The sequence below is a fragment of the Thermovibrio ammonificans HB-1 genome (assembly GCF_000185805.1).
Taxonomy (GTDB): Bacteria; Aquificota; Aquificia; order Desulfurobacteriales; family Desulfurobacteriaceae; genus Thermovibrio; species Thermovibrio ammonificans.
This window is the reverse complement of record NC_014926.1, coordinates 1172501-1227943: the sequence shown is the minus strand read 5'-3', so window position 1 is coordinate 1227943 and position 55443 is coordinate 1172501. Positions and strand designations below refer to the sequence as shown.

General features: G+C 53.0%; 58 protein-coding genes, 1 tRNA gene, 1 rRNA gene and 1 CRISPR repeat array (2 of these 61 only partly in view). Of the genes, 28 read left to right on the top strand and 32 right to left on the bottom strand.

Annotation, left to right across the window (positions count from 1 at the left end; translation table 11 throughout):
• From metG to THEAM_RS06260, 4 genes are all read right to left on the bottom strand, one after another.
• Positions 1 to 1035, bottom strand: partial view of a methionine--tRNA ligase gene (gene metG / locus THEAM_RS06275; RefSeq protein WP_013537997.1) — the 5' portion only. 546 nt of this gene lie to the left of the window's left edge; 1035 of the gene's 1581 nt are visible here — the first part of the coding sequence; it begins with the start codon at positions 1033 to 1035; its stop codon lies off the left edge, out of view.
• A gap of 65 nt (positions 1036 to 1100) precedes the next feature.
• Entirely contained in the window at positions 1101 to 1919 is an 819-nt protein-coding gene (locus THEAM_RS06270) for a 2,3,4,5-tetrahydropyridine-2,6-dicarboxylate N-succinyltransferase (RefSeq protein WP_013537996.1), read from the bottom strand.
• Positions 1920 to 2843 (bottom strand): hypothetical protein, encoded by a 924-nt coding sequence (locus tag THEAM_RS06265; protein ID WP_013537995.1) that lies wholly within the window; start codon positions 2841 to 2843, stop codon positions 1920 to 1922.
• Entirely contained in the window at positions 2827 to 3957 is a 1131-nt protein-coding gene (locus tag THEAM_RS06260; RefSeq protein ID WP_013537994.1) for a radical SAM/SPASM domain-containing protein, read from the bottom strand. The genes THEAM_RS06265 and THEAM_RS06260 overlap by 17 nt, the downstream gene beginning before the upstream one ends.
• 82 nt (positions 3958 to 4039) lie before the next feature.
• Between THEAM_RS06260 and THEAM_RS06255 the strand changes: the two genes are divergently transcribed.
• Positions 4040 to 4519 carry a DUF2628 domain-containing protein gene (locus tag THEAM_RS06255; protein ID WP_013537993.1) on the top strand — a complete coding sequence of 160 codons (480 nt, stop codon included), beginning with the start codon at positions 4040 to 4042 and terminating at the stop codon, positions 4517 to 4519.
• Here the strand turns inward: THEAM_RS06255 and prfA are convergent.
• Positions 4516 to 5613 (bottom strand): peptide chain release factor 1, encoded by a 1098-nt coding sequence (prfA, locus tag THEAM_RS06250; RefSeq protein WP_013537992.1) that lies wholly within the window; start codon positions 5611 to 5613, stop codon positions 4516 to 4518. The two genes, THEAM_RS06255 and prfA, sit on opposite strands and share 4 nt — an antisense overlap.
• Before the next feature lie 79 nt (positions 5614 to 5692).
• Between prfA and THEAM_RS06245 the strand changes: the two genes are divergently transcribed.
• The 3 genes from THEAM_RS06245 to THEAM_RS06235 are packed head-to-tail and all read left to right on the top strand — an operon-like array spanning position 5693 to position 7609.
• Positions 5693 to 6286, top strand: coding sequence for a hypothetical protein (locus tag THEAM_RS06245; protein ID WP_013537991.1), 594 nt, complete (start codon positions 5693 to 5695; stop codon positions 6284 to 6286).
• 8 nt (positions 6287 to 6294) lie between these two features.
• Positions 6295 to 6678: a PaaI family thioesterase gene (locus THEAM_RS06240; RefSeq protein ID WP_013537990.1), complete on the top strand. Its 384-nt coding sequence runs from the start codon at positions 6295 to 6297 to the stop codon at positions 6676 to 6678.
• The gene (locus tag THEAM_RS06235) at positions 6605 to 7609 is read left to right on the top strand and encodes a hypothetical protein (RefSeq protein ID WP_041439496.1); all 1005 of its coding nucleotides are present in this window, start codon (positions 6605 to 6607) and stop codon (positions 7607 to 7609) included. Before THEAM_RS06240 ends, THEAM_RS06235 begins: the two co-directional genes overlap by 74 nt.
• Here the strand turns inward: THEAM_RS06235 and THEAM_RS06230 are convergent.
• Complete coding sequence (locus tag THEAM_RS06230) at positions 7547 to 8458, bottom strand: sensor histidine kinase (RefSeq protein ID WP_013537988.1); 912 nt, start codon at positions 8456 to 8458, stop codon at positions 7547 to 7549. The two genes, THEAM_RS06235 and THEAM_RS06230, sit on opposite strands and share 63 nt — an antisense overlap.
• Positions 8451 to 9089 carry a response regulator transcription factor gene (locus THEAM_RS06225; RefSeq protein ID WP_013537987.1) on the bottom strand — a complete coding sequence of 213 codons (639 nt, stop codon included), beginning with the start codon at positions 9087 to 9089 and terminating at the stop codon, positions 8451 to 8453. The genes THEAM_RS06230 and THEAM_RS06225 overlap by 8 nt, the downstream gene beginning before the upstream one ends.
• Before the next feature lie 60 nt (positions 9090 to 9149).
• Between THEAM_RS06225 and THEAM_RS06220 the strand changes: the two genes are divergently transcribed.
• The 7 genes from THEAM_RS06220 (at position 9150) to THEAM_RS06195 (ending at position 14590) form a co-directional block, all read left to right on the top strand.
• Positions 9150 to 9404 carry a hypothetical protein gene (locus THEAM_RS06220; protein ID WP_013537986.1) on the top strand — a complete coding sequence of 85 codons (255 nt, stop codon included), beginning with the start codon at positions 9150 to 9152 and terminating at the stop codon, positions 9402 to 9404.
• A complete protein-coding gene (locus THEAM_RS06215) occupies positions 9388 to 10167 on the top strand; it encodes an inositol monophosphatase family protein (protein ID WP_013537985.1) in 780 nt (259 codons plus the stop codon). The genes THEAM_RS06220 and THEAM_RS06215 overlap by 17 nt, the downstream gene beginning before the upstream one ends.
• An 11-nt stretch (positions 10168 to 10178) precedes the next feature.
• Positions 10179 to 11063, top strand: coding sequence for an Mrp/NBP35 family ATP-binding protein (locus THEAM_RS06210; RefSeq protein ID WP_013537984.1), 885 nt, complete (start codon positions 10179 to 10181; stop codon positions 11061 to 11063).
• On the top strand, positions 11056 to 11193 hold the full coding sequence (locus THEAM_RS09665) for a hypothetical protein (RefSeq protein WP_013537983.1): 138 nt from the start codon (positions 11056 to 11058) through the stop codon (positions 11191 to 11193). Before THEAM_RS06210 ends, THEAM_RS09665 begins: the two co-directional genes overlap by 8 nt.
• Entirely contained in the window at positions 11193 to 12035 is an 843-nt protein-coding gene (locus THEAM_RS06205) for a 4Fe-4S binding protein (protein WP_013537982.1), read from the top strand. Before THEAM_RS09665 ends, THEAM_RS06205 begins: the two co-directional genes overlap by 1 nt.
• 153 nt (positions 12036 to 12188) lie before the next feature.
• The gene (locus tag THEAM_RS09470) at positions 12189 to 13823 is read left to right on the top strand and encodes a lytic transglycosylase domain-containing protein (RefSeq protein ID WP_013537981.1); all 1635 of its coding nucleotides are present in this window, start codon (positions 12189 to 12191) and stop codon (positions 13821 to 13823) included.
• Positions 13799 to 14590, top strand: a complete 792-nt coding sequence (locus tag THEAM_RS06195; protein ID WP_013537980.1) for a site-specific integrase — start codon at positions 13799 to 13801, stop codon at positions 14588 to 14590. Before THEAM_RS09470 ends, THEAM_RS06195 begins: the two co-directional genes overlap by 25 nt.
• Here THEAM_RS06195 and THEAM_RS06190 read toward each other — a convergent pair.
• The 3 genes from THEAM_RS06190 to THEAM_RS06180 form a co-directional block, all read right to left on the bottom strand.
• Positions 14559 to 15287, bottom strand: a complete 729-nt coding sequence (locus THEAM_RS06190; protein WP_013537979.1) for a segregation and condensation protein A — start codon at positions 15285 to 15287, stop codon at positions 14559 to 14561. The genes THEAM_RS06195 and THEAM_RS06190 overlap by 32 nt on opposite strands.
• Positions 15288 to 15692 carry a CBS domain-containing protein gene (locus THEAM_RS06185; RefSeq protein ID WP_013537978.1) on the bottom strand — a complete coding sequence of 135 codons (405 nt, stop codon included), beginning with the start codon at positions 15690 to 15692 and terminating at the stop codon, positions 15288 to 15290.
• Positions 15693 to 15881: 189 nt separating this feature from the next.
• Positions 15882 to 16918: a CRISPR direct-repeat array (repeat unit 35 nt; unit sequence GTCGCAATCCCGTCTACTTTTTCGGGCATTTCAAC).
• Positions 16919 to 17231: 313 nt separating this feature from the next.
• A complete protein-coding gene (locus tag THEAM_RS06180; RefSeq protein ID WP_013537977.1) occupies positions 17232 to 17978 on the bottom strand; it encodes a DUF2155 domain-containing protein in 747 nt (248 codons plus the stop codon).
• Between the two features lie 149 nt (positions 17979 to 18127).
• On the opposite strand from THEAM_RS06180, the gene THEAM_RS06175 reads away from it, so the two are divergent.
• The 6 genes from THEAM_RS06175 (at position 18128) to groL (ending at position 26207) form a co-directional block, all read left to right on the top strand.
• The gene (locus THEAM_RS06175; RefSeq protein WP_013537976.1) at positions 18128 to 21646 is read left to right on the top strand and encodes a 4Fe-4S dicluster domain-containing protein; all 3519 of its coding nucleotides are present in this window, start codon (positions 18128 to 18130) and stop codon (positions 21644 to 21646) included.
• 9 nt (positions 21647 to 21655) lie between these two features.
• Positions 21656 to 22843, top strand: coding sequence for a porin (locus tag THEAM_RS06170; protein ID WP_013537975.1), 1188 nt, complete (start codon positions 21656 to 21658; stop codon positions 22841 to 22843).
• Between the two features lie 9 nt (positions 22844 to 22852).
• The gene (locus THEAM_RS06165; protein WP_013537974.1) at positions 22853 to 23212 is read left to right on the top strand and encodes a hypothetical protein; all 360 of its coding nucleotides are present in this window, start codon (positions 22853 to 22855) and stop codon (positions 23210 to 23212) included.
• On the top strand, positions 23212 to 24126 hold the full coding sequence (locus tag THEAM_RS06160; RefSeq protein ID WP_013537973.1) for a transglutaminase-like domain-containing protein: 915 nt from the start codon (positions 23212 to 23214) through the stop codon (positions 24124 to 24126). The genes THEAM_RS06165 and THEAM_RS06160 overlap by 1 nt, the downstream gene beginning before the upstream one ends.
• 118 nt (positions 24127 to 24244) lie before the next feature.
• Positions 24245 to 24535, top strand: coding sequence for a co-chaperone GroES (groES, locus tag THEAM_RS06155; protein WP_013537972.1), 291 nt, complete (start codon positions 24245 to 24247; stop codon positions 24533 to 24535).
• Between the two features lie 25 nt (positions 24536 to 24560).
• On the top strand, positions 24561 to 26207 hold the full coding sequence (gene groL, locus THEAM_RS06150) for a chaperonin GroEL (RefSeq protein ID WP_013537971.1): 1647 nt from the start codon (positions 24561 to 24563) through the stop codon (positions 26205 to 26207).
• A 67-nt stretch (positions 26208 to 26274) separates the two neighbouring features.
• Here groL and THEAM_RS06145 read toward each other — a convergent pair whose 3' ends face one another.
• The 3 genes from THEAM_RS06145 to rpiB all read right to left on the bottom strand — a co-directional run bounded on the left by THEAM_RS06145 (position 26275) and on the right by rpiB (position 28912).
• Positions 26275 to 27090, bottom strand: a complete 816-nt coding sequence (locus THEAM_RS06145; RefSeq protein ID WP_013537970.1) for a mechanosensitive ion channel family protein — start codon at positions 27088 to 27090, stop codon at positions 26275 to 26277.
• A 108-nt stretch (positions 27091 to 27198) separates the two neighbouring features.
• Positions 27199 to 28455 (bottom strand): serine hydroxymethyltransferase, encoded by a 1257-nt coding sequence (locus tag THEAM_RS06140; protein ID WP_013537969.1) that lies wholly within the window; start codon positions 28453 to 28455, stop codon positions 27199 to 27201.
• Positions 28456 to 28459: 4 nt separating this feature from the next.
• Positions 28460 to 28912, bottom strand: coding sequence for a ribose 5-phosphate isomerase B (rpiB, locus tag THEAM_RS06135; RefSeq protein WP_013537968.1), 453 nt, complete (start codon positions 28910 to 28912; stop codon positions 28460 to 28462).
• A 152-nt stretch (positions 28913 to 29064) separates the two neighbouring features.
• Here rpiB and THEAM_RS09465 point away from each other — a divergent pair, with 152 nt between their 5' ends.
• Positions 29065 to 29796 carry a hydroxymethylpyrimidine/phosphomethylpyrimidine kinase gene (locus THEAM_RS09465; protein WP_013537967.1) on the top strand — a complete coding sequence of 244 codons (732 nt, stop codon included), beginning with the start codon at positions 29065 to 29067 and terminating at the stop codon, positions 29794 to 29796.
• A gap of 160 nt (positions 29797 to 29956) precedes the next feature.
• Here THEAM_RS09465 and THEAM_RS06125 read toward each other — a convergent pair.
• Positions 29957 to 30043 (bottom strand) — tRNA-Leu (locus THEAM_RS06125).
• Positions 30044 to 30109: 66 nt separating this feature from the next.
• Between THEAM_RS06125 and proC the strand changes: the two genes are divergently transcribed.
• Both proC and THEAM_RS06115 read left to right on the top strand, forming a co-directional pair.
• Positions 30110 to 30931, top strand: a complete 822-nt coding sequence (gene proC, locus THEAM_RS06120) for a pyrroline-5-carboxylate reductase (RefSeq protein WP_013537965.1) — start codon at positions 30110 to 30112, stop codon at positions 30929 to 30931.
• The gene (locus THEAM_RS06115; protein WP_013537964.1) at positions 30924 to 31658 is read left to right on the top strand and encodes a UPF0280 family protein; all 735 of its coding nucleotides are present in this window, start codon (positions 30924 to 30926) and stop codon (positions 31656 to 31658) included. Before proC ends, THEAM_RS06115 begins: the two co-directional genes overlap by 8 nt.
• On the opposite strand, the gene THEAM_RS06110 is transcribed toward THEAM_RS06115, so the two are convergent.
• The 11 genes from THEAM_RS06110 to pheS are packed head-to-tail and all read right to left on the bottom strand — an operon-like array spanning position 31655 to position 43554.
• A complete protein-coding gene (locus THEAM_RS06110) occupies positions 31655 to 32392 on the bottom strand; it encodes a nitrilase-related carbon-nitrogen hydrolase (protein ID WP_013537963.1) in 738 nt (245 codons plus the stop codon). The two genes, THEAM_RS06115 and THEAM_RS06110, sit on opposite strands and share 4 nt — an antisense overlap.
• The gene (msrA, locus tag THEAM_RS06105; protein ID WP_013537962.1) at positions 32389 to 32946 is read right to left on the bottom strand and encodes a peptide-methionine (S)-S-oxide reductase MsrA; all 558 of its coding nucleotides are present in this window, start codon (positions 32944 to 32946) and stop codon (positions 32389 to 32391) included. The genes THEAM_RS06110 and msrA overlap by 4 nt, the downstream gene beginning before the upstream one ends.
• Positions 32939 to 34123, bottom strand: a complete 1185-nt coding sequence (gene purT, locus THEAM_RS06100; protein WP_013537961.1) for a formate-dependent phosphoribosylglycinamide formyltransferase — start codon at positions 34121 to 34123, stop codon at positions 32939 to 32941. The genes msrA and purT overlap by 8 nt, the downstream gene beginning before the upstream one ends.
• Positions 34124 to 34136: 13 nt before the next feature.
• Positions 34137 to 34748 (bottom strand): hypothetical protein, encoded by a 612-nt coding sequence (locus tag THEAM_RS06095; RefSeq protein ID WP_157629618.1) that lies wholly within the window; start codon positions 34746 to 34748, stop codon positions 34137 to 34139.
• 28 nt (positions 34749 to 34776) lie between these two features.
• Positions 34777 to 35664, bottom strand: a complete 888-nt coding sequence (locus THEAM_RS06090) for an AEC family transporter (protein ID WP_013537959.1) — start codon at positions 35662 to 35664, stop codon at positions 34777 to 34779.
• A complete protein-coding gene (selB, locus tag THEAM_RS06085; protein ID WP_013537958.1) occupies positions 35661 to 37571 on the bottom strand; it encodes a selenocysteine-specific translation elongation factor in 1911 nt (636 codons plus the stop codon). The genes THEAM_RS06090 and selB overlap by 4 nt, the downstream gene beginning before the upstream one ends.
• Entirely contained in the window at positions 37561 to 39234 is a 1674-nt protein-coding gene (rny, locus tag THEAM_RS06080; protein WP_013537957.1) for a ribonuclease Y, read from the bottom strand. Before rny ends, selB begins: the two co-directional genes overlap by 11 nt.
• Positions 39234 to 39788, bottom strand: coding sequence for a 5-formyltetrahydrofolate cyclo-ligase (locus tag THEAM_RS06075; protein ID WP_013537956.1), 555 nt, complete (start codon positions 39786 to 39788; stop codon positions 39234 to 39236). The genes rny and THEAM_RS06075 overlap by 1 nt, the downstream gene beginning before the upstream one ends.
• 41 nt (positions 39789 to 39829) lie before the next feature.
• Positions 39830 to 40126 carry a cell division protein ZapA gene (locus THEAM_RS06070; protein WP_013537955.1) on the bottom strand — a complete coding sequence of 99 codons (297 nt, stop codon included), beginning with the start codon at positions 40124 to 40126 and terminating at the stop codon, positions 39830 to 39832.
• A 9-nt stretch (positions 40127 to 40135) separates the two neighbouring features.
• Positions 40136 to 42520, bottom strand: a complete 2385-nt coding sequence (gene pheT, locus THEAM_RS06065) for a phenylalanine--tRNA ligase subunit beta (RefSeq protein ID WP_013537954.1) — start codon at positions 42518 to 42520, stop codon at positions 40136 to 40138.
• A gap of 2 nt (positions 42521 to 42522) precedes the next feature.
• Positions 42523 to 43554, bottom strand: coding sequence for a phenylalanine--tRNA ligase subunit alpha (gene pheS / locus THEAM_RS06060; protein ID WP_013537953.1), 1032 nt, complete (start codon positions 43552 to 43554; stop codon positions 42523 to 42525).
• 54 nt (positions 43555 to 43608) lie between these two features.
• Here pheS and THEAM_RS06055 point away from each other — a divergent pair, with 54 nt between their 5' ends.
• Positions 43609 to 44682: a hypothetical protein gene (locus THEAM_RS06055; RefSeq protein ID WP_013537952.1), complete on the top strand. Its 1074-nt coding sequence runs from the start codon at positions 43609 to 43611 to the stop codon at positions 44680 to 44682.
• 190 nt (positions 44683 to 44872) lie between these two features.
• On the opposite strand, the gene THEAM_RS06050 is transcribed toward THEAM_RS06055, so the two are convergent.
• The 7 genes from THEAM_RS06050 to deoC all read right to left on the bottom strand — a co-directional run bounded on the left by THEAM_RS06050 (position 44873) and on the right by deoC (position 49079).
• A complete protein-coding gene (locus THEAM_RS06050) occupies positions 44873 to 45106 on the bottom strand; it encodes a hypothetical protein (protein WP_013537951.1) in 234 nt (77 codons plus the stop codon).
• Positions 45107 to 45174: 68 nt separating this feature from the next.
• Positions 45175 to 45891 (bottom strand): pseudouridine synthase, encoded by a 717-nt coding sequence (locus THEAM_RS06045; protein ID WP_013537950.1) that lies wholly within the window; start codon positions 45889 to 45891, stop codon positions 45175 to 45177.
• Positions 45878 to 46288 carry a hypothetical protein gene (locus THEAM_RS06040; protein WP_013537949.1) on the bottom strand — a complete coding sequence of 137 codons (411 nt, stop codon included), beginning with the start codon at positions 46286 to 46288 and terminating at the stop codon, positions 45878 to 45880. The genes THEAM_RS06045 and THEAM_RS06040 overlap by 14 nt, the downstream gene beginning before the upstream one ends.
• Complete coding sequence (locus THEAM_RS06035; protein ID WP_013537948.1) at positions 46285 to 46683, bottom strand: hypothetical protein; 399 nt, start codon at positions 46681 to 46683, stop codon at positions 46285 to 46287. The genes THEAM_RS06040 and THEAM_RS06035 overlap by 4 nt, the downstream gene beginning before the upstream one ends.
• Positions 46684 to 46692: 9 nt before the next feature.
• Positions 46693 to 47610, bottom strand: a complete 918-nt coding sequence (gene era, locus THEAM_RS06030; protein ID WP_013537947.1) for a GTPase Era — start codon at positions 47608 to 47610, stop codon at positions 46693 to 46695.
• A complete protein-coding gene (gene ribF, locus THEAM_RS06025; RefSeq protein WP_013537946.1) occupies positions 47588 to 48466 on the bottom strand; it encodes a riboflavin biosynthesis protein RibF in 879 nt (292 codons plus the stop codon). Before ribF ends, era begins: the two co-directional genes overlap by 23 nt.
• Positions 48414 to 49079 carry a deoxyribose-phosphate aldolase gene (gene deoC, locus THEAM_RS06020; protein ID WP_013537945.1) on the bottom strand — a complete coding sequence of 222 codons (666 nt, stop codon included), beginning with the start codon at positions 49077 to 49079 and terminating at the stop codon, positions 48414 to 48416. Before deoC ends, ribF begins: the two co-directional genes overlap by 53 nt.
• 65 nt (positions 49080 to 49144) lie before the next feature.
• On the opposite strand from deoC, the gene THEAM_RS06015 reads away from it, so the two are divergent.
• The 7 genes from THEAM_RS06015 to THEAM_RS05985 form a co-directional block, all read left to right on the top strand.
• Positions 49145 to 49900 (top strand): pseudouridine synthase, encoded by a 756-nt coding sequence (locus tag THEAM_RS06015; protein WP_013537944.1) that lies wholly within the window; start codon positions 49145 to 49147, stop codon positions 49898 to 49900.
• A 25-nt stretch (positions 49901 to 49925) separates the two neighbouring features.
• Entirely contained in the window at positions 49926 to 50552 is a 627-nt protein-coding gene (locus THEAM_RS06010) for a hypothetical protein (protein WP_013537943.1), read from the top strand.
• An 11-nt stretch (positions 50553 to 50563) separates the two neighbouring features.
• Complete coding sequence (gene kdsA / locus THEAM_RS06005) at positions 50564 to 51373, top strand: 3-deoxy-8-phosphooctulonate synthase (RefSeq protein WP_013537942.1); 810 nt, start codon at positions 50564 to 50566, stop codon at positions 51371 to 51373.
• Positions 51339 to 51998 (top strand): endonuclease III domain-containing protein, encoded by a 660-nt coding sequence (locus THEAM_RS06000; RefSeq protein ID WP_013537941.1) that lies wholly within the window; start codon positions 51339 to 51341, stop codon positions 51996 to 51998. The genes kdsA and THEAM_RS06000 overlap by 35 nt, the downstream gene beginning before the upstream one ends.
• Complete coding sequence (locus tag THEAM_RS05995; protein ID WP_232203424.1) at positions 51995 to 53314, top strand: nicotinate phosphoribosyltransferase; 1320 nt, start codon at positions 51995 to 51997, stop codon at positions 53312 to 53314. Before THEAM_RS06000 ends, THEAM_RS05995 begins: the two co-directional genes overlap by 4 nt.
• Positions 53315 to 53974, top strand: coding sequence for a (d)CMP kinase (gene cmk / locus THEAM_RS05990; RefSeq protein WP_013537939.1), 660 nt, complete (start codon positions 53315 to 53317; stop codon positions 53972 to 53974).
• Positions 53975 to 54219: 245 nt separating this feature from the next.
• Positions 54220 to 55443 (top strand): 16S ribosomal RNA (locus tag THEAM_RS05985); it runs 365 nt beyond the window's last position.

Sequence of the window (55443 nt, the reverse complement as noted above, 5' to 3'; positions counted from 1 at the left end):
GTTTATCCTTGCCACCAGCTTCTCGTAGCTGAAGTCGCCGTCGAGTCCGAAGGAGACTTCTCTGAAGAGGAAGAACCTGACCTGGTCTACGCCGAACTTCTCCACAACCTCGAAGGGGTCTACCACGTTTCCCTTAGATTTACTCATCTTCTCGCCTTCAACAGTCCACCAGCCGTGGGCAAAGACCCTCTTCGGAACCGGAAGGCCTGCGGACATCAGGAACGCCGGCCAGTAAACGGCGTGGAACCTTAAAATGTCTTTACCGACCAAGTGGAGGTCGGCCGGCCAGTAGCGGTTGAGTCTCTCTGTATCGTCCGGGTAGCCTACTGCGGTAAGGTAGTTCGTGAGGGCGTCGAACCACACGTAGATAACGTGCTTTTCGTTTATGGGAACCGGAATGCCCCAGCTAAAGCTGGTCCTTGAGATTGATAAATCCTTGAGACCCTGTTTAACGAAGTTGATAACTTCGTTCCTGCGGAACTCGGGCCCTATGAAGTCGGGGTTCTTTTCGTAGAGCTCAAGGAGTTTGTCTTGGTATTTGCTGAGCCTGAAGAAGTAGCTTTCCTCTTTTACCCTCGTTACTTCCCTCTTGCAGGCGGGACAGAGTTTACCGTCTATGAGGTCTTTTTCGGTGTAGTAGGTTTCGCAGGGGATACAGTACCACCCTTCATACTCACCGAGGTATATGTCTCCGTTCTCGTAACACTTCATAAAGATGTGTTGAACCGCCTTTACGTGCTCCGGGTCGGTTGTTCTTATGAAGTGGTCGTAGGAGATGTTGAGAACCTCCCAGAGCTTCTTAAAAACAGGCACGAGCCGGTCTACGAACTCCTTGGGAGACATCCCCATCTTCTCGGCCGCCTGCTGAATCTTCTGGCCGTGTTCGTCGGTTCCCGTCAGGAAGAATACGTCCCTTCCGAGGAACCTGTTGAACCTTGCAACAACGTCGGCTGCCGTTGTTGTGTAGGCGTGTCCCAGGTGGGGTTTATCGTTAACGTAGTATATTGGGGTTGTTACGTAGAACTTCTCGCTCAAGACCGAGCCTCCTTGAGTTTGGTTTTCGGCAGGAATTTATGGAAGGGGGCAGAAGCCCCCCGATTCTACACAGGAACGTTGAACTCTCTGAGAACTTCGTTGAGGGAGGTCTTCTTATCTGTAGACTCCTTCCTCTTTCCTATTATGAGGGCGCACGGGAGGTGGTACTCTCCCGCGGGGAACTTCTTGACCCTTGTTCCCGGTATCACAACGCTCCTTGCCGGAACTCTACCCTTGTAAACTACCGGCTCATCTCCCGTTACATCTATTATGGGGGTGGAGGAGGTTATAACCACGCCTGCTCCTAAGACCGCCTCTTCCTCGATTACCGCACCTTCCACTATTATGCACCTTGAGCCTATGAAGCAGTTGTCCTCTACTATAACTGGGGTGGCGTTGGGTGGCTCTAAAACTCCTCCGATTCCGACACCGCCCGACAGGTGAACGTTCTTACCTATCTGGGCACAGGAACCTACGGTGGCCCAAGTGTCTACAAGGGTTCCGGAACCTACGTAGGCTCCGATGTTAACGTAAGAAGGCATGAGGATTGCTCCGGGCTCTATGAACGAGCCGTAACGGGCAGTTGCAGGCGGAACTACCCTAACGCCGAGCTTCTCCCACCCTTTTTTCAGTGGGATTTTATCGTAGTACTCAAAGGGCCCCACTTCCATAACCTTCATCTCTGATATGGGGAAGAAGAGGAGAATCGCCTTCTTTACCCAGTCGTTGACCTTCCAGTTACCGACGCTTATTCTCTCTGCAACCCTTACCTTGCCTTTATCGAGGAGCTCTATTACCGCCCTTACGGCCTCTTTGTATTTCTCCTCTTTAAGGAGCTCCCTGTTTGTCCAGGCCTCCTCTATCAGCTGTTTAAGCTCTTCCATTTACCCCTCCTGCTTTTGGTTGGAGCTATTATAGCAGTAGGCTATGAGCTGTCTTAGGTTTCTGCTCAGCAGTCTGTGGGCCGTTAGGCTAACTCCCAGCTGCCACAGGGTAAGGAAGAGGCACGCTGCCGATACCGTAAGGGGTAAGGGGGAGCCGTTGAGCTTTGCAAGCAGGATAAAGACTGCCGCAGCCAGAAAGGTTACCGCCGTGAAGGTAACGGGCTCCATCGGCGGAGCTTCGGCGGGCAGCAGGGCCACCATCACTAAGAGTGCAAACACCAGCGAAAAGGTCACCGTTAACCCCGGGCAGCCCCTTATGTAGGGGATGAGGGTTATCGGCACAACCAGGGCCGATCCGCTCCACAGGAAGGAGAGGGAGTCGAACTCCTCGGCTGCCCTTTCTTTTGGCTTAAAGCCCTTTACGGCGAGCAGCTGGTATAGGAGGTAGTCGCTGTAACCGTAGCAGGTGGTTAGTAACTTCCCGGGCTGCTGGCACTCCCCTGCGGTTCCCAGTGTAGGAACCACCCTCTCTACAAGCTCGTAGTACCTTCTAACAACGGAGGTTTCGATTAAAAGCCAGGGCTTGTAGGAGGTTTTCAGCTTTTCGTAAACGAGGGGCTGACGGAGGACCTGGATAACGGTTCCCACAGACCAGAGGGTTAAGTAGAGCAGGAAGAAGGTGATGAGCGAGACAACCCCCGACGCCGGTTCGCTTCCCCAGGTGTAGCTTAGTAGCTCTTTGAGCTTGGAGAGGGTTTCGGAGGTGAAGAGGAAGCTCTCTCCGTTTCCCCCCAGTAGCCTGAAAACGAGGCTCCAGAACCCGTCTGCTACAACGATTAAAAAGAGGGCCAGCCCTCCTTTCAGTAGGGAATCGGAGAGCAGGGCCTCCAAGAGTTTTACCGTTTCCTTAGCCGTTTTCTCCATCCTTTAAGAGGGAAAGCGTGTTCTTAACCCCGACCCTCATCTTAACGGGTACGTAGCGGCAGATGGGGTCTTCCTCCATGTAGTCGCCGTGCTCCCAGTAAGCCCTTACTCTACAGCCGTTGCATATCTTCAGGAACTCACACTGGCCGCAGCGCCCCTTAAACTGGTCGAACCTCCTCATGTCCTGCATTATCTTAGACTTGAACCACGCCTCGTGGAACGGAACGTCGAAAACGTTAACGTCGGATATGGGGAAGTAACTGCAGGGTCTGAGCCAGCCGTGGCAGTCGATGTAGGCTATCGACTGGCCCGCTACGCACCCTTTGCCCCCTCCGGTTCCGAACACCAGGTTGCGCCTTTTAAGGTCGAGTCCGTCCCTTTTTGCGTTCTGGTAGAAGATTCTGTAGTAGTGGGGGGCACAGGTGGGCCTTACAAGGATTGTGTTGTCGCCCTTGAGGATGAGCTCCTTCTCGAGCTCGTAGTGCCAGTTGAGCCAGTACTCGGCCTCCTCTGCATTGAGTAGCTCGGCGTTTGCCTCCTCTCCCCTTCCTACCGGGAGAACGAGGAACATGTACCAGGCCTTGGCACCCAGCTCCCTGGCTTTTTTGTAAACGTTGGGAATGTCGTGGGCGTTCCTCTTTGTGAACGAGGAGTTTATGAGGAAGGGAATCCCGTGTTTGTTAAAGAGCTCCGCCGCCTTTATCACCCCTTCGTAGGCTCCCGGCTGTTTCCGGAAGTCGTCGTGGATTTCGGGCGTTGAGCCGTCGAGGGAGAGGGAGACCATTCTTATGCCTACCTCTTTCATCTTGCGACACACTTCGTCGTCTACAAGGGTGCCGTTTGTGGCTATGCACATTCTGAATCCCAGTTTCGTTCCGTACTCGGCAAGCTCCCAGATATCCTCCCTGAGGAGGGGCTCTCCGCCGGTTAAAACTACGGTGGGTTTTGAGAGCTTCGCTATGTCGTCAAGGAGCTTTTTGCCGTCTTCCGTTGAGAAGTCTCCCTGCTCCGACTCCATGGTTGAGGCCGAGCGGCAGTGGATACACTGGAGGTTACAGCGCCTCGTTATCTCCCAAGCCACCCACTTGGGTATGAACTCCTCTCTCTGTCCCATTCTCTTCTCCTGCGGTTTGAATTGGTAGTTAAAATAACGATAATTCTATACAGTAGACAAATTATAACTTCGGGGGTGTCTGGTGCTAAACAGGCTGTTTGAGGAGTTCGGAGAGGAGACCGTTCGCTCTTTCGTTCAGAAGAACGCCGACTACTACGTTTCCAAGTGGAAGCTCATGGCGAAAACCGGTTCAAAGATTTCCTGGAACTGGGCTGCCTTTGCGTTCGGGGTTTTCTGGATGGGCTACAGGAAGATGTACCTCTACTCCGCCATAGTTTTGGCCCTGTCCATTCTCGACTACCTGCCGGTTGTGGGGCTGCTCGTTGCCCTTGCCCTGTGGTTCGGCGTGGCGATGCTGGGGAACTACCTCTACGGCAGGTATACCTACGAGACTCTGGTTCAGCTTAAAGAGGAGTACCCCGACGAAGAGACCTTCAAGCTGATGGTGATAAAGAAGGGGGGAACCTCTATAGGCGGCGTAGTTATTGTGTTTATTATGGCTATCCTCTTCAGCCTTGTAGGTGCTGCCCTTGAGGTGTCTATGAGGGGAGGCAGGTTCTAAGCCTGCCCCTCTTCGTCCATAAGGGCCTCAATCTTTTTGGCCTGTTCGGCCGCTGCAAGGGCGTCTATCATCTCGTCCAGGTCGCCGTCGAGGAACTCCTGAAGGTTGTAAAGGGTCAGCTTTATCCTGTGGTCGGTTACCCTGCCCTCGGGGAAGTTGTAGGTTCTTATCTTCTCGCTTCTGTCTCCCGAACCTACTTGGGCCTTCCTTGCAGAGTCCATCTTCTCCTTCTGCTGCCTCTCGTAGAGCTCCTTCAGGCGGGCTCTGAGTATCTTCATCGCCTTTATCCTGTTTTGAATCTGGGAGCGCTCGTTTGAGCAGGTTACTACTATGCCGGTTGGCAGGTGGGTAATCCGTACGGCGGAATCGGTTGTGTTAACGTGCTGTCCGCCTGCTCCGGAGGAGCGGTAGGTGTCTATCTTCAGGTCGCTCTCCTTTATCTCTATTTCAACCTCCTCCGCTTCGGGCAGTATGGCTACGGTGGCGGTGGAGGTGTGGATGCGGCCGCCCGATTCGGTTACCGGAATCCGCTGAACCCTGTGAACTCCCGATTCGTACTTGAGCCTCGAGTACGCCCCTTTGCCGGAGATGGTTGCAACAACCTCTTTTATGCCCCCGAGGCCGGTTTCGTTCATGGAGAGGATTTCAACCTTCCAACCCTTCCTTTCTGCGTAGCGGCAGTACATCCTGAAAAGGTCTTGGGCAAACAGGGCCGCTTCCTCTCCGCCGGCTCCTGCACGGATTTCGAGGATTACGTTCTTTTCGTCGTTGGGGTCTTTAGGAATGAGGAGTTTTTTGAGCTCACCCTCTAGCTCCTCCGCCCGCTTTTCGAGCTCCTTCTTCTCTTCCTTTGCAAGCTCTACCAGCTCTTCTTCCTCGCCCGCTTCGATAATCTCCAGGGCCTCTTCTATCCCCTGGCGGGTTTTCTTGTACTCCATGTAGGTGTCGTATATGGGTTGAAGCTCTTTGTGTTCCTTGGCCAGCGTCTGGAACTTCTTCTGGTCGGCTATCACCTCCGGCTTCCCTAAGTTCTCCTCTATCTCCTTAAACTTCTTCGCTATCTTCTCGAGCCTGCTCTCTATGGCCTTCTCCATCTGCTCCCCCGATTGGGTTTTCTGCACTTTAAACGATAGAAGGGTAGAATAGTTTAATCAAGCCCCGGAGGCCAAAAAGATGAAAAAGCTCCTTTTATGCGTTGCGGCCCTGTTTGTTGCCTCGTGCGGAGGACCGGAGTTTGCGGTCTCCTACAGGTACGAACCTCCTGCCGACAACAGGGCCTGTTTGAGCGGCTGTTACGAGTCGTTTAAATCCTGTAAAGAGAGCTGCGAGGACTCTTACAACGCCTGCATGGCTCAGGTGAGAAGCAGGGCCGAAAGGCTGTACAGGCAGGCTCTTGCGGTTTACAACAGGGAACTCTCTGCCTACAGGGCGGCTTACGCCACTTACCAGAACAGGCTTTTGAGCTGGTCTAACAGTTACAGGCAGCTCTACCGAGATTACCTCTTTTTCAAGAGGGCCTGTAAGAAGAGTAAGGACTACTACGCCTGCTCCCGCAAGTATCAGCTTGAGCAGGCCCTCGATACTCTGAACGAGAAGAAGCCTTTGCCTCCGGAAAGGCCGGAACCTCCGAAGCTTTCCGATTTTGTCCGTCAGCTTTCGGTTACCTGCGTTAGAGACTGCGGCTGTAAGCAGCAGTTTAACGCCTGTTTTACCGGGTGCGGGGGGAAGCTCATTCCCGAAAGGATATGTGTAAGTAACTGTAAGTAGGAGGGGCGATGGAGGTAAAGACCCATAAACTGATAGACCGCTCCCTTTCCGGGGAGCCGGTTGAGCTCGGGGAGGGTTACTCTAAGGTTCTGCTGAAGACTGCGCCGGTAATGGCTGCCGACGGTAAGGGCCTTGTTCACGGAGGGTTTCTCTTTTCCGCCGCCGACTACGCCGCCATGCTGGCCGTTAACGAGCCTACCGTTGTTCTGGGGAGTGCTTCCGTTAAGTTCCTGCGCCCCGTTAAGGTGGGCGACGAGGTGCTCTTTACGGCACGGGAGGTTAACCGGGAGGGAAAGAAGCGGACTGTTGAGGTTGTAGGTGAGCGCTCCGGAGAGAGGGTTTTCGAAGGGGAGTTTACCTGTTTCGTCCTCCCCAAACACGTTCTCGGGTAGTTGGGCTGTAGGTGAGGAGCTTCTGGCCGCCGCAAGGCGTGCCAAAAGCACCCGGGACTTTTTCTTCCTGCTGGTTGAAGGGATTACCGGCGGACGGCTCGGCCCGAAGGAGCTGAAAAGGCTCGAGCACAAGCCCTTTATAGATGCGATAGTAAGGGACAACGGCCTGGAGCCCTTTTTCAATCCCGATGCGGGAAGCCTTTATACTGCCCTCTTTAAGGCCTTTGAGAGGAAGGAGCGGGAAGCGGTAGAGCGTGAGTGGGAGGCGGTTTTGGAGAACTGGCGCTCCGAGCTTGAAGCTCAGCTGGATAGGTGCGTTAGCCTCTACAGGGAGGCCTCGGGCCCAAGGCTCGAGGTGGCCTTTGAGCTTTACCGCAGGGAGGAGCTTCTCCTCCCCCTTTGGGTCTTGGAGGAGCTGCCGTCTCCGGATGAGTTCTGGCCCTGGGCCTTGGAGAAATTTTCCCCTTTTGCCGTTGAGGAGGAGCTTTTAAGGTGGGAGGCCCTGCCGGCCTACCGCAGGCGCTCTAAAATCCTTAAGCAGGTTGCAGGTGCCTTCGCCTCCGGTTGGCTGGAGCTTGCCATTTACGCCCTTTTCCCCCTTGCAGAAGGGGCGGTGTGGGATACCCTTGTAAGATTTAATCCCCTTGAGAAACGCCTTGAGGAGCTTATAAGGAAGCGTAACAGAAAGTTTGTAACCATACAGTACGCTTTGAAACTGCTGCTTCAGCGCCTCCTTTCGATTTCAGATATACCGTCGTTCCTCGACTGGCACCCGTTTATCGACTACAGGGAGGGGACTTTAAACCGGCACGCCATTCAACACGGTGTTGCCGTAGAGTTCGGAACGCGGGAGAACTTCCTCAAGCTCTTACTCTTTAACGGCTTCCTTGCCGATGTTCTCGTCGGGGTAGAACACAACCCTGAAACGTGAACCCCTGCCGACTTCCGACTCAACCTCAACCTTCCAGCCGTGGTGCTTTGCAATCTCCCTTACCACCGAGAGCCCTATTCCCTGGCCGCTGTTTTCACCCTCGCGGTAGTAGCGTTCAAAAACCCTGCTCAGCTTCTCCCGGGGTATCCCCCTGCCGGTGTCGGAAACTTCGAGGAACTCTTCCGTGAGCTTTACCCTCACCTCTCCCTCTTTTGTGAACTTTACCGCGTTGTCCAGTAGGTTCCGGAGCAGCTGTTGGAACAAAACGGCGTCGGCCACGGTGTTTGTGTCTTCAAGCTCCGTTTTTAGGGCGATTCCCTTCCCGGCGGCTTTGGGGGTGAAGCTCTCCACCACCTCTTCCGTTAGCGGCCTGAGGTTGAGTGCTGCCATCTGACTGCTCTTCTTAAAGAGCCTGCCTATGCCCGAAACTATCCTCTCCAGCTTCTCCACCTTTTCCAGGGTCTCTTTTAGAACCTCCTTGTCGTTGCAGTCGCCGTAGTGGAGGAGGAACTCAACGTTACCCCTTATAACGGTTAAGGGGGTTTTTATCTCGTGGGAAAGGGTTGAAACCACCTCTCTCTTTACAGAGTCGAACTCCTTTGCCAGGGTGTCGTCCCGTTTTAAAACTGCAACCGTTCCGTCTGGGAGTCTTGCAAGCTGGAAGGTAAAAGACCTCCCCCGCTCCTCGGCCTGGAAGGAGCTTCTCCCCCTCTCCCTCGCTTCCTCGAGTGCGGCTATTGCCTCGGGGAAGGGGTAAAGCTCCCACAGTTTCTTGCCGCTTCCCACAACCGTTCCGTCGGGCTCAACGAAGAGAAGCTCTTCAAACAGCTCCGATAGCTTCCTATACAACCTTATATCCCACTCCCCATACCGTTTTTATCCTGTCTCCGAGCTTATCTCTGAGGTGTTTCACGTGAACGTCCACAACCCGCTTATTTACCTGCTCTCCCTTCCACACCTTTGCAACTATCTCCTCCTTTGAAACGGCCTTCCCCCGGTTCTCCACTAAAACCTTCAGGATCTCCTTCTCCTTGCGGGTGAGCTTCACCTCTCTTCCCTCTACAACCACCCCTTCGTCTGTAAACCTGAACTCCCCTTCGCGGGTGAACCCCCTTTCGCTGCGCCTGAGGAGTGCCCTGATGCGTGCAAGGAGCTCTTTTATCCCGAAAGGCTTTGTAAGGTAGTCGTCTGCGCCGCTGTCGAGCCCCTTTACCTTCTCCTCCTCTTCCGAAAGGGCCGTTAACATGAGAATGGGTGCCGAAAACCCCCTTTCCCTCAGGAAGGAGCAGGCCGTTACCCCGTCGGTTCCCGGGAGCATAACGTCAAGAATCACAAGGTCAAACTCCTCGCCATACTCAAACACGGCGTTCATAAAGGCCTCTGCCGTGGAGAACTCCCTTACCGAAAACCCCTCGCTTAAAAGCACCCTCTTTAGGAGGTTTAAAATAGAGAGGTCGTCCTCTACAAGGGCGATTTTCACAGCCGCCTCCTAAACTGCTTAAATTAAAATAGTTCCAAATTCGTTAAGGAAAGGTAAAAGATGCTGTCGGAAGAGTTTATAGCCGCAGTGGAAAAGGCCTTCACCGTTAAAGGTTTCGACCTGAAGGTAGAGTTCAGAGACCTTGAAACCTGGGACGAGGCGATATTCCACACAAAGAGCGCAATCTCAGAGAGGGGAGTGGATTACCTCTCCTACCACTACGCCTTTAAAGTAGAATTTCTCCTCGAGAACGGGAACCTCATCTCAATTGCCTACAGACCTACACCGGGAGACATCTATGGAGAAGGTTATTGACGTTGCCCTCTTGGCCGCCGAAAGGGCCTCGGAAGTTTTGCTGGACTACTTCGGCCGTTTAAGAGAACTAAAGGTAGAGGAGAAGGCCCGAAACGACTTCGTTACCGAGGCTGACAAAAAATCGGAAATGATTATTATTAAGACTATACAGGAATCGTTCCCGCAACACGCTATAGTTGCGGAAGAGAGCGGTTCCCACGGCAGCGGCAGCTGGCAGTGGTTCATAGACCCCCTCGACGGGACTAAGAACTTCATACACGGGCTACCCATGTTCTGCGTCTCCATAGGGGTTGCTTATAAAGGTGAGCTGGTTGCCGCCGTGGTTAAGGCGCCCTTGCTTGAAGAGACCTTCGTTGCAGAGAAGGGGGCCGGAGCCTTCTGTAACGGCGTGAAGCTTAAGGTCAGCTCCAGGCCCTTTGAAGAGGCCCTTGTGGCCACCGGATTCCCCTTCAGGGGCAAGGAGATGCTCGACAGCTACCTGAAGTGTTTTAAAGAGGTTTTCCTCTCCGTGTCGGGCCTCAGGCGTTGCGGCTCTGCAGCGCTCGACCTTGCCTACACTGCAAAGGGGGTCTTCGACGGTTTTTGGGAGATGTCCCTCCACCCGTGGGATATAGCCGCCGGCATTCTCCTTGTAGAGGAGGCAGGCGGAGTGGTTACAGACTTTGAGGGCGGCAGGAGCTTCCTCTCCAGCGGCAACATTGTTGGAGCTTCTCCCAACACCCACGGGGAGCTTTTGAAGATAGTTCAGAGACACCTTACCTAAGGAGGATTGAGATGGCCTTTGACGAGAAAAAATGTGAAGGGTGTGCCCACAAGAGCACCTGCCAGAGCGCCCAAGACCCTATGGACGTTAAACTGACCTGTAACCTCTCTAAGATAAAGCACAAGATAGGTATCCTCAGCGGTAAGGGGGGAGTAGGTAAGACCACCGTTGCCACCAACCTTGCCGCCGAGCTCGCAAAGCGCGGTTACAAGGTCGGTCTGCTCGATGCAGACCTTCACGGCCCCAACGTTGCCAAGATGTTCGGTGCAGAGGGGCAGCGCCTCTTTGCAGACCCCAACAGCCAGACAATAAAGCCCTTCATTCCTTTGGGAATGCCCAACCTCAGGATAGTTTCCATGGCCTTCCTGCTTGAAAACCCCGACCAGCCGGTTATCTGGAGGGGGCCTTTAAAGCACCAGGCCATAAAGCAGTTCCTTGCCGAAATAGACTGGGGAGATTTAGACTTCCTCATTGTTGACCTGCCCCCCGGAACCGGAGACGAGGCCTTGAGCGTTGCTCAGCTCATAAAGCCCATGGACGGTTTTGTAATCGTTACCACACCCCAAGAGGTCTCCCTTCTGGACACCAGGAAGTCCATCAGCTTTGCTAAGATGATGAACGTTCCCGTTTTGGGTATTGTGGAGAACATGAGCGGCCTTATCTGCCCCCACTGCGGCAAAGAGATAGACCTCTTTAAGCGCGGCGGCGGAGAGAAGGCAGCCAAGGAGCTGGATGTTCCCTTCCTGGGGAGAATTCCCATAGAGCCCGCCGTTGTAGAGGCCGGAGATAAGGGCGTTCCCATTGTGATTTCTCACCCCGAAAGCGCTTCCGCAAAGGCCTTTGCGGAAGTTGTTGAGAAGCTCCTCGAAGAGCTTGGAGAGAAGGTAAATGCTTAAGAAGGCGATAGCCGGGGCCGTGCTTGCGGCGGCCCTTCTCCTTACCCTTTACGGAGCTTTAAAGGGAGAGCCACAGATAATCTGGAGCAACGGCAGGATTCTCTGCCTCACCTGTATAGGGATAAAGTGATGCTTAGAGTGCCCCTGTGGAAGAACAGGCGTCTGTCGCAGCTGTTAACGGCCCTGTTTGCAAACCTTCCCCTCTACAACTTCGTCACTGCCAAACTCTACACCGGCAGGCTCAAATCGATACCCCTGCCCATAATGAACTGTTACGCCTGTCCGGCTGCCCTTTACTCCTGTCCGATAGGAACCATCTCCCATTTCTTGGTTATAAACAAGCTCCCCCTTATGACCCTCGGTATCATCTCTGCCGTTTCCGCCTCTTTCGGCAGGTGGATTTGCGGCTGGGTTTGCCCCTTCGGCCTGCTTCAAGACCTCCTTTACAAAATTCCCTCTATGAAGTTTGAGCTCCCCCGCCCCTTTGTTTACTTAAAGTACCTGATGCTTGCCCTGGGGGTTGTGATTCTCCCCTTCCTGTTTAAGGAGCACTACTTCTGTATGGTGTGCCCTACGGGAACCTTAGAGGCCGGTATATACTGGGTTGCCGTAAGCTCTATGATAGCCAACATGGCCGGGGCCTTTTTCCTATTTAAGCTCGCCTTCGGCAGTATGTTCCTCTACGGCTCGATTTTCATAAAACGTCCCTTCTGTAGGTACGTTTGCCCCTTGGGGGCCTTGTTCTCCCTCTTTAACAAGCTCAGCATCGTTGACTTCTCGGTAGATAAAAAGGGGTGTATAGAGTGTAACCTCTGTAAGAAGTCCTGCCCCGTTAACTACCCGATATACGAAGACCCAAACTCGCCCGCCTGTTTGCGGTGCCTTAACTGCGTAAGGGTCTGCCCGGTTGTTAACCTTAGAACTCCCGACTTCGGTCCCCTCTTTAGCCGCTCCTCTAACGAAAAAGGTTAACCCGTCTTAACTACTGACGGGTAGTTCCGATAATCTCTCTCAGTCTGGAAAGTAGCCTTTCCCGACGCCCCACAACAAGCCGTCCCCCCGGCCGCACTGCGTGCGGTCTGAGAGCCCCCTTTCGGGGGCCTCCTTCGCTATAATTAGAGGACGATGAGGCTTTTACTTCTTCTGGCGATTTTTTTAATCCCTTTAAATGCCCTTGCCCTCCCGAAGGATAGGGCTGTTCTTTTCCTCAACTACTTAAAATCTGGTGACTTCTGCTCCCTAAAGTTTTTAAACTCCTTTAAAGGAACTTCCCTCGAGAGGCTTTCCCGGCTTCTCTACTACGATAGCTGCCTTGGCCGGGGCGGTAGGTTTCCTCTGCCGTCGGAGCGTCCTAAAGGGGCGGTTGAGCTTTTCCTGAGGGCCGAGGCGCTCCTTAAAAACGGCAGAAGAAAGGAGGCGCTGCCTCTGTTTAAGCGAGTTTTGAAGCTGACCGACTCTTTCGACGAAGATATAGCCTTGGCAGTTGGAGCTTCCGCCTACAAATCGCTCCTCACTCCCAATGTTTTAAGGGTTAAGATTTGGCGGCTTGCCGCCCGGGGCAATACCGACGAGGCTCTTTTTTACCTCTCCTTTTTAAGGGGCGATAGGTTTTACACCTACCTTCTTGCCTACACCTTTCTAAAATCGGGCAAGAGGAAAGAGGCCGTTTCCCTGTTTAAGTCTGCCGAGGAAATTCCCAGAAGATACCTTTTTCTCACTTACCTTTCAAGGTCTTTACCGGAGAAGTTTTCCTACTTTAAACGCTACCTTAAAGAGGGCAAGAGCAGAGCCGCAAAGCGCAGGCTTTCCGTTTACCTTCTCGATTACTCTTTTAGGAAGGATTTGGGCTTTTTCAAGAAGGTGCTGAAAACGGTGAAGCCCTTCTTCCCGCGCCTTTACGGTTACTACTTGGGGCGCTACTACCTTTTTACCGGCGAGTGTAAAAGGGTCCCGAGGCGCCCTGAGCTTCCCTTTTCTGCCTGGCGCTCTGTCTGCTTGGGCGTTCCTTTCAAGGGAAGGGGAGTAAACTTCTACTCGCTGCTTTTAAAGCCCCCTAAGAGCTTCCCCTTTAAGAAGGAGGAGGTGTTTGCTCCCTCTTTTAAGGATTCGGGGCTGAAGCTCCTTGTGGAAAGGGGAGCCTGCTACGCGGTCTCTTTCATAGAGGATAAAACTCCGCAAAACGCCCTTGCCCAGTATAGGTGCGGCTACTACCGAAGGGGGATAAAGATTGCCGCCCTCTTCAAAAAGAGGCTTCACCGCTACCCTTACCTTTTGAAGGTTCTCTATCCGGCTCCCGAGATTTTCGGCGGAGACGTTTACGCCCTTGCAATTGCCCGGCAGGAGAGTTTGTTCAACCGGAGGGCCTACTCCCGTAGCGGAGCAATCGGTTACATGCAGATAATGCCCACAACCGGCCGATACCTTGCCAGGAAACTCAAAGTGAGGAGCTTCAAAGTCCACCACCTTTTCAACCCGAACGTTAACGTTAAGTTCGGCACCTACTACATCCACTCCCTTATGAAGAGGTTCAAGCTCTTCCCACTTGCCGCCGCCGCTTACAACGGTGGCCCTGGCAGAGTTGCAAAAGCTCTGAGGTTATACGGCCCAGTAAACTCGCCTGCCGACCTAATTATTCTTACAGACGGGTACTTGCCCTTTGAGGAAACGAGGGATTACGTTAAGAGAACCTTTGTTAACCTTTACTACTACTCCAACCTCTATGGAACGGGTAAGGAATGGAGGATTTTCTCCAGTCGCTGATAGAGGACGGTTATAAGAAAAACACCATAGACACCTACAGGAGGGTTTTGAGATACTTCTTTTCCTTTCTGAGCCTGTATAACTACGACCTTACCGACTTCGACGAAGATAAACTCTGCGGCTATTTCTCCGTTCGGTATAAAACAGAAAAGAGCTTCCGCACCGCCATGTCTGCAATCCAGCACTACCTTAAGTTTAAAGGGATAAAGCGGAGGCTCAGGTTCGTTCCGCCCGAAAACGCCGAGTTTAAAGAGTTCCGCCCGATAACCGACGACGAGATAAAGCGTATAGAGCTTGCCCTGAGCAGCCTGCGCTCCCAAGACCTCCAAACGGCTATGCTGCTCATAGTCCACCTGGGCCTTTCTCCCTCGGAGATAGGTAAACTGAAGGTGAGCTCCTTCGGCAGGTTTATGGGGATTCCGGTCCTTCAAGAAAACAAGATAAAACGTTTTGTGATTAACCCGGAGGTTGAAGAGAGGCTCTCCAAGATAAAGGAGGAGAAGCTCCCCATTTCCCCGCTCCTTTCCACCACCCCTTCAACGATAAAAGTTACCTTTCACCGGATAATGAAACAGCTCGACAGAGACTACACTGTGGCCGACTTTAAAGACAACTACGTTGCAAGGCTCTTAAAGAGGGGACTGCCGATAGACCTCGTTGTTGAGTACTCGGGAAGGAGCCTTGAGAGGGTCTCTTACATAAACAGAGTTTTGAACCTTCAGAGTAAGGCCGATGTTATTGAAAAGAGCCTGAAGGAGAAGACTTAACCGGTAAAACCTTTGAGATGTAAATCTCCTCTCCGTCTGTGAAAGTTGAAATCTCCCCGAGCTTGGCAAGCTCGAGAACGGCAAGGAAGTAGGTGATAACCTCCAGCTTGCACGAAGCCTTCTCTATGAGGCTGCTGAATGGGATTAGGAACTTCTCCCTCATTAGGAGTCTAATCTCTCCCATTTTGTCTGAAACCTTAAACGCCTCAGAGGAGATGGTTAATCCCACCTTTATCCGCAGGCCCTTCTCGTTGCGCCTTCTTAAAACCTCTTCGAATGCCCTTTTAAGGTCTTCTGCTGTGTTGGCTATTTTTATCTTTTCCTGAAACTGGAAGATTAACTCCGAAGGGTCGTGGGGAATGAGACGGCTTGCCTTCTCTTGAAGCTTTTCAAGCTCTTGAGCGGCCTTTTTAGACTTTAAATACTCCTCTATTATCTGGACGAGCTCTCTTCTTGGGTCTTCGCTCTCTTCCCGGGGAATCAGGTACTCCGACTTAATCCTTGCAAGCGTTGCCGCCATAAGTAGAAACTCGGAGGCTACGGGGATGTTGAGCTCCTGCATCTGGTAGATGTAGTTCAGGAACTCCTCGGTTATCTCGGCTATGGGGATATCGTATATACTTACTTCCCGCTTCCTTATCAGGTAGAGTAAAAGGTCGAAGGGCCCTTCGAATACCGGTGTTTCTACCTTTATCATCTACCCTCTGATTGCAGCTATAAGGTTGGCAAACTCGGTGGTCAGAAGCTCCATAGTGTCGTCTATGGAGATAAGCCCCACCAGTTTACCATCTTTGTCAACAACAATTAACCTTCTGACTGCTGCTTCGCGGAAAGTTTTTGTTAGCTCAAAGAAAGAGGCGTCTTCCCTTATTGTTATCGGGTCCCTTGTCATCACCTCCTTTATCGGGGTGTCGGGGGGAAGCTCTCTTCCTATAACCCTTAGGGCTAAATCCCTGTCTGTTATTATGCCTACCGGTCTATCCCCCTCTATAACCACCAAGCTGCCCACCATTTTATCTTCCATCCTTTGGGCGGCAAGCTTTACAGTGTCGTCGGGCTCAATAACTACCACCTTCCTCCTGATTAAGTCCCTTACCGGCATGCTCCACCTCTCTTAGAAGTTCATCCTCAACTCTTAATTTAATGCCTTCCCGAGAGGCAGGCCTGCCGCGTCCACGAACGTTTCACCGTTCGAAAACCCTGAGGGCAAAGGGGAAATGTCGCAATCCCGCTTATTTTTTCGAGAACTTATAAAACAAAAGGAGGAACAGAAATGAAAAGGCTGGTTTACATCACAATCCCATCTACTTCTTCGGGCACTTCAACAAGAGAGGCAGATTTTCTTGGAATCGACGTAGGATATTGGGCGTCGCAATCGTCACAATCCCGTCTACTTTTTCGGGCATTTCAACTTTGATACCACCACTTCCGAAATAAAGGAAGTGGTGTTGAAAAGTCGCAATCCCGTCTACTTTTTCGGGCATTTCAACTTACAGGAAATAATAATAGAAGAATATTACCCCCATCAATATGATGTCGCAATCCCGTCTACTTTTTCGGGCATTTCAACGGAGGTGGGAGGAGAACACCCAGTACGCGGATTGCGTCGCAATCCCGTCTACTTTTTCGGGCATTTCAACCTAGGATTCTTTACCGCCGAAGGCAGGACAGCCTTGGAGGCCCAGGTCGCAATCCCGTCTACTTTTTCGGGCATTTCAACGGATAGTGTTTGATTTCAATTTTATCTGTTGTAGGATTTTGGTCGCAATCCCGTCTACTTTTTCGGGCATTTCAACCCTAGCTCCCGAAATCTAAAAATCAAGAGGAGGTGGAACATGAGTCGCAATCCCGTCTACTTTTTCGGGCATTTCAACTACTCAGGGTAGCCTCTCAACTCAAAGACAAAGGACTGTCGCAATCCCGTCTACTTTTTCGGGCATTTCAACGGAGGTGCAGAATGAGAGTAGTGAGGAAAGCAGAAAGTCGCAATCCCGTCTACTTTTTCGGGCATTTCAACTCAACAGTAGCTATACTATTACCTTTGATTCATATCTTTTAGATTGTCGCAATCCCGTCTACTTTTTCGGGCATTTCAACTATGAAGATAGAAGATGGGAGGAGAACACCCAGTACTCAGACACGGTCGCAATCCCGTCTACTTTTTCGGGCATTTCAACAAGGTAGTAGCCGAAGCTTTCAAGGTGACCCTCCCTGCGTCGCAATCCCGTCTACTTTTTCGGGCATTTCAACAAAGACTCCCAAGGGTGGAACCTCTATATCGTAGAGAGGTCCAGTCGCAATCCCGTCTACTTTTTCGGGCATTTCAACCCTTGATGGGTAATAGCTATTACAAGCCAAGGTATTCATTTTGGGCTTGAGTTTCATACTCTTGGTTCCCAAGACCTTGGTCCAGTACAAGTTAGATAACCCTAACAAAAAGCCTATTCGATTTTGAAAGACCGACCTTATTTCTAATTTTAATGGTTCCCTTTGTCCTTTTCAACTGGGGTAGATTTTGTGTAAAAATCGGTCTTTTTGCGCTACCTTTAACTTATTTAAAAGTGGGGTTTTAGGAATAAATTTGAGCAAAAATTCAGAATATTTGGAGTTAGGAGGGGAAAACCTCCCCTCCTAATAAGATTTACTGCTTAGAGATGTTTTTAAGTATCAGCTCGTACCGGGGATGGTTGATGTTGTACATTGTGGGAAACTTCTGGTATATGGGGCCGGCATATATGGTTTTTCCGTTTTCCTTCACTTCTACCAGTATTGCAGGGTTTTGGGGCTCGTTAGATGCGGAAGTGTAGCCATTATCGAGAACAAGATGGGGCACAATGTACAGTATCTTAATCTCGAGCCCTCCGTAGTTGACCGTTTGTCCTTTGGAAACTTTGAACTCTTTAACAACTTTTCCTGTAGTTTTATCAACTATATCTATAGTTGCGTGTTTCCAAGTTTTCTGAACTTCCGGAGGAATGTTTATCGGCCTGTCGAACTTTGTTAAGTTCTTACCCGAGTGCATTGCCATTAAGTCGCCACCCATTCCTCCGTGGATTGGTGGGTGTCCCTGAGGGAGGGTAGAGTTCCCGCCGGTTACTCCCACGTTGGGGTGTCCGGGAGGCATCTGCATACCGCTCATGCCGCTGTTTATCGGCGGGTGTCCGGGCGGGAGTTTTTCGTTTCCGTTTATCGGCGGGTGTCCCGGAGGGAGTTGGGAGTTTTTGTTGTTTTCTAAGGCTGTTAGAGGTTGGGGTTTAAGCGCTTCCTTTTGGGCTTGTTCCTGGGTTTTCTCTTGGGTGTTCATAGAGGTGTTTTCTTTACCACAGCCTGCTACGGCGGCGGTTGAGAAAGCTGCCAGGGCTAAAATGCCTAACGCCTTTTTCTTCATCGCACTCTCCTTGGGTTGGTGTTGGTTTTCAATTGTAACAAAAGAGTAAACGTTTGAAAGTTCTGATAAGAGGGACTTTCTTGATAGTGATTTTCTATTTTACGAATAGCTTTTTAGAATTATAGGGGAACTTTTGAAGGAGGTGGTTTGTGGAGAGAAGGGAGTTTTTAAAAGTTGCCGGATTGACCGTTCTTGTTGGTTTAGGCGTAGAGGTTAAAGGGGCTGAAGGAAAAGAGCTCTTCAAGCCCGTTTTAATATTTGACCAGGGTAAGTGTATGAGCTGTAAGGCCTGCATGGCGGCCTGCCAGCTTGAGCACGGCCTTAACGAGACCCCTGAAATTAACCTGTTCTGGATTGAGGAGAAGGAGCTCGGGGAGTACCCGAAGGCGAAGCTCATATTCTCTCAGGAGAAAATCTGTAAGCAGTGTTTTGAGCACCCTTGCGTTTCCGCCTGTCCGTTTAACGCCATTTCTGTTGGCCGCGGCGGCGTAGTTGTTATAGACGACTCTAAGTGTACCGGCTGTGAAAAGTGCGTACCTGCCTGTCCGTTTAACGCCATTGTTATGGATAAGGGGAACAAGGCGCGTAAGTGCGATATATGTTTTGAGCGTACCGTAAAGGGAGGAGACGTTCCCAGGTGTGTGGCGGTTTGCCCGAGCGGCGCTTTGGTTTTCGGGAACCTCTATAAACCTTCCGGGCCCTTGGCTCAGCTGTTGAAAGATAGACCCGAAGTAGCTAAGGCTCTTTTAAAGAGCCATCACGCCGAGCTGGTTCCGGCGGTAGAAAGGGGGAATCCTTACCTTTACCCCGAAACTAAAAAGCCCAAGGGCGACAGGATTGTAAATACTGTCTGCTTGGCCTGTAACGCCCGTTGCGGTTTAAGGGTGGCCGTTAAAGATGGGAAGCTTGTTCAGGTAGACGGAAATCCTTACCACCCTTACAACCGTTCCGGTAGAGAGATTCCCTACACCACTTCCTTGAAAGAGAGCTTCAAGGCCGTAGCTACAACCTGTGCTAAACCTCAAATGGATAACGACTATCTTTACAACCCCTACAGGATTACCCGGCCTTTAAAGCGGATAGGAAAAAGAGGGGAGGGTAAGTTCAAACCTATCAGCTGGGAGCAGCTTATAAGGGAGGTTTCGGAGGGCGGATACCTGTTTAAGGAGATAGGCGATAACCGTTACTATCCCGGAATAAAAGACGTTCTCTCCGATGAACCGGTTGACCCTGCCGACCCCTACCTTGGTACTAAAAGGAACCAGCTGGTTTGGTTCACCGGCCGTTCCCAGGCCGGTAGGAGCCACTTTATTAAGCGCTGGGTTTTCGGGGCTATAGGCTCAAAGAACTACATAGCCCACACCGATATTTGCGGTATCGGCTTTAGAATGGGCAACTACGCCCTTTCCGACGGTAAGCAGGTTGAGTTTAAGGCCGACTACTGGAAGGCAAAGTATATGCTGGTTTTCGGTTCCAATGTCTACTCCGCCCAGCAGCCCGGAGTTAATACCTCCGGTGCAATTATTGCCCGTAGAATAGCCGCAGGTGAGCTTAAACTGGTTCTCGTTGACCCGAGGGCTCCCAAGGCTATAGCTCATGCCCACGATTGGCTTCCGGTAAAGCCCACCAAAGACGGCCCGCTGGCCATGGGCTTTATAAGGGTTATGCTGGAGAATGGCTGGTTCGATGAGGACTTCCTCTCCATTCCCTCTATGAAGGCGGCCGAAAAGGCCGGTAGGAACGTTTTTACCAACGCTACCCACCTTGTTATTGTTGATGAAAACCACCCGGAGGTAGGTAGGTTCTTAAGGGTTAAAGACGTAGAGGGCCTTAAGGGGAGTCCAAACGAAGAGGTTGTTATAGACCCCAAAAGCGGCAGACCCGTTGCCGCCTCTGAGGTGGATAGGGCTCTTCTGGAGTGGGAAGGAGAGGTAGGCGGGATTAAGGTTAAAACCGCTTTCAAGATTATGAAAGAGAGCGTTATGAAGCATCCGCTCTCTTTCTACGCCCGGGAATCGGGCATTCCCGAGGAGAAGATTAAGAAAGTTGCCAAGGAGTTCTGGGAGCACGCCCCCTACTCGGTTGCTTTCGCCTACCACGGAGGGGGTAACTACGTTGGAGGCCTTTACGCCAGCTACGCCCTTGCTATGATGAACGCCCTTGTGGGCAACATTAACAGGGAAGGAGGTTATCTGTGTAGGGGTAAAGGGGCCGCCAGCTGGCAGAAGGGGCTCTACAACCTTAAGAGCTTCCCCGGCGCTAAAAAGCCTAAGGGCGTTAAGATTTCCCGTGAAAAGGCCGTTTACGAAAAGAGCAGGGAGTTTAAGGAGAAGGGGTATCCCTCTAAGCTTCCGTGGTTCCCCTTCACCAAAGGCGGCCTTTCGGTTTCTGCCATTTCGGGGATAGACCAGAAGTACCCTTACCCGGTTAAGGTGGTAATTACCTATTTCTCCGACCTAATCTACAGTATGCCCGGCGGCAGGCGGTTCATAGAGACCCTTAAAGACCCCGATAAAGTTCCCCTTTACATTTCGGTTGATACTACCATTAACGAAACCAACATCTACGCCGATTACATAGTGCCCGACGTAACCTACCTTGAGGGCCATTACGGCTTTTTAACCCCCCACGCTCCCGGCTGTTGGTTCACCGCCGTTAGAACTCCGGTTGTTGAACCTCTGGTAGGTAAAACCAAAGACGGCAGGCCTTTCTGCCTTGAGACTTTCCTCATAGATGTTGCCCGCCACTTGAAACTGCCCGGTTACGGCGAAAGGGCCATACCCGGAAAAAACGGCAAGCTTTATCCCCTTATAAGGGCCGAGGACTACTACCTGCGGGGTATTGCCAACCTCGCCGAGAATGCCGGCCTGAAGGAGGCCTCTGAAGAGGAGATTAGGTTCGTTGAGGAGAACTACCCCGTTGCTAAGTTTAAAGGGATTCTCTCTGAAAGTGAGTGGAAGAAGGTATGTACGCTCCTTGTTAGGGGCGGGGTGTTCAGGCCCATAGAGGAGACTTTTGACTCTAAGGGGAACTTTAAGTTCGGTATCCCGAAGGTCCATATCTGGAACGAGAGGCTCGGAACCAGCAGGAACTCCCTTACCGGCGAGAGGAACTGGGGAACTTTGAGGTTTTATCCTTCCACCGACTACTTCGGGGAGCCCGTAGAGGAGCTCGACAGAGACTATCCGTTTAACGTTATTACCTATAAGTCTGCCCTCCACACCCAGTCGAGGACAATCTGCTACAACCAGGCCCTTGTTTACGAGCCCGACTTCAGCTTGAAGATTAACCCTGCAGATGCCGAAAGGCTCGGCCTTAAAACCGGTGATAGGGTTAGAGTTTTCTCCCGCTCCAACAGGAAAGGGGTGGTTACTACGGTTAAGGTCACGAACCTTGTTCGTCCGGGAACGGTTGCCTACTCCCACCACTTCGGCCACTGGCAGCACGGGGCTTCCCCCGTTTACATAGAGAACGCAAGTTCTGTGATGCTCGGCGGCACCAAGGTGTGTAACGGCAACTGGACCAAGGTTGACCCCAGGAGGGGTGTTGGAGTTACAATGAACAGGCTCACAAGGAGAGACCCTAAGATGTTTGATTTGCCCCTTGTTGAGCCCATTTCCGGCATTCCGGACTTTAGCAGTACCAGGGTTAAGATAGAAAAGGTGTAGGAGGGTGGTATGAGGAAAGCGCTGCTCGCACTTTCGGCCGTTCTTATTGCCTCCACCGGTGCAGGGGCTCAAGAGGTTTCCACTCAGGAGATTCTTCAGAAGCTCCAGGCTCTTGAGCAGAAGGTCCAGCAGCTTGAGAAGGAGAACCGCCAGCTGAGGAAACTCCTTTCCGAAAGAGGGTATGCCGTTTCTCCCGGAAGGAGCACAACCGACCGTTTAAAGGTTGGTGGAAGGGTTCTCTTTAGGGGCACTTACTCTGAGAACGAGGGGAAAACCATCTGGGGAGACCCTGCTAACGGTTTTACCGTTCGTAAGGCGCGCCTCTTTGTAAGCGGCAAGGTGAACGACGATACCAAGTTTAAGATTATGATAAGGGCCGACAGGGGGGCTCCGGTTGAGCTGTGGGATGCCCATTTAACCTACTCCCCCTCTTACCTCCCCTTCGGTGTAAAGATGGGACTGTTTAAGGTTCCCCTTTCCCTCAGCTACTTAAAGAGCGGAACCAAGCTCTCGCTGCCCGAAAGGCCGGTTGCCGTTAACTGGATTGCACCCGTTTGGCGCGATGTTGGAGTTGCCCTCCAAACGAAACCCCTTTACGGCGTGAAGTTCACCGCGGCCGTTATTAACGGCGACGGCTGGAACAGCTCCAAAATCTACAACCAGGACGGTAAGTACGCTTACGTTTTTGCGGCAGACGCCAAGCTCGTTTCAAACGACAGCTATGGTTTAAGGTTCAGGCTCGGCTACGAAGGCGGAACGGACCACTCTCCCAAGCTGGTTTACACCAAGTACGGCGCCGTTTCTGTTAAGCGCCACCTTATAGATGCCGAAACGGAGCTCTCTTTGAAGGATTACGGTCTTACTTTCATGGGCGGTTACCTGTTTGACAACCCTACAGATGCCAAAAGCAGCACCGGAGCTTCCGTATTCCTCGGGAATGCAAAGGGCTACTACATTCAGGTAGACTGGGGAACCTTCTTCGACCCGAAGCTCCACCTTGTTGGCCGCTACTCCTGGGTTGACCCCAACGACAACGTAGACGACTCCTACGATGTAGATTACACCACCTTTGGCTTTTACTACCTGATTCACGGCTGGCAGACGGCTCTCAGAGCCTCTTACACCTTTGCCCATGAGCGTCACGGCTCCGGAACGGCGAACAACCTCCTGACTACAGAGTTTCAGCTTCTCTTTTAGGTGGTAGGGTTGAAGGAGATAACCGCCTTTTGGGGAATTGCCCTTACGGGCGTTAGCGGCGTTTACCTTTTACGTCCGCAGGTTTGCAAAAGGGTCCTCTCCATGATGGAGGACCCTTCTTTTGTTATTGTTTCCGCTTGGTTTTCCGTTGTTTTGGGGGCTCTGTCGATTGCCTTCGGAGGGGACGGCCTTGAGATGGGCATAGGGGGCGTTTTCCTTCTGACCGGACTCTACAGGCTGGCCTTTCCCGAGCGCGTGGGAGGGCTTGCCCGCACCTTTAAAGAGAGGCCCTACATACCGCTGATGATTTCCTTTATCTCTTTTTTAGTGGGCCTTTTTCTCCTTAAACGGGCTTACGGAGGTGTTTAATGAGAAAGTTTCTTGCCCTTTTAGCCGCCGTTTTAACGGCTCAGAGCGCCTTCGGGGCGGTTTACAGGCTTACCGAAACCGTAGACTTGAAGCCTCAACCCGATGCACGGCTTGTGGAGCTCTGGATTCCGGTGCCCTACCAGAACAGGTGGCAGAAGTTGAAGGAGCTAAAAGTTGAAGCTCCCGAAGGCTTCATCCTTAAGAAAGGGGAAGAGTACGGGAATAGTTACCTTTACTTAAGGTGGGAAGGGCCCCTTAAAAGGCCGGTTAGGGTGAGGGTAACTGCCGTTGTTGAAAGAAGCGAGGTCTCACCTACCAAAAGGGGTTGCCCGGTTCCCCTACGCTACTACCTGTCCGACAGGCTCGTTCCCGTTGAGAAGTTTAAGGAGCTGGCCCGGCAGATAACCGCCGGTAAGAAGACCGACCTTGAGAAGCTCAGGGCCATTTACAACTACGTTGTTACCCACATGAAGTACGATAAGTCTGGAAAAGGGTGGGGCCGGGGAGACGCAGTTTGGGCCTGCGACGCAAAGAGGGGGAACTGCACCGATTTTCACTCCCTCTTTATAGCCCTCTGCAGGGCCGTAGGTATTCCGGCCGTTTTCGAGATAGGTATCCCCGTTAACAGGAGCGGCCTTGTTAAAGGCTACCACTGTTGGGTTCTTGCCTTTCCCAAAGGTTACGTTTACGGGATAGACGCTTCCGAGGCGGCAAAGAACCCCAGGAAGAGGGACTACTACTTCGGCCACCTTGACGACCACAGAATAGGGATGACCCGGGGGAGAGACCTTCTGCTCAATCCCCCGCAACACGGCGATAGGCTCAACTACATGTACAAGGCCTACGAAGAGATAGACCTTCATCCTGTCCCTACGGGAGTTAAAACCTACTTCTTTGTTGAGAAGCTCAGGTAGTCTTCGGGCCGTTCGGCCCTTTTCCCCCTTGACAAACCGCTCTCCTCTCATACATTTATTACCAGCGATTAGCACTCACTAAAAGTGAGTGCTAAAAACCAGAGAAGGAGGGTGAGGGATGAAGCTGAAGCCGCTTTACGACAGGGTTGTTGTAAAGAAGATAGAGATGGAGCAGAAGACTGCCGGAGGAATCATTCTGCCCGATACCGCTAAGGAAGAGTCCCAAATCGGAGAGGTTATCGCCGTAGGAGAGGGAAGACTCCTTGAGAACGGCGAGATAAGGCCTCTTAAGGTTAAAGAGGGCGATAAGGTCCTCTTCAGCAAGTACGCCGGAAACGAGGTTAAAATCGACGGCGAAGAGCTTCTCGTAATCCGCGAGGAAGACATCCTCGCAATCGTTGAAGAGTAAAAAAACCACAAAAAGGAGGTGAGGGATGGCTGGAAAAGAGATTCTCTTCAGCAATGAGGCAAGGCAGAAGATAAAGGCTGGTGTAGATAAGCTTGCAAACGCCGTTAAGGCTACAATGGGTCCTGGCGGAAGGAATGTTGTTCTTGAGAGGAAGTTCGGCTCTCCTGTAGTTACCAAAGACGGTGTAACCGTTGCCAAGGAGATTGAGCTTCCCGACCCGGTAGAGAACATCGGCGCTCAGCTTGTAAAAGAGGTTGCCCAGAAAACTGCCGACAAGGCCGGTGACGGAACAACCACCGCTACCGTTCTGGCTCAGGCCATTTACGGCGACGGCCTCAAGTTCATCACTGCAGGCGACAACGCCATCGAGGTTAAGAGGGGAATCGACGAGGCCGTTAAGGTAATCGTTGACGAAATCAAGAAGATTGCCAAGCCGGTAGAGACCAAGGAGCAGATTGCTCAGGTAGCTACCATTTCTGCAAACTACGACAGGGAAATCGGCGAGCTCATCGCCGAAGCTATGGACAAGGTAGGTAAAGAGGGTGTTATCACCGTTGAAGAGGCTAAGGGCCTTGAGACCACCCTCGAAGTTGTAGAGGGTATGCAGTTTGACAGGGGTTACCTCTCTCCCTACTTCGTAACCGACCCCGAGAAGATGGAGTGCGTTCTCGAGAATCCCTACATCCTGATTTACGGTAAGAAAATCAGCAACATCAGGGAGCTTCTGCCGGTTCTCGAGCAGGTTGCAAGGGAAGGAAGGCCCCTCCTCATCATCGCCGAGGATGTAGAGGGTGAAGCTCTTGCTACCCTCGTAGTTAACAAGCTCAGGGGAACACTCCAGGTTTGTGCAGTTAAGGCTCCCGGCTTCGGTGAGAGAAGGAAGGCTATGCTCCAAGACATTGCGGTTCTCACAGGCGGAACTGCAATCCTTGAAGACCTCGGCATCAAGCTCGAGAACGTTACGCTCGACATGCTCGGTCAGGCCGATAAGGTTGTGGTTGACAAGGAGCACACCACAATCATCGGCGGTAAGGGTAAGCCCGAGGAGATTGAGGCAAGGATTAAGCAGATTAAGGCCGAGCTTGAAAAGGCTACTTCCGAGTACGATAAGGAGAAGCTCCAGGAGAGGCTTGCCAAGCTTGCAGGCGGCGTAGCAATCATCAAGGTTGGTGCCGCTACCGAGGCCGAGCTTAAGGAGAAGAAGGCTCGCGTAGAAGACGCACTCCACGCTACAAGGGCCGCAGTTGAAGAGGGTATCGTTCCCGGTGGTGGAACTGCTCTCATCGCCGCTGCAATGAAGCTCGACGACCTCGTTAAGGAGCTCGACGAGAAGGGCGAAATCGACAAGAAGCACGGCGTTGAGATTGTGAAGAAGGCCGTAGAGGCTCCGCTCAGGCAGATTGCCGACAACGCAGGATACGCCGGACAAGTTATCGTAGAGAAAGTGAAGGAGCTCATCAAGGAGAAAGGTGTAGAGTGGGGCTTCAACGCCCGTAAGGGTGAGTTTGAGAACTTGGTAGAGGCCGGCGTTATCGACCCTGCCAAGGTTGAGAGGGTTGCAATCCAGAACGCCTCCTCTGCAGCAGGCCTCCTGCTCACCACCGAGGCTACGGTAACCGAGATTCCCGAGAAGGAGGAGAAGAACCCGGCAGGCGGAATGCCCGAGTTCTAAGGCCGGGTTTGGCGAATAAAAAGGGGGGCTTTAAGCCCCCCTTTTTTATTTACCTGATAAACGGTTCTTAAGACACCTTCCGGTCTAAGAGCTTCACGTCTGCGTGAACGTCCATCTGCGGATAGGGAATCGAGATGCCCTCTGCGTCGAACCGCTCCTTAATCCTCTCGAGCAGGTCGCTCCTTACAGCCCAGTAATCTTCCCTCTTTACCCACGGCCTTACGTTGAGGTTTATGCTGCTGTCTGCAAGCTCGGCCACCGAAACGGAAGGGGCTGGCTCCTTTAAAATCCTCGGGTCGCTGTTTAGAATCTCGTAGAGAACCTCCTTCGCCTTCTTGATGTCGTCGTCGTAACCTATGCCGATAACCAGGTCGATTCTCCTTATGGGCTCTGCAGAGTAGTTTTTTATGCTCCCGGAAGTTATCGAAGAGTTGGGAACGAAAATTCTGACGTTGTCGGGTGTCCGTAAGGTTGTATTAACTATCCCAAGAGCTTCAACCGTTCCGCTTACCCCTCCTGCCTCTATGAAGTCGCCCACCTTAAAGGGCTTTAAAAAGAGTATTAGAACGCCGGCTCCTATATTGGACATGTTGTTCTGAAGGGCAAGGCCCACCGCCAAGCCTACGGCGCCTACTATGGCGGCAAAAGATGTTGTGTTGATTCCGAGGGTTCCGAGGGCCGCGATGATTACGAGGATTAAGAGCAGGAAGTAGGCGGCGTTCCCGAGGAACTTAACCAGGGTTTCGTCTACGTCGGCCTTCTTTAAGGCAACTTCGAGCAGGTCGGCGAGCTTCCTTACCACCCACCTTCCGATAATGAATACCGCCAAGGCTCCGAGGATTTTTACCGCGTAGCCTACGGCGATGGAGATGTAGCTTTCCATGCTTCCCCCCTTTCTTAGATTTTGGCTAAGTATAACAGGGGGAAGATGGTTAATGAGCCTTAATTATTTGGTGAGGAGGGTGAAGGCCGGGAGGCCCCGGCCGGAGGGTTAGCTGTAGAGCTCTTTAAGGTCGGGGTATAGGGGGTGCTTGCCGCAGATTTCGAGGACTTCTGCTTTTACCCTCTCTATTACCCCTTCGTCGTTAATGTTCTTGAGAACTTCGGCTATGAGCTGGGCGATTCGCCTTGCCTCGTCCTCCCTGATGCCCCTTGAGGTTATCGCCGGGGTTCCTATTCTTATACCGCTCGTTACGAAGGGGCTGCGGGTGTCAAAGGGGATTGTGTTCTTGTTAACCGTAATGTTCGCCCTGCCGAGGGCCGCCTCGGCCTCTTTTCCGGTAATGCCTTTATCGGTAAGGTCAACGAGCATAAGGTGGTTGTCGGTTCCGCCGGATACGAGCCTGAAGCCCTGGCGTTGAAGCTCCTCTGCCATTGCCTTTGCGTTCTTAACAATCTGCTCCTGGTACTTCTTAAACTCCTCCGACTGGGCCTCTTTAAAGGCTACCGCTTTTGCGGCTATAACGTGCATTAGGGGGCCTCCCTGAAGGCCCGGGAAAACGGCCTTGTCTATCTCTTTTGCGAACTCTGCCTTGCACATTACAACGCCGCCCCTTGGGCCCCTTAGGGTTTTGTGGGTTGTTGTGGTAACGAAGTGGCAGGCCTCTATCGGTGAAGGGTGAAGTCCGGCAACAACAAGGCCTGCAATGTGGGCAATATCCGCAAGGAGGTACGCTCCCACCTCGTCTGCAATCTCCCTGAACTTATCAAAGTCGATGACCCTGGGGTAGGCGGAAGCTCCGCAGATTATCATCTTCGGCTTGTGCTCTTTGGCAAGCCTGTAAACCTGATCGAAGTCAATCGTTTCCGTGTCTTTCCTTACCCCGTACTGAACAACGTTGAAGTACTTACCGGTCATGTTTACGGGAGAACCGTGGGAGAGGTGACCTCCGTGGGAGAGGTTCATCGAAAGAATAGTGTCGCCGGGCTTTAAAGTTGCAAGGTATACGGCCTGGTTCGCCTGAGAGCCGGAGTGGGGCTGAACGTTTACGTGCTCGGCGCCGAAAAGCTCTTTACACCTCTTTATCGCAAGCTCCTCGGCGATATCTACACACTCGCAACCTCCGTAGTAGCGCTTACCCGGGTAACCTTCGGCGTACTTGTTGGTTAAAACGCTTCCTTGGGCCTCCATAACTGCCGGAGAGGTAAAGTTCTCCGAGGCAATCAGCTCAAGGTGCTCGTTCTGCCTTTTAAACTCACACTTGAGGGCGTCGAAAATTTCAGGGTCAACGGCCTTAAGGTGTTTCATCTAACTATCCTCCACATTCGTTTTTCTCGATTTCAGAGATTTTCTTTATCCTTCTTTCGTGTCTTCCGCCGTCGAAGGGAGTTTCGAGCCATGCTTTTACAATCCTCTTTGCGAGTTCTTCACCTATAACCCTTCCCCCTAAACAGAGGACGTTTGCGTCGTTGTGGTGCCTGCTCATCTCGGCGGCGTAAACGTTGTAGCACAGTGCCGCCCGAATTCCCTTAACCTTGTTTGCCGCAATTGAAATTCCTATTCCAGTTCCGCAGATAAAAATTCCCCTGTCGGCCTCTCCGTTGACTATTCCCTTGGCGGCCTTGTAGGCGAAATCGGGGTAATCTACCGACTCTTCAGAAAAAGTTCCGTAGTCTATGTACTCGATTCCCAGCTCCTCAAGGTACGATTTAATAACTTCTTTGAGCCTAAAGCCTCCGTGGTCGCAGGCAAGGGCTATTCTCATCTCTCACCTCCTTTGGTGGCGATATTATCCTACATTAGTAGGTAGAGTGTTAAGGCTCTACATAGTGCGATACCCTTTCGCCTGTTCGGCCGCCGGGCGTAAAAGGCCGACTGTGCTTTTATAGCCGTTATTAATCGTTGCCGGAGGTTTAGTTGGCTAAGGGATTTCTCCTTACCGTTGCCGGGTTCGACCCTACAGGCGGAGCCGGAATTTTAAGGGACTGTGCAACTTTCCGCAGTTTTGGCTTTCTGGGTAGTGCAGTTATCACGGCAAACACGGTTCAGAATACGAAAGGGGTTAAAAGAGTTGAGTTTACAGAGGGCGACTTCCTGATAGAGCAGCTTGATGCCGTTCTCGAGGAGCTCCCCCCCAAAGGGGTTAAGCTGGGCCTTCCCCACCGCGAGGAGCGGGTAAACAGGGAGATAGCCCGCCGAATAGAGTCCTTGGCCGTTCCCGTTGTGTTCGACCCCGTTCTGGCCCCCACTTTCGGCAGGGAGTTCGTTGAGGACCCGGAGGCAATAGCGCCCCTAATGGAAGTTGCCACCGTAGTAACTCCCAACTACTCCGAGTTCAAAAGGCTCAAGCCGCTCTTCGGGGAAGTGTTTAGTGAAAAGGTTGTGGTTGTGAAGGGAGCTCCTAAGGGAGAAGCAGAGGTTGAAGACCTTTTAATCGTTAAAGGGGAAATCGTTGCCAGGGTGGCCCATAAAAGGGACGATAGGGTTGTTAGGGGAACCGGCTGTGCCTTCTCGTCTGCCTTAACTGCCTTCCTTGCAGAGCCTAAGGGCGTTGTAGAGGCCTTTGAAGGTGCAGTCTCCTTTGTGGGCTCACTCAGGGAAAGCGCCTTTGTCTTAAACGGCTGGAAACAGCTCTACCCGCTGCTTTAGCCTCTTTGATACTATAATGAACGTTGAATTGCTATTCGGAGGGGTAAGGTGGAAGGGTTTGAGTTTAGGTTCCTGCTGAAAACCTTACTCTTCCTGGTTCTGGCCTTCCTGATTTTCGGGGGCGTGAGCCTTGCCTTCCTGCTTGGCTCTTTCCGTTAATTGGTGCCCGGGGCGGGACTCGAACCCGCACGCCCGTAAGGGCAGGGGATTTTGAGTCCCCCGCGTCTGCCAGTTCCGCCACCCGGGCTTTCCGACCCTCTATAATATAGAGATTCTTCCGCTAAAACTCAACATCGGTAAAGGGGTCTGAACTATGAACTATAGGGTCGGTTTTATCGGCGGCGGGAATATGGCCGAGGCCTTTATTTCCGCTTTTGTTGAAGGGGAGTTTCTGCCTCCCGGGAACATCTTCGTTTCAGACGTTAGGCCGGAAAGGCTGAAGGAGCTTCAAACCCTCTACGGCGTAAACACCACTTTAAACAACAGCGAGGTTGTTTTAAACAGCGACATCCTCTTCCTTGCCGTTAAGCCCCAAGTTATGCCTGCCGTCCTCAGGGAGATTGCCGAGGTTGTAACGCCGGCACAGGTGGTTGTCTCAATGGCCGCAGGCTTCCCTATGAGGAGCATAGAGGCCCTTTTGGGCGACGATAAGAAAATCGCCAGGATTATGCCCAACATAATGGTGAAGGTTCGTAGCGGGGTTGTTGCCTACTGCGATAACAGCAGGCTCCTCGATGAGGAGAGGGAGAGGGTTTTGAGCCTTCTGGAAGTTACCGGTGCTGTCTTTAGGCTCTCCGAGTCCCTGTTTGACGCCGTTACCGCTGTTGCCGGAAGCTCACCGGCCTTCTTCTTCGCCATTATAGAGGCTGCCTGCGACGGCGCCGTAAAGGTGGGGCTGCCCCGGGATGTGGCCAAGGAGATGGTTTTGAAGGTCCTTGAAGGGTGTGTGAAAATGGCCGCCGACGAGCATCCCGAGGTTCTCAAAGACAGGGTTACCTCTCCCGCCGGAACAACGATAGAGGGGCTTTTTGCCCTTGAGAGGGGCGGGGTGAGGGCCTCCATCATAGAGGCGGTGTCGGCCGCCTGCAGGCGCTCCAAGGAGATTTCGGACCTTATAGAGAAGAGCCTTGGTTAGGCCCGAAATTCGGTTCTACAGGCGTTTTCAAAAGCCGGAAGGGTTTGCCTCTTTCGAGATTGCTGCCGGAGAGAGCGACCTCTGGATTGCTGTTCCGAAAGGCGTTCCGGTTGTCCCGTTGAGAGAGGCCCTTCTGGAACGCCTCTTGCAGGTTAGAGCTCAGATTGAGGAGTTCGGGAGAAGGCGCAGGGAGTTCATTACTTCCCTTGAGCCGGTTGAGGTTCCGCTTTTTGCTCCTGCAGTTGTTAGGAAGATGGCTTCCGAAGCGGCCCGGGTGGGCGTTGGGCCTATGGCGGGCGTTGCAGGGGCTATCAACTTCTTCCTTGCAGACCTCTTTGAGGAGTTCGGCGCAGAGGAGTTTATCGTTGAAAACGGCGGCGACGTTTACGTTCACCGCCGGCAGCCCTTTACCGTTGCCCTCTTTCCCCCCGGGGCGGTGAGGCTCACCTTGGGGTTGGAGCTTCCCTCCGGCACCTGGGGTATCTCAACCTCCTCAAGGAGGATAGGTCACTCCTTGAGCCTCGGAAACGCAAGCCTTGCAACTGCCGTGTGCCCCGACCCGGTTCTGAGCGACTGCTGTGCCACCTACTTGGGAAACTCAACCTCCCCCGAAGATGCCCGCCAAAGGGCGGAGAGACTCTACAGGGAGCTGAAAGTCTGCGGCGTTGTGCTGATAGAGGGGAAGTTCGTCTTTGCGGGGGATTTAAGGTTTGTGAAGCTCGTTTAGTTTAGGGGGAGCTTCCTCTCCACCTGTTCTATTACTGTAGTGTCAACCTCTGCCCGAATCAGCCCTTCGGCGTCTTTACACTCGGCGAGGATTCTGCCCCACGGGTCTATCACGGCCGAGCAGCCTCCCATCTCCTTTCCGGTGCCGTTTGCCCCTACGAAGAAGCGTTGAAGCTCTATTGCCCTTGCCCTCAGCAGGTACGACCAGTGCTCCCTGCGCGCCCGACCCCACTGGGCTGGGACGGTAAAAACCTCCCCTCCGAGCTCTTTCAGCCTGCTTAAAACCTCGTAGAACCTCAGCTCAAAACAGATAACCGGGGCGAGAACTCCCAGCGAGGTTTGGGCCACCTGTACCTCCGATAGCCGACCCTCGGTGAAAAAGATGTGTTCCCTGCCGGGCTTGAAGAGCTTCACCTTTGGCCTTGAGAGCACCTCCCTTCCCCTGTCCAGCACCTTTACGCTGTTGAAGAGCTTCCCGTTAATTTGCTCGTAGCCGGTGATAACAACCGTTAATTCAAGGCCTTTGGAGAAGTTTTGAAGCTCCTCAAACACCCTTTCGGAGAACTTAACCGCCCTCTCTATCTCCTCGTAACAGAAGGCGGTTGCCGCAACTTCCGGAAAAACCACAAGAGAGCCCTTCTCACAGAAGTTCAAAAAGGTAAGGAGCTTGCTGTAATTGGCCTCGAACCTGCACGGCAGAGACTCAAACTGAACCGCATAGCAGCTGAACTTCACAGCTTCTCCTCAAGGAGCTTCCTCCCCCCCTTCCTCTCCCACACAATCTCACAGTAGCGCTTCCTGCCCGACCCTTCCTTGTAGTAGAAGTAGTGCATCGGCTCCTTCTTGTAGTACTCCCTGTGGTACTCCTCTGCCGGGTAGAAGTTCTTAAACGGTTCAACGGCAACCCTTACGGGTTCATCAAACAGGCCGCTTTCAGAGAGCACCTTGAGGGCCTTTTCGGCAAGCTCTTTTTGCTCCTCTGTGTGGTAAAAGATTACCGGCCTGTACTGGCTTCCCCGGTCTGCAAACTGGCCTTTGGAATCTGTCGGGTCTATTGAGGTGAGGAAGGCAATCAGGAGCTCTTTGTAAGAGGTCTTGTCGGGGTCGTAAACAACCTGAACCGCCTCAACGTGGCCCGTCTCCCCCGAACACACCTCCTCGTAAGTGGGGTTTTCGGTGTGGCCTCCGGCGTAGCCGGGAACGGCCTTCTCAACCCCTTCAACCTTGCTCATGGCCTCCTCTATGCACCAGAAGCACCCGCCTGCAAAAGTTGCAACCTCTCTACCCATTCTCAACCACCTTTATCCTTTCTGCGGCCTCTTTCGCCTTCCTCCTTGCCTCCTCTACAGTTTCGCCCCTGGCAACCACAACTCCCATACGCCTCCTTGGCCTTGTTGTGGGCTTGCCGAATATCCTCACCCACACGTTGGGCTCTTCGAGGGCTTGGGCAACACCTTCGTAGGCCGGGGCAACGCTGTTCTTCGTCCCGTGGAAACAGTAAGAGGCTCCCGGGGATATGAGCTCAATGTGAATCGGAAGGCCCAGAATGGCCCGTAGGTGAATCTCAAACTCACTCATGTTCTGGCTCGCCATCGTTACCATTCCCGTGTCGTGGGGCCTGGGCGAGACCTCGCTGAACCACACCTCGTCTCCCTTTACGAAAAACTCGCACCCGAAGATTCCGTAGCCTCCCAAGGCATCTGTAACCGCCTTGGCCATCTCCTTGGCCTTCTTTAAAGCGGCCTCGCTCATCGGCTGTGGCTGCCAGCTTTCATGGTAGTCGCCGTCTACCTGCCTGTGGCCTATGGGCTCGCAGAAGAGCGTTCCCTGGTTCCTGGTCCTTACTGTGAGAAGGGTAATCTCAAAGTCGAAGTTTATGAACTCCTCTATAATAAGGGCGTTACCCTTGCCCCTTGCGTTCTCCTTTGCGTACCTGAATGCCCACTCGAGCTGTGATGGTTCCCTGACAACGCTCTGCCCCTTGCCGGAAGAGCTCATAACCGGCTTAACCACAACCGGGTAGCCGAGCTCCTCTACGGCCCTTTTAAACTCTTCGAACGTTTCGGCAAACCGGTAGGCCGAGGTTTTGAGCCCCAGCTCTTCGGCCGCAAGCCTCCTTATGCCTATTCTGTCCATCGTTAACTTTGTAGCCCGGGCGCAGGGAACAACCGTGAACCCCTCCTTCTCGAGCTCTACGAGCATGTCGGTGTCTATCGCCTCTATCTCGGGCACTATAAAGTCGGGCTTCTCCCTGTAAACGATGTTCCTTATCTGCCGGCCGTCCCTCATGTCTATAACGTAGTAGCGGTGGGCAACCTGTTGGGCCGGGGCGAACTGGTAGGAGTCAACTGCTATCACCTCAAGGCCCAAACGCATCGCCTCTATAGCGAACTCCTTTCCGAGCTCTCCGCTCCCGAGGAGCATCACCTTTGTTGCGTTGTGGGCAAGGGGTGTTCCTATCCTCATCTTGAACCTCCGGTTATCGGCAGATTAGCTTTATGCGGGCGTTAAGCTCTATTTTACTAACGGTCCCTTTGGTGAGCCTGGGTTTTCCCAGCTCTACGCTACTTAGGGTGCAGTGTCTGTTTAACACTCTGCTAACGGCGTTTGCCTCTTTAAGCGCAAGTTTTAGGGCTTTCCGCTTTACCTTCTGGCGGGCGGCCTCGAGCTCCTTTTCGGGAACCTGCCAGAAGGGGGTTCCCAGGCTGAAGGTAAAGTTTGCGGCCTCCCGGGCTCGGCTCAGACTCTTGGCCACCTCCGTTTCGAGTGTAGGGTCCTTTACGAACACCCACAGGAGCTCCCTTCCGGAGAAGCCGGCCACCTCGTACCTGCTCCAGGAGTCAACGGGTGCCACCGTAACCGAAACCCTTTTAAAGGAGAAGCCGTCTCTCTTTAGGTAGTCTTGAGGGGCTTGAAGGCCCTGGATAACCTCTCCCCTTGTCCTTCCGAAGCTTACCACCTTTACCGGAATTACGAGCCTGTTCCCTTTTACCTCTACGCAGGCCTTTAAAACCTCCTTCACGGTTAGCGGCGCTCCGTAGGCTGCGGCAGTTGAGGCTAAGAAACACAGAAGGGCGACTAACCTTTTCACCTTTACTCCCCTAAAGGGCTTTCCCAAATTATAGCCGCCCGAGTGCCGCCTGAAGGATTAGCAGGAAGAAGGGAAAGGTTACCGTTGATACGAAGATTACCGATGCCGCAAGCCGGGGCGAGCGGTTGAACTGTTCGCAGAGAACGTAGTTGAGAATCGCCGACGGCAGGGCCGACTGAACTATCAGCGCCTTTGCCATCTGTGGAGGGCACTTTAGAAGTGAGACAACTGCTGCGGCAGATGCCGCTCCCCCTACGAACCTTACCGCCGTTGCGGCCACCGCCTCTTTGAACTCTTCAACCGATATTCTGGAGAGTGAAATCCCTATGGACACAAGCATAAGCGGCATTGTGGCGTTTCCGGTGAGCTTAAGGGTCTTTTCTATTCCCGGAGGCAGGTAAACCCCTTTGAGCAGGAAAGAGAGCACTGCTGCGTAAACCAGCGGTATTTTGAGGGCCGCCTTTAGGCCCTCTCGAAGGTTGTCGCTGTTTAAAACGGCGATTCCGAGGGTAAAGTGGAGAACGGCCATTACAACCATGTAGTTGACCGCTATCGGCAGTGCAGGCTCCCCGAACATCAGGTAGATGAGGGGAATTCCCAGATACCCTGCGTTCATCACCGTTGCCGAGAGCTCAAAGGCCGGGTTTCTCTTGCCCAGGAACACCTTCTCTACGGCTGCCGACGCCGCAAGGACCAGCACGAACACTCCCAGTGCGGTCAGGAAGATGCAGGTAAAGCTCTTTAGGCTAACGGATACCTCCCTGAAGGAGGAGAAGATGAGAGCCGGTGCAAACAGGTAGAGGACGAGGAAGGAAATCGTCTTTGTTTCCAGCTGCGGCTTTGCCTTTCCGATGAGGAAACCCAGGCCCACAAGCAGGTAGAGGGGAAGGATTACGTTGAGGAGCAGCTGGGTCATTTCAGCTTCTCGCCCCTTACCCGTTCGTTTCCCGTTCTGCAGGTGAATCCCAGCTGGTCTAAGTACTCAAGGAGCGGAACGGCGAACTTCCTGCTTATGCCGAGCCTGTCTTTGAACTGGCTGACGGTTATCCTCTCCTGGCCGGAGAAGAGCTCCTTCAGGGCCGTTACGGCCGTTTCAAGGGCCTCGGGAGCCATGAGGAAGTCGGCAAACCTGTGGAACCCTTTGTGCCTTTTCAAGTAAGAGGCTACAGCGTATGCCTCCTCTTCGGGAACCGATAGCTCCTTTGCGAGCTCTTTTACGGTCGGCGGCTTTAGCCCCTTCTCCCTTACCGACTCCTCTGCCCTCTCAACGAGGCCTTTCCACCTGCCTTCGGGAGACGGGGTAAAGCCCGTGAGCTTCAGGCTCCCCTCCAGCTCCTCTAACTTTCCTTCCTCCTTGAGCTCTCTTATGGCCCTTTCGAATAGCTCCTTGGGGGCCTTTAACTTGCCCCTGACCGACTCTTTGCCGGGCCCTTCCAGGATTGGCGTTTTGGAGTGAAACTCCTCTATCAGCTTTAGGGTTTGAGCCTTTAGCTCTTTCAGGTGGTCTGCCGGGTAGAGCTTCTCCTCCGACACCAGAACTCTCTTTTCCCCTTTCAGCCTTTCAACAAGGCTTTCCACTTCCTCGGGGGAGAGGGCTGTAAACTGGACCAGCTCCCTGGGTGAGAGCCTGCCGGGAAGCTCCTCTACGAGCTTTAAAACGATTTCCTCTGCGTTTTTTTCGGTGAAGGGCTTAAGTAGCTCCTTCCACTTTTCTGCAAAGCGCCTGCGGAACTTCCCCGGCGGTAGCGGGTTGAGTATCTCTCCTCCTCCGATGACCCTTGCGGGAGAGTAGTGTCTCACTACGAAGCGGTCTTTAAACATGGGGACAACTTCCCCTTTCAGCCTTATCTGAACGAGGGCCGACTCTCCGGGGAGAAGCTCCTGGCGGTCTATGAGGAAAACCTCGCCCTCCACCTCCTTTGTAAGGTGGTGAAAGTGAACTTTATGGCCGCTTGTTACTATAACGTCGGCGTCTTTGGAGAGCTTCAAAACCGCGTCTACCTTATCGGTAGGCTTCAGGTAATCCGGCGTTGCAAGTAGGTCTCCCCTCTTAACCTCTTCCTTTTTAAGGTCGGGAACGTTAACGGCCGTTCTCTGACCGGCTACTGCCTCCTCTACGGGCCGGCCGTGAACTTGAACGGAGCGGGCCTTAACCTCCCTTCCCGCCGGCAGGAGCTCCAGCCTGTCTCCCGCCCGCAACCTTCCCGAAAGGAGCGTTCCCGTAACTACGGTTCCGAATCCCTTCACGGTAAACGAACGGTCAACCGGAAGTCTCAGGATACCTTCTGCCCTTTTGGGCTCTACCTCTTCGGCCACTTCCGCTATTACCCGTTTCAGCTCCTCTATTCCCTCACCGGTTTTAGAGGAGACGGCAACAACCGGGGCCTTTTCCAGGAAGGTGCCCTTTGTGAACTCCTCAACCTCCTCCTTAACAAGCTCCAGCCACTCGGGCTCCACTGCGTCCTTTTTGGTTAGAACCACTATTCCCCTTTTGGTTCCGAGGCTTTCGCACACGGTCAGGTGCTCTTTTGTCTGGGGCATTATCCCCTCGTCTGCCGCCACAACGAAGAGGACCATATCCAGCCCGTGGGCACCGGCAACCATGTTCTTTATGAACTTCTCGTGGCCGGGAACGTCCACTATACCGGCCACCGTGCCGTCGGGGAGCTCGAGCTTCGCAAATCCCAGGTCTATGGTCATTCCCCGGCGCTTCTCCTCCTCCCACCTGTCGGTGTCTACGCCGGTGAGAGCCTTTACAAGGCTCGTTTTACCGTGGTCTATGTGGCCGGCAGTTCCTATAACGAGGAACTTTTTACTTTGCATAGTCTACGGCCCTCGTTTCCCTTATAACGGTAATCTTAATCTGACCCGGGTATTGAACCTCCTCCTCGATTTTCTTGGAAATCTGGTGTGCCAAGAACGCCGCCTCTTCGTCGGTAATCTTGTCGGGCTCAACCATAATCCTGATTTCCCTTCCCGCCTGGATTGCAAAGGCCTTCATAACGCCCGGGAACGACTCGGCTATACTCTCGAGCTTCTCTATCCTCTTGATGTAGGCCTCAAGGCTCTCCCTTCTCGCTCCGGGCCTTGCTGCAGAAAGGGCGTCGGCTGCTGCAGCACACACCGACTCTATCGTTGTGAACTCCACCTCTCCGTGGTGGGCGGCTGCGGCGTTAACAACCGCCTCGGGCTCGCCGTACTTTTTGAGGATTTCGGAGCCGATTATGGCGTGGGAGCCTTCAACTTCGTGGGTTACCGCCTTTCCGATGTCGTGGAAGAGTCCGGCCCTCTTGGCGAGCTGGACGTCTGCTCCGATTTCGGCGGCAATCATTCCGGCGAGGTAGGCAACCTCTTTAACGTGCTGGAGAACGTTTTGGCCGTAGCTCGTTCTGAACTTCAGCCTGCCCAGGAGTTTCTTCAGCTCTGGGTGGACGTTGTCTATTCCCAGCTCGAAGAGCACCTCTTCGGCGGCGTTGATTATCTCCTGCTCAATCTCCTGCTGAACCTTCTCTACAACCTCCTCTATCCTTGCGGGGTGGATGCGGCCGTCTGCAACAAGCCTTTCTAAGGCTATTCTGGCTATTTCACGCCTTACGGGGTCGAAGCACGAGATTGTTACCGCCTCCGGCGTGTCGTCTATTATCAGGTCTACTCCGGTGGCAAGCTCAAAGGCCCTTATGTTCCTTCCTTCCCTTCCGATTATCCTTCCCTTCATCTCGTTGTTGGGAAGGTCTACAACGGTTACGGTTGTTTCAGCAACTATGTCGCTTGCGAGCCGCTGTATTGTGGTGGCCAGTATCTTCTTGGCCCGTTTTTCGGCGCTCTGCTCAAACTCCTCCTCTATCCTCTTGAACTTCACCGCAAGGTCCCTGCGGATTTCCTCCTCCATCCGCTTCATCAGCTCCTCTTTCGCCTCTTCACGGCTCATCTGGGCTATCTCTTCGAGTTTCTTAACCTCCTCGTCTATGAGCCGCGACAGCTCAACCTCCTTCTCGAGGAGCTCCGCCTCGAGCCTCTCCACCTCGCTCCTCTTCTCCTCCAGTTCCGCCTCGAGCTTATCGAGGAACTGGGCCCTTTTGTCTAAGCTCTCCTCCCTCTTATCAAGGGCCGACTCCCTCTTGTCTAAGTACTCTTCTCTGCGCAGGAGCCTCTTTTCGAGCTCGGCAACCTCTCTGCGCTTTTCTTTAAGCTCTTCCTCTATCCGCTCCCTCTCTTTAAGGAGCTCCTCCTTTGCCTCAAGGAGTGCCTGTTTTTTCATCTCGTCGTAGCGCTTTTGGGCCTCTTTTACGGTCTCTTCGGCCTTCTTCTTGAGCTCCTGGGCCTCCTGCTTGGCCCTTTCTACGATTTGGTTTGCCTCTTCCTTTGCCCTTTCAACGATTTCCCTTTCAAGGTTTTCCTTGATTTTCTGGCCCCTTTTGGTGCCCACAACGTAGCCCCCGGCAAGGCCCGAGAGCACTGCAAATATCGCAACCAGTATCGATTCCATTACGTCCTCCTTAGGGTTGTTTTATCTGTAACTATCCAGTCTACAGGTTGGTCGAAGGGCTCTACGGGAATTGCGTCCAGCAGTTGGAAGTGGAAGCAAACACCAATTTTGTCCTTTACCGGCGCAGAGGCAAGGAAGCGGTCGTAGTAGCCGCCTCCGTACCCGAGCCGGTAGCCCTTTTTGTCGTAGCCCAGGGCGGGAACTACAACCGCTTCGGGCGTTCCCTCCCTCTGGGGGCTGTATGGGGGTTCCGGGATGTTGAAGGCTCCCGGGGAGAGCTGGTCGAGGTTGTCAACTTCAACGGCAGCTATTCTCTCTTTTAAAACTTTGGGAAAGTAAAGTTTAACGCCGTTTTCGAGCAGCTCTCGGGCGAGGGGGGTTAGGTCGGGCTCCCCTTTAATGGGCCAGTAGAGCATTACCGATTTCGGCGAGAGCTCCCGGAGGAGCCGTTTCAGGTTCTCTTCTACCCTGCGGGATAGGGCTTGAAGCTCTTGTTGGGTGAGCTGTAACCTCTTTTTCAGGAGGTAAGACCTTAAACTCGCTTTTGTATGCACATCCTCTACCCCTTCTTAGAGTAAGGGGCATAAGAGGGAGCTTAATCCAGCTCTTTAACCTGGCTTGAGATGAGGAGCTTCGCTCCTTCCTCCAGCCTCTTTATCTCCTCTCCGAGCTCCTTAATCTGGGTTTTAAGGGCTTCGTTCTCGTCAAGCAGGTAGAAGCAGGCAACAACCAGGGCCTTATCGAAGGTGACCCTGCTGTTGCCCTGCCGAATCCTCTCTACCATACTCTCTATTTTCTGGGCCAGCTTCTTTACGTACTCAGGGTCTCTGTCGGTCTTTATGTTAAACTTCCGGCCGCTTATTACCACTTCTACTGTCTGGGGTAAGCTCACACTCGCCTCTTATGCCCTTAAGGTAGCACCGCTACGTTGAAGCGCCTCTATTATATCAGCCATAATTTTGTTAACTTCCTCATCGGAGAGCGTTTTCTCCTTCGCCCTGAAGGTGAGGGAGAAAGCTACGCTCTTTTTGCCTTCGGGGATTCCCTTCCCTTCGTAAACGTCGAAGAGCTTCAGCTTCTCGAGGTAGCGGGCAGATTCCCTTATCACCTTTTCAATTTCGGCAACGGGGGTGCTCCTGTCAACGACTACCGCTATGTCCCTCGTTACCGGCGGGAACTTGGGAATCGGCTTGAATTTAACAGTTCTGGCCGCCGACTGCTTTAAAAGCTCTTCAAGGTTGAGCTCCGCTACGAAGATGGGCTGTCTGACTTCAAACCGCTCTTCAACGTCCGGGTGGAGCCTTCCGAGGAAGCCCACCTCCTTGCCGTTTAGCTTAACCGCCCCGCTCTGGCCGGGGTGGAGGAAGGGAAACTCTCTCCTCTCGAACTGGAGCTCCAGCCCTAGGAACTCGCCGAGGGCCTCAACGGCTCCCTTAATGTCGTAAAAGTCCACTTCTCTGAACTGCCACAGGTTCTCGGGGAGCTCGCCTGTTGCAAGGAGCGCTACTTTGAGCTCCTCTTTTGGGAGCTCCTCCTCCGTAGGCGAGAAGGTGCGGGCCACCTCAAAGAGGAAAACGTCCCTTTCGTTTCTGTTTATGTTGTTAACGGCGTTATTTACGAGGCTCGGGAACAGGAAGTTCCTCATGTAAACCCACTCTTCAGAGAGGGGGTTTTTAATCTTCACGAGCCTGTCAACCGGTAGGCCGAACTTCTCAAAGAGCTTCTTCCCGATAAAGGAGTAGTTTATCGCCTCGTTGAAACCGAGGGAGCTCAGAAACTCTTTAACCTCCTGAACTCTCAGAAACGTAAAGTCTCTGGGAACCTCAGAGTGCATGAGCGGGAAGGAGCTTACCACCCGCTTCATGCCGTAAATCCTTACAACCTCCTCTATGAGGTCAACCTCCCTTGTGACGTCGTACTTCCTCCAGGAGGGAACCTTAACAACTATGTAGTCGGCCTCCTTCTTCACCGTAAAGCCCAGGCCCGTGAGAATCTCGAAGGCCTTCCTTGCAGGTATATTTACCCCCAGCAGCTTTACCGCCCTTTCCGGCGAGAAAACTATAACTTTCGGCGTGTAGGGCTTCGGGTAGAAAGAAAGAGAGCCCTTTGCCACTTCACCGCCTACGAGCTTCTGGATGAGGTGTAGCGCCCTCTCTGCGGCGAACTTACACGCCTCTATGTCGGCGCCCCTCTCAAACCTGTAAGAAGAGTCGGTGGAGAGTCCGAGCCTCTTAGAGGTTCTCCTTACGGTCATCGGGTCGAAGTGGGCAGACTCTAAGAAGAGCTCCCTTGTAGAGAGGGTCGTTCCGCTCTCGAGGCCCCCCATAACACCCGCAACGGCAACGGGTTTCTCCGCGTCGGCTATAACCAAGTCTTCTCCAGAGAGCTCCCTCTCTACGCCGTCGAGTGTAACTATCTTCTCCCCTTCCCTTGCGCGCCTTACTACAACCTCTCTGCCCGAGAGCTTCTCGAGGTCGAAGGCGTGTAGGGGCTGTCCGAGCTCGTACATAACGTAGTTTGTAACGTCCACAACGGCGTTTATGGGTCTCAGGCCCACCAGGTAGAGCCTCACCTGCATCCAGAGCGGGCTCTCCCTATTTGATATCCCCTTAACCACGAAGCCCTCGTACCTGGGGCAGGCCCCTTGGTCGAGAACCTTCAGGGTGGCTTCCTCTTCTGCGTTAAACTCCCCGCAGCTGTAGCCCGTTTCGGGCAGCTTTACGGGCCTGCCGAGCATCGCCCTGAGCTCCCTGGCTATGCCGAGAACCGACAGGGCGTCGGGCCTGTTCGTTGTTATCTCGTACTCTATTACCCAGTCGTTCAACCCCAGTGCGGTTACCGCATCTTCCCCGACCTTCTCTCCCAGCTCTTCCGGGAGCGTCCACACCCCCGGTGCGGAGTCGGTAAGCCCCAGCTCAACTGCCGAACAGAGCATACCGTTAGAGACAACGCCCCTGAGCTTTGCCCTCTTTATCCTGACTCCGCCGGGGAGCTTTGCCCCGTGTAGGGCCACGGGAACAACCGCACCTTCGTAAACGTTGTCGGCTCCCGTTACTATCTGGAGAACCGTATCCCCAACGTCCACCTGGCATATTCTCAGCCTATCGGCGTTGGGGTGTTTGGAGATTTCTGTGATTCTCCCGATAACTACCTTCTCAACCTCCTCGGCAGGGTTGTAAACGGCGTCAACCTCTATCCCTGCGTCTGTAAGGAGGTCTGCAACCTCTTTTGCGGAAAGGTCGTCTATCTCTATGAACTCTTTAAGCCAGTTGTAGGTTATCTTCATCTTTACGCACCCCTGAACTGTCTTAGGAATCTCAAGTCGTTTTCGAAGAAGAGCCTCAGGTCGTCTATGCCGTACTTGAGCATCGCTATACGCTCAACCCCCATACCGAAGGCAAACCCTTGGTAGGTGTCGGGGTTTATGCCTACGGCCTTGAAAACCGCCGGGTCCACCATTCCGCACCCGAGAATCTCCAGCCAACCGGTTCCCTTACAGACCTTACACCCCTTCCCTCCGCATATTACGCAACCTATGTCAACTTCGGCACTGGGCTCTGTAAAGGGAAAGTAAGATGGGCGGAACCTCACCTTCGTGTCCGAGCCGAAAATCTCCCTTAGGAAGAGCTCCAGCACTCCTTTGAGGTCTGCGAAAGTAACTCTCTCGTCCACCATCAGTCCTTCAACTTGGTGGAACATCGGAGTGTGGGTCACGTCTGCGTCCTTTCTGTAAACCTTACCCGGAGCTATTATCTGGATGGGAGGCCGCTGGCTCTCCATTACCCTTACCTGAACCGGTGAGGTGTGGGTTCTCAGAACCACTTCGTCTGTTATGTAGAAGGTATCCTGCATCTCCCTTGCCGGGTGGCCCTTCGGGATGTTTAGGGCCTCAAAGTTGTAAAAGTCGGTCTCCACTTCGGGGCCCTCGGCAACGGCAAAGCCCATACTTGTGAATATTCTCACTATCTCCTTTAGGGTTTTGGTGACCGGGTGGAGGGCTCCTACCGGCCTCTTCCTACCGGGCAGGGTTACGTCTATCTCCTCCTTTTTGAGCCTTTCCCTCTTTAGGGCCTCCTTTATCTGGGCTCCCTTCTCCTTAACTGCCCTCTCGATTTCTGCCTTCAGGGCGTTGCAGGCCCTTCCGAACTCTTTGCGCTCTTCGGGAGGGAGCTTCGGTATCTGCTTTAGAAGTTCGGTAACTTTTCCCTTCCTTCCGATGAACTCAACCCTTAATTTTTCTAAATCTTCGAGCGTTGAAACCGATTTAATTTTGTTTGTAAACTCGAGTTTAAGTTCCTCTATGGCTTTGCGGCTGTCCATACCTCTCTCCGATTGGGCTTGTGTGGATTTGAATTATACCGCCACGGGGGCAGCTTGGAGAAGATTAAGCTTGTTGTTGAAGTTATTAAGGTGCTCCTGAAGAGGAACAGGCCCCTGACAACGTCTGAGCTTCAGCGGGAGCTCTACTACGAGGGAGTCCTTTCGAGCCCCGACAGTAGGGTCGAGAGGCGGAAGCTCCTCAGGGCGCTGGCGAGCTTAAAGGAGTTCAACTACGTTACAGACTCGGGAGGCTCCGGCGGCCGCTCCCCGAAGCGCTGGAGCGTGAACAACGAGAAGTTTAAATTCCTCTCCTCCTATACGAGGGAGGAGGTTGTGGCTTTGAGCGTTCTTCTGCTCTTTTTTCCCCGCCACTACAGGAGTTTGCCCTTTTTCAGGAAGGCCTTCGACGCCTTAACCCGCTTCGAGAAGGAGCTTACCGAAGAGGAAAGGGAGCTCCTCAAGTTTACCTTTGAGCGGGTGCCGAACCCCAACGAGAGGGGCGTTGAGCTCGACTACAAGCTCGTTGAGAAGATATTCTCGACCCTCCTTGAGAACAGGGGAGCCTTTGTGACTTACAAGGGCAGGAGTTTCAAGCTCTTCCCCGTTAAGTTCTTCACCTACAACGGCCTTTTCTACATTGGGGCCTTCAGCAGCGAAGGTTACAGGAACTACCTCGTCAGCCGCATAGAGTTCTGGGAGCCGGTGGCCGACAGAATCACCCTTGAGGAGAAGATGGCCAAGGTGGAGGAGACCTTCAAAATCCCCGATGAGTCTCCGTTCCTCTTTAAGACCGTTTTTCCCCACGGTTACGCCACCGACAGGGAGCTTGAAGGGGGGATAAAGTTCTTCCCCTCTCAGGTTCGGGCAAGGCGCACCGAGGAGGGAATAGAGGTTGAGCTCGTGGGCTTTACCGGTAAGCGGTTTGCGAGCTGGTTCCTAATGGAGAAGGCGCTGAAGCTCGTTCCCCCCGACGAAAACCTCCTTGCCTTTGCAAAACTGCAAAACCTCAAAAGGAGCTACAGGGGGCTTTCCTACGAGCTTTCCGAGAACATTAGAAGGTTCAGAGCCTTCAAAGAGAAGGGCTTGGAGCTTGCAAAGATGAGGGTGAAGCTCTTTGGCGGTGATTGAGCCCTTAAAATGAGTCAACTTTTGACTTTTACCAGGTGTATAATAGTTGCGAACCGTTCAGGTTCGCCAAGGGGTAGGGCAGGGGAACTCGCCGGGGATTTTCCCCGGCACCTTACAAACGGGAGGGAAACTCGCCCCACGCGCCGTTTAGAAGGGGGGGAAATCCCCCCTCTTTTTGTTTTAGTTCCCCTTAGCTAAAGAGCCTCCTGCAGCTCTTGTACCAGTTAAGGTAGTTCTCTGCGGCTTTAAGAAGGTCTTTTCCGGCCCTTCTCAGCTCCCTCTTGAAACGGCGCCTCTCCCTTTTGGTTCCGTTGTAGGCAAGAATTTGGGGAGATTCCTTAAACTCCAAGAGCTTCTCGTAAATTGCCTTCAGGGAGCCCTGAAGCTTAACGCTCTTCTCACCGTCCCTTACCCAGAGTTCCATAGTGCACCTCCTGAGTAAGAGTTTCGGTGGAGAGAAAAATAGGCGGAAGGCCAAAGAGTGCAACCGGTTCACTCCAGCTTAACGGCCTTTCTGAGGGCCCGAAGCTCCTCCTCGGTAAGGTGTCTGTACTCTCCCGTAGGTAGCTCCCCGAGCTTCAAAGGGCCGAAGGCCACCCTTTTGAGCTCCTTTACCGGGTGTCCTATTGCGGCGAACATCCTCTTTACCTGGTGGAACTTCCCTTCGGTTATGGTTATCTCCGCTTCCGACTCCTCTTCAGAGCTTCTCAAAATCCTTACCTCGGCGGGTTTTGCCTTAAAGTCCTTAAGCTCTATTCCCCTCCTCAGCGGCTCAACCGCTTCTTCGGTTAACCTGCCCTCCACCTTTACAACGTAGGTTTTGGGAACCTTCCACTTGGGGTGGGTGAGCCGGTGGGCCAGCTCGCCGTCTGTTGTCATCAGCAGCAGCCCCTCGGCGTCTTTGTCCAGCCTGCCTACGGGAAAGAGCTTATCGAACCTCGGGATATCTGCAACCAGCTCCATAACGGTCATCTGCCGGTCTTTCGTAGAGGTTACGTAACCCGCCGGCTTGTTGAGTACCAGGTAGTACTCCTCTTCGTAGTAGACGGGCTCTCCGTCTACCGTGACTTCGTCCTTTAAGGGGTCTACCTGGAACGAGGGGTCCTTCACCACCTCCCCGTTCACCTCAACGTGTCCCTTCTTTATGAGCCTTTTTACCTGAGAGCGTGTGCCGAATCCGCCCTCTGCAAGTAGCTTATCCAGCCTCACCTCTCCTCCTCAGAAGGATGAACCTTACAGAGAGCCAGTAGGTAAAGAAGAAGGCGGCAAAGTTTATGAAAACCGAGGCCACCTGAAACAGCTTTGTGCTCTTTATAACCGGTGCCAAAAGCTCCTCTACCGTTGTTGCAACAACCACGAACCCTATAACCTGTGCTATACAGGCAATAAGGAGCTTAGAGTCTGAAAACTCCTCCCTGAAAAAGAGCTCAACAGACTTCTTAAAGCCGAAAAAGAGCCCCACAACCGTTATTACAACTATCAGCCCCAGGGCTACCGCCGGCGTTATGTGGAGGAACTTCACCGCCGTGTACATAACCGCCGAGTTGAAAAGCCCAAGAACGAGGTAAACGAACAGGTAGAGTGCCGCTCCCTGGAGAAACCTCACCCTTTACCTCCCAAGAGAAACCTCTCAACGGAAAAACGGTAGGTGAAGTAAAGGAGGAGCAGGCTTCCGTTTAAAAAGATGAAGAGGACGAAAGAGGGCACTTTAACCACGGCTGCAAGGGAGGCAAAGAGCAGGTAGGCAAGAACCACAAAGAGTGAAAACTGAACGAGCCACCCTTTTACCACCCTTTTCAGGTCTGAAACCCCGAAGAACTTCTCGGCAAGGAGCTTGTAGGCGAAAAACAGCCCCGCGGCCATAACCGCCGCCTCAACGGCTACCATCAGCAAAAAAGGAAGGTGGCCCCTTATGAAGAGCCACCTGATTATGCCGTTTACTATGTAGAGGAATATAAAGGTGTAGGCATAGAGCAGGAACGCCTTCAGCTCTCTGTTCATCTCCTCTCCTTAAAGGGAGTATCCCAGACCCCTGAGCTGCTCGGGCCTGCTTCTCCAGTCCTCCTTTACCTTTACCCAGAGCCTCAGGTAAACCCTCTTACCGAGGAGCTGCTCCAGCTCCTCCCGGGCAAGCTGCCCTATCTTTTTAAGCCTCTGCCCGCCCTTACCTATGATGATTGCCTTTTGGGAGTCCTTCTCCACTATGATGTCTGCGTCTATAACCAGCATGTTGGGGTTTTTGTCTCCGGGCTGGATGTTTACAACCTGAACGGTTGTTGCGTGGGGAACCTCCTCCCTCGTAAGGAGCATTATCTTCTCCCGGATTATCTCGGCTATGAACTGCTCCAGCGGTTGGTCGGTTACCATGTGCTCTTCGTAGTACTTGGGGCCTTCCGGCAGGTACTTTAAAAGCAGCTCTAAGAGCCTGTCCAGGTTTGTTCCCCTGGAGGCCGATATGGGTATTATCTCGTCTACAAAGGGGAACTCCTTGTGAATCTCCTCTATGAGAGGAAGGAGCTCTTCCTTGTTTACCCCGTCTATCTTGTTGATTACCACGATTACTTTAGTGTCTTTGCGCTTCTCTTCCCCGATTTTCTGGAGAATCTTCCTATCGGCCTCGGTAAGCCCCTGACGGGCGTCTATGAGGAACAGGATGATGTCGGCGTCGGGAACAACGCTGAAGGCTATTTCGTTCATGTAGCGGTTGAGCTCGAACTTCTCCTTGTGGATTCCGGGAGTGTCCAGGAAAACTATCTGGGCGTCTTTGAGGTGTTTAACTCCGACTATCCTGTGTCTGGTTGTTTGCGGCTTGTCGGTAACTATGGCCACCTTCGTTCCGAGCAGGCTGTTGAGTAGGGTAGACTTACCCACGTTGGGCCTGCCAAGTATGGCAACGTAACCGGACCTAAACTTCCTGTTCTCTTCCAACTCTCTCCTCCAAAACTGTTTGAAATTTTTTTAAGTCTAATTTAATCTGGTTTTTCAGCTCTTCAACGGTAGAAAAGCGCTTTTCCGGCCGCAGGAACTTCAGGAACTCAACTCTGACCCTCTTCCCGTACAGCTGGGGAAGGTGTGCTTTGGGAACGTGAACTTCAAGGACGGGCTTTGAGTCTCTCTCTACAGTTGGCCTTACTCCGTAGTTGGCAACCGCCGGCAGTTTTCTCCCTTCAATTACCAGGTTCACAGCGTAAACGCCGTAAGGGAGCGGAAGCTCCTTTACCTTAACGTTTAGGGTGGGAAAGCCCAGCCTTCTGCCGAGTCCCTTTCCTCTCTCTACGGTGCCTACCGTGAAGTAGTTGAAGCCTAAAAGCCTGTTGGCTTCCTCTATGCTCCCCTCTCTGAGGAGCTTCACTATTTCGCTCGTGCTTATCTTCGACTCCCCCTCCTTAACGGGCTCTACGGTAACCACTTCTATGCCGAGCTTCCTGCCCAGCTTCTTAGCCGTTTCTGCGGTTCCCGAGCGCCCCTTTCCGAACCTCCACTCCTTCCCGACAACAAGTACGGAGCATCCCATCTCCTTCAGGAGCTTCAGGAACTCCTCGGGGGAGAGCTCTTTTATATGCTCGAAGGGGAGCTCTACGCTTTCAACCCGGAGCTCTTTAAGCAGCTCTTCCCTCTCCTCCCCGGAGAAGAGCTGCTCACCCCTTTTTACCGTTACGAGCTTAACATCCGAACAGCGCTTTTTGGCTTCCTCTATGAGCTTCCTGTGGCCTCTGTGGAGTGCCGAGAACTTACCTACTAAACAGCAGCTCTTTTGCGATTTCGATTGCTGAGCTCGTTCCAATCCTGTCGGCTCCAGCCTTTAAGAACTTCTCAACCTGTTCAAGGCTCTTTATACCACCTGCCGCCTTAACCTTCAACAGGCCTCCCGTGCACTCGCTCAGCAGCTCAACATCGCAGGGTGTTGCTCCGTAGGTGCCGTAGCCGGTAGAGGTTTTTACAAAGTCCCAGCCGTTTTCGGCCGCCAGCATACACACCGTTCTCTTCTCTTCGTCCGACAGGTAACAGCACTCTATTATCAGCTTCAACACCCTATCGGGGGCGGCCTCCCGGAGCTCCTTAAGCTCCCGCTCTACGCTTTCCCAGTCGCCCGACTTAACGGCTCCCAGGTCTACTACAACGTCTATCTCCCCTGCCCCGTCTTCGCAACACCTGTAGAGCTCGGCCAGCTTAACCTCCAGCGGCGAGGGGGAGAGGGGAAACCCGACAACGGTGCACACCTTCTCCTGGGGCAGTAGCGTTCTTGCAACTTTTATGAACTTCGGGAAAACGCACAGGGTGGCAAAGCCGTACTCCCTTGTTGCGTCGGCCCCTTTGAGAACCTCCTCCGCCGTGGTTGTGGCCTTTAGAATTGCGTAGTCTATTTTAGATAGAAGCTCTTTTTTGTTGCTTTTCATTCCGGCTTCTCCGTTAATCCATAAATCAATTTTATTATAAGGAATAGTGTTTTATGGAGGGAGAGATGAGATTAAACAAATTCCTTGCCTATGCCGGCTTTGGCGCCAGAAGGAAGGTTGAAGAGCTAATAAAGCAGGGCCGCGTAGAGGTTAACGGCCAAGTTGTAGATTCCCCCGCCGTTGAGGTAGACCCCAAAAAGGACGTTGTTAAAGTAGACGGCGAAAGGGTTCGACTGCCCAATAAGTTCGTTTACATAGCCTTTAACAAGCCTCAGGGCGTTCTCACCGCAATGGAAAGGGCTCCCGGCGACAAAAGGCCCATAGTTGCCGACTACTTCCGGAACTACCCGGTTCGCCTCTTCCCGGTGGGCAGGCTCGACTACAACACCGAAGGTCTGCTCATAATGACCAACGACGGGGAGCTTGCCGACAGGCTCGCCCATCCCCGCTACCACGTTCCCAAAACCTACATAGCCAAGGTGAAGGGAAGGGTTAAGCCTGCCGAGATTGAGCGTATGAAAAAGGGAGCCCTGCTGGTTGACGACAAGGGGAAGAAGTTCTTCATAAAGCCCCTTGATGTGAAGCTCTTGCACCCGAGTAAAACGGGCCGTAACACCTACGTTCAGATAACCATAGACCAGGGCAAGAACAGGGTGGTCAGGCGATTCTTCGACCGGTTCGACCACGGAGTTTTAAAACTCAAAAGGGTGGCAATAGGCCCCGTGAAGCTGGGAGACCTTCCCAAGGGTTACTACCGGGAGCTTACACCCGAAGAGGTGAAACGGCTTAAGAAGGCGGCAGGCCTCGAGGAGGAGGGATAATCGTGTTTCAGGGAGGGTAAACACTATGTCTGGCTCAGGAAAAATAAGTATGGAAACTATTGTAGATGTTGCCTTAAGGGGGGTGGCCGTGGCATGGAAGAAGTACTACGAAATAACGGGAGAGTGGTTGTGGGCTGCCCCCGAGTACTATTTAACCTCTAAGATATTTGAGAGTTTAGGGAAAGCTGGTGTTTGGGTGACTTTAGAGGAAGATATGAATAACAATATAGCCTATTCAAACAGCTGCCGCCCAGGAAGATATCCCAAGAGGTTAACTCAAAACAAAAGGAGTGATCTCTCTATTTGGTGGAAGGACGGAACATTGAGAGGTATTGTAGAGGTTAAAGTCCTTCGGAGCTCAAACTATAAGCCATTAGAAAAAGATGTTCATAGAATTTGCGACCTTCTCAATTTAAAAAGGGACTCTACAGTTCAATTTGGAATGATAGTTGCTTACACGGATAGATGCAGTGGAAGAACAAAATCTTCGAAGGAGCGCGTGGAAGAGGTAATAGGTAACGTCGAAAAACTCATAGATAAAGTCGCTGGAACAAAACTCAGTAATCCGTCCTTTATTAAGGACTCACTAATTAAAACCGTTAGAGATGAGGATAGCTCTTGGGGAGCATTAGCCTGCATCATAAAACGTTAAGAGGTGGCTAAATGATAGTAATAGCAGGACCGTGCGTTATTGAGGATAAAGGAACGGTTTTTGAGGTGGCACGGGCGGTTAAGGAGCTTCAGTCCCTCTACCCCGAACACACCTTCATCTTCAAGGCCTCCTTCGATAAGGCCAACAGGAGCTCCCTCGACTCCTTCAGGGGGCCCGGCCTTGAAAGGGGGCTTGAGGTGCTGAAAGAGGTTAAAGAGGAGCTCGGCCTGCCCGTTACAACCGACATTCACGAGCCGTGGCAGGCGGAAAAGGTTGCCGAAGTTGCCGACGTTATCCAGATACCGGCCTTCCTCTGCCGTCAGACCGACCTCTTGGTGGCGGCGGCCGGAACCGGAAAAACGGTGAACATAAAGAAGGGGCAGTTTATGGCCCCGTGGGATATGGAGAACGCCGTAGAAAAGGTGAGAAGGAGCGGCGGCAGGGAGGTTTGGGTAACCGAGCGAGGAACCACTTTTGGCTACAACAACCTCGTTGTAGACTTCCGCTCCATTCCGGTAATGGAGGAGTTTGCCGATAAAGTCGTCTTCGACGCCACCCACTCGGTTCAGAGGCCCGGGGGCCTCGGCAGGGCAAGCGGGGGCGACCGCCGTTTCGTTCCCTACTTGGCGAGGGCTGCCGTAGCCGTTGGAGCAGACGGGCTCTTCTTCGAGACCCACCCGAACCCCGACAAAGCCCTCTCCGACGGCCCCAACATGGTGCCCCTTAACGGCTTCAGGGAGCTGATTGGTAAACTAATAAAGCTCAAATCCTGCGTGGGGGAGCTCTTTGACGGAGAAGGAGAGGATATCCAGAATCGTTGAGATACTGAGGGAGGCCAAGAAAGAGTGGGCGGTTCCCGTTGTGACCCTTATGGGGCAGATGGGAACCGACCCGTTTAAAATACTCGTTGCAACCGTTTTGAGCCTCAGAACCAAAGACGAGGTTACGGCGGAGGCGGCCCGAAGGCTTTTTCAGGTTGCGGATACTCCCGAGAAGCTCCTGAAGCTCTCTGAAGAAGAGATTGCCTCCCTGATTTACCCGGTCGGCTTTTACAACCGAAAGGCTAAGAACCTTAAAGAGATTGCGAGGATACTTGTTGAGCACTACGGCGGGCAGGTGCCCTCCGACTTGGAAGAGCTCCTCAAACTTCCCGGAGTCGGCAGGAAAACGGCCAACTTAGTTGTTACTCAAGGCTTTAAAAAGCCCGGCATCTGCGTTGATACCCACGTTCACCGGATAATGAACCGGTTGGGTTTTGTAAAGACCAAAACGCCCGAGGAGACTGAGTTTGCCCTCAGGGAGAAGCTCCCGAAGGAGTTCTGGATAGAGATAAACGACCTCTTGGTAGCTCTCGGTCAGCACATCTGCCGGCCTATATCACCTAAGTGCTCTCAGTGCCCGATAGAGCACCTGTGTAAAAAAGTGGGCGTTAAAAGGAGCAGATGATGAACCTATCTCCCCTTGTGACCGACCTCTATCAGCTTACCATGATGTGCGCCTACCTTAACTCCGGGAAAACCGGAGAGGCCGCCTTTGAGCTCTTCGTCCGGGAGCTTCCCAAGAACAGGAACTTCCTCGTTTTCCTGGGCAGAGAGGAAATCCTAAAAGTTGTTGAGTCTTTAAGGTTCACCCCCGACGATATAGACTACCTAAACTCCCTGAAGCTCTTCCCCGACTGGTTTCTCGACTACTTGAAAGAGTTTGAATTCACCGGAACGGTTTACGCCTTTAAAGACGGCGAGCTCTTCTTCCCCTACGAACCTGTGGTGAGGGTTGAAGCTCCCATACACCAGGCCCAACTGCTTGAAACTCTCCTAATGAACCAGCTCCACCCCCTCGTCCTGATAGCCTCTAAAGCCGCAAGGGTGGTTGCGGTTTCTCGGGGTAAAACCGTAGTAGACTTCTCTCTCCGTAGAACCCACGGCACCGATGCCGGTTTGAAAGTGGCGAAGGCAAGCTACGCCGTGGGATTTGCCGGAACCTCTAACGTTTTGGCTGGGAAGCTCTACTCCGTTCCAGTTGTAGGAACGGTGGCCCACTCATTCATAATGGCCTTTCGCTCAGAAAAAGAGGCCTTCAGGGCCTACCTTGAGACCTTTCCCAGCCACTCCGTCTTGATAGTTGATACCTACGACCCTGTAAGGGGTATAAAGAGGGCCATTGAGGTCGCAAAAGAGCTCGGAGTTGAACTTAAAGGTGTCCGAATAGACAGCGGCGACCTTGTTGAACTGTCGAAGCTTGCCAGGGAAATCCTCGACAGAGAAGGCTTTCGCTCGGCCAAAATAATCCTCAGCGGAGGGCTCGACGAGTACAAAATAGACCAAGTACTCTCGGCCGGTGCTCCCGTAGATGCCTTCGGCGTTGGGACGAAAGTGGGAACTTCCTCCGACGCACCTTACGTAGATTTCGTCTATAAACTTGTAGAAGTTGAAGGAAGACCGATAATGAAAACCAGCACCGGCAAAAAGATGTATCCCGGGAGAAAGCAAGTTTACAGAGACTACTCAACCTGGAAAGACAGACTTACCCTTGTGACCGAAAGCTCACCCGGGGAGCCGCTCCTTGAGAAGATAGTTATTAACGGTTCTCCGGTTATCTCTCCTCTCTCCCTCTCCCGAATCAGGGAGCGCTTTATAGAGCTCTTCTCTCGGGTTCCTGCACCTTTGAAGAACATCTATACCCAGGTGAACTGGCTTCCCGAAGTATCTGAAGGGGTTTTGAAGCTCTACAAACAGCTTGAAGAAGAACTCCTTGGAGGATAGATGCCCGAGCCCACAATTATCACAATAGACGGTCCTGCCGGAGCGGGAAAGAGCACCCTTGCAAAAGAGATAGCGAAAAAATTCGGCTACCTTCACCTGGATTCGGGGGCCCTCTACAGAACAATCGGTTACGCCTGCGTGCAGAGGGGAGTAGACCTCTCAGACGAAAAAAAAGTCCTTAACGTCGCCCGTTCAATCTCCGTAGAGCTGCAGAACGGAAAAGTTCTCCTAAACGGAGAGGATGTAACCCGACAGATAAGAACTCCTGAAGCCGGTAAGTGGGCCTCACAAGTGGCTCAATATCCCGAAGTAAGAGAAGTTGTCGTCCAGATACTCAGGAAACTGGCCCGTGGAAAAAAAGTAGTAGTAGACGGCAGGGATGCCGGAAGCTACATATTCCCCGAAGCCCAGCTGAAAATCTACCTAACGGCCTCCTCTCAAGAGCGCGCAAAGAGGAGACTTGAAGAGCTTAAAAGGAAAGGATTTAACCTCTCCTACGAAGAAGTACTTAAGGAAATAGTAGAGCGAGACCGTAAAGATGAGAACCGTCCCTTTGCTCCTCTTAAAGTCCCCGAAGGGGCAGTAATCATAGACTCTACGGGAAAAACCCTTGAAGAGGTATTACAAGAAGTAGAAAAACTGATAAAAAACGACCCCTAAACCGGTTGACACCCGGATGGGAGCTTCCTATATTTCTCCACCGTCAAGTTTGAGCCCCGAAAGGGGTTGACAGCGGAGGAAGAAAGCCTAAATTAAACCTCCGCGCCAAACGGAGGTCTTTGACAGGAGAATAAGGGACACGCACCTGCGCTGAGTCCTCAAGCCTTTACGGCTTTCCCTTGAGGTGTTCCGTAGGGTTGTTCTCCTACGGGCGGATTCGAGTTTCACCTTGACTCCAATTTCTTCCGCTGGAGAGTTTGATCCTGGCTCAGCGCGAACGCTGTCGGCGTGCCTAACACATGCAAGTCGTGGGGCAGCGGGCCGGTTCCTTCGGGAACCGGTGCCGGCGACCGGCGAACGGGTGAGTAACGCGTGAGCAACCTACCCCGAGGAGGGGGATAACCCGGGGAAACCCGGGCTAATACCCCATAAGCGCACAGGCCGCATGGCCCGTGTGAAAAGGGTGGCCTCTGCTTCGCATGCTGCCGCCTCGGGATGGGCTCGCGTCCCATCAGGTAGTTGGTGGGGTAACGGCCTACCAAGCCTACGACGGGTAGCTGGTCTGAGAGGATGGCCAGCCACACCGGGACTGAGACACGGCCCGGACTCCTACGGGAGGCAGCAGTGGGGAATCTTGGGCAATGGGCGCAAGCCTGACCCAGCGACGCCGAGTGGAGGATGAAGCCCTTCGGGGTGTAAACTCCTGTCGCCGGGGACGATGCGGGCGGGGGTGAATAGCCCCCGCCCGTGACGGTACCCGGAGAGGAAGGGACGGCTAACTACGTGCCAGCAGCCGCGGTAATACGTAGGTCCCGAGCGTTGCGCGAAATTACTGGGCGTAAAGTGCGCGTAGGCGGGCCAGTAAGTCAGAGGTGAAAGCCCCCGGCTCAACCGGGGAATTGCCTCTGATACTGCTGGCCTAGGGTCCGGAAGACGCTGGCGGAATTCCCGGTGTAGCGGTGAAATGCGTAGATATCGGGAGGAACACCGGTGGCGAAGGCGGCCAGCGAGGACGGTACCGACGCTGAGGCGCGAAAGCGTGGGGAGCAAACCGGATTAGATACCCGGGTAGTCCACGCTGTAAACGATGGGTGCTGGGCGTTGCACCCTAAAGGGTGCAGTGCCGAAGCTAACGCGTTAAGCACCCCGCCTGGGGAGTACGGCCGCAAGGCTGAAACTCAAAGGAATAGACGGGGGCCCGCACAAGCGGTGGAGCATGTGGTTTAATTCAATGCTACGCGAAGAACCTTACCAGGGCTTGACATGCCGGGGGTAGCCCTGCCGAAAGGCAGGGTCGTGGCCCCCTTCGGGGGGCCCACCCGGCACAGGTGGTACATGGCCGTCGTCAGCTCGTGCCGTGAGGTGTTGGGTTAAGTCCCGCAACGAGCGCAACCCCTGTCCCTAGTTGCCAGCGGGTAATGCCGGGCACACTAGGGAGACTGCCGGCGACAAGCCGGAGGAAGGGGGGG

Coding starts and splice junctions, on each gene's coding strand:
- proC (WP_013537965.1), top strand. CDS start 30,110: ATGAACTATAGGGTCGGTTTTATCGGCGGCGGGAATATGGCCGAGGCC.
- pheT (WP_013537954.1), bottom strand. CDS start 42,520: ATGAAGATAACCTACAACTGGCTTAAAGAGTTCATAGAGATAGACGAC.
- deoC (WP_013537945.1), bottom strand. CDS start 49,079: ATGAAAAGCAACAAAAAAGAGCTTCTATCTAAAATAGACTACGCAATT.
- THEAM_RS05995 (WP_232203424.1), top strand. CDS start 51,995: ATGATGAACCTATCTCCCCTTGTGACCGACCTCTATCAGCTTACCATG.
- THEAM_RS06035 (WP_013537948.1), bottom strand. CDS start 46,683: ATGAACAGAGAGCTGAAGGCGTTCCTGCTCTATGCCTACACCTTTATA.
- THEAM_RS06245 (WP_013537991.1), top strand. CDS start 5,693: ATGAAAAAGCTCCTTTTATGCGTTGCGGCCCTGTTTGTTGCCTCGTGC.
- THEAM_RS06140 (WP_013537969.1), bottom strand. CDS start 28,455: ATGAAACACCTTAAGGCCGTTGACCCTGAAATTTTCGACGCCCTCAAG.
- THEAM_RS06145 (WP_013537970.1), bottom strand. CDS start 27,090: ATGGAAAGCTACATCTCCATCGCCGTAGGCTACGCGGTAAAAATCCTC.
- THEAM_RS06195 (WP_013537980.1), top strand. CDS start 13,799: ATGGAGGATTTTCTCCAGTCGCTGATAGAGGACGGTTATAAGAAAAAC.
- THEAM_RS06220 (WP_013537986.1), top strand. CDS start 9,150: ATGCTGTCGGAAGAGTTTATAGCCGCAGTGGAAAAGGCCTTCACCGTT.
- THEAM_RS06205 (WP_013537982.1), top strand. CDS start 11,193: ATGCTTAGAGTGCCCCTGTGGAAGAACAGGCGTCTGTCGCAGCTGTTA.
- prfA (WP_013537992.1), bottom strand. CDS start 5,613: ATGGAGAAGGCCATAGAGAGCAGGCTCGAGAAGATAGCGAAGAAGTTT.
- THEAM_RS06180 (WP_013537977.1), bottom strand. CDS start 17,978: ATGAAGAAAAAGGCGTTAGGCATTTTAGCCCTGGCAGCTTTCTCAACC.
- THEAM_RS06010 (WP_013537943.1), top strand. CDS start 49,926: ATGTCTGGCTCAGGAAAAATAAGTATGGAAACTATTGTAGATGTTGCC.
- THEAM_RS06270 (WP_013537996.1), bottom strand. CDS start 1,919: ATGGAAGAGCTTAAACAGCTGATAGAGGAGGCCTGGACAAACAGGGAG.
- THEAM_RS06090 (WP_013537959.1), bottom strand. CDS start 35,664: ATGACCCAGCTGCTCCTCAACGTAATCCTTCCCCTCTACCTGCTTGTG.
- THEAM_RS09665 (WP_013537983.1), top strand. CDS start 11,056: ATGCTTAAGAAGGCGATAGCCGGGGCCGTGCTTGCGGCGGCCCTTCTC.
- groL (WP_013537971.1), top strand. CDS start 24,561: ATGGCTGGAAAAGAGATTCTCTTCAGCAATGAGGCAAGGCAGAAGATA.
- THEAM_RS06215 (WP_013537985.1), top strand. CDS start 9,388: ATGGAGAAGGTTATTGACGTTGCCCTCTTGGCCGCCGAAAGGGCCTCG.
- pheS (WP_013537953.1), bottom strand. CDS start 43,554: ATGGACAGCCGCAAAGCCATAGAGGAACTTAAACTCGAGTTTACAAAC.
- msrA (WP_013537962.1), bottom strand. CDS start 32,946: ATGGGTAGAGAGGTTGCAACTTTTGCAGGCGGGTGCTTCTGGTGCATA.
- THEAM_RS06260 (WP_013537994.1), bottom strand. CDS start 3,957: ATGGGACAGAGAGAGGAGTTCATACCCAAGTGGGTGGCTTGGGAGATA.
- THEAM_RS06190 (WP_013537979.1), bottom strand. CDS start 15,287: ATGATAAAGGTAGAAACACCGGTATTCGAAGGGCCCTTCGACCTTTTA.
- THEAM_RS06210 (WP_013537984.1), top strand. CDS start 10,179: ATGGCCTTTGACGAGAAAAAATGTGAAGGGTGTGCCCACAAGAGCACC.
- selB (WP_013537958.1), bottom strand. CDS start 37,571: ATGCAAAGTAAAAAGTTCCTCGTTATAGGAACTGCCGGCCACATAGAC.
- kdsA (WP_013537942.1), top strand. CDS start 50,564: ATGATAGTAATAGCAGGACCGTGCGTTATTGAGGATAAAGGAACGGTT.
- THEAM_RS09470 (WP_013537981.1), top strand. CDS start 12,189: ATGAGGCTTTTACTTCTTCTGGCGATTTTTTTAATCCCTTTAAATGCC.
- THEAM_RS06240 (WP_013537990.1), top strand. CDS start 6,295: ATGGAGGTAAAGACCCATAAACTGATAGACCGCTCCCTTTCCGGGGAG.
- cmk (WP_013537939.1), top strand. CDS start 53,315: ATGCCCGAGCCCACAATTATCACAATAGACGGTCCTGCCGGAGCGGGA.
- rpiB (WP_013537968.1), bottom strand. CDS start 28,912: ATGAGAATAGCCCTTGCCTGCGACCACGGAGGCTTTAGGCTCAAAGAA.
- purT (WP_013537961.1), bottom strand. CDS start 34,123: ATGAGGATAGGAACACCCCTTGCCCACAACGCAACAAAGGTGATGCTC.
- THEAM_RS06265 (WP_013537995.1), bottom strand. CDS start 2,843: ATGGAGAAAACGGCTAAGGAAACGGTAAAACTCTTGGAGGCCCTGCTC.
- groES (WP_013537972.1), top strand. CDS start 24,245: ATGAAGCTGAAGCCGCTTTACGACAGGGTTGTTGTAAAGAAGATAGAG.
- THEAM_RS06050 (WP_013537951.1), bottom strand. CDS start 45,106: ATGGAACTCTGGGTAAGGGACGGTGAGAAGAGCGTTAAGCTTCAGGGC.
- THEAM_RS06015 (WP_013537944.1), top strand. CDS start 49,145: ATGAGATTAAACAAATTCCTTGCCTATGCCGGCTTTGGCGCCAGAAGG.
- THEAM_RS06160 (WP_013537973.1), top strand. CDS start 23,212: ATGAGAAAGTTTCTTGCCCTTTTAGCCGCCGTTTTAACGGCTCAGAGC.
- THEAM_RS06170 (WP_013537975.1), top strand. CDS start 21,656: ATGAGGAAAGCGCTGCTCGCACTTTCGGCCGTTCTTATTGCCTCCACC.
- rny (WP_013537957.1), bottom strand. CDS start 39,234: ATGGAATCGATACTGGTTGCGATATTTGCAGTGCTCTCGGGCCTTGCC.
- THEAM_RS06185 (WP_013537978.1), bottom strand. CDS start 15,692: ATGCCGGTAAGGGACTTAATCAGGAGGAAGGTGGTAGTTATTGAGCCC.